This window comes from Pseudomonas sp. NFPP02, from assembly GCF_900119355.1.
In the GTDB taxonomy this organism is placed as follows: domain Bacteria; phylum Pseudomonadota; class Gammaproteobacteria; order Pseudomonadales; family Pseudomonadaceae; genus Aquipseudomonas; species Aquipseudomonas paracarnis.
The window spans coordinates 75,045-131,717 of record NZ_FPJI01000005.1; the positions used below are offsets into that span (position 1 = coordinate 75,045).

The window sequence follows — 56,673 nt, forward strand, 5'->3', positions numbered from 1 at the left end:
GAGCATCGTCTTTCAGTCCAGTAGGCGGGTGATGGCTCGCACGATCATCTCCACTTCCTTGCGCTCCAGCGTCAGTGGCGGCAACAGGCGAATGACCTTGCCCCGCGTGACGTTGATCAACAGCCCATGCTCCTGCGCTGCCCGTTGGGCCAGGTCGCGGTAAGGGCTGGCCAGTTCAATGCCGATCATCAAGCCCTTGCCACGAATCGCCCGCACCTGCGGATGTTCCTCCAACTCCATCCGCAACCGCGCCAGTAAGTGTTCTCCCTGGCACGCAGCGTTCTCGAGCAAGCCTTGCTCCTGGATAATCTCCAGCACCGTACACCCGACGCGACACGCCAGCGGGTTGCCGCCAAAGGTGCTGCCATGGCTGCCTGGGGTGAACAGCTCAGCGACGGCAGCGCGGGCCAGGCAGGCGCCGATGGGCACGCCATTGCCCAGGCCTTTGGCCAGGGTCATCACGTCCGGCACGATGCCTTCGTGCTGGAAGGCAAACCAGGTGCCGGTGCGCCCGATGCCGGTCTGGATTTCGTCGAGCATCATCAGCCAGCCGTGGCGCGTGCAGTGATCGCGCATGGCTTTCAGGTAGCCTGGTGGCGCCACCAACACACCACTTTCACCTTGGATTGGTTCAAGCAGTACCGCCGCGATGCGTGTACCGAACTGCGCGGTGACCGCCTCCAGAGCCGCCATGTCGCCAAACCCAATCTTGATGAAATCGCCGGGCAATCGCTGGAACCCCAGGCGCACCGAAGGCCCGTCGCTGGCAGCCATGGTGCCTAGCGTGCGGCCGTGGAAGGCGTTCTCCATCACGACCACCAACGGCTGTTCGATGCCTTTTTTCCAGCCATGCAAACGCGCCAACTTCAGCGCCGTCTCGTTGGCCTCGGCGCCGGAATTGTTGAAGAACGCGCGGTCCAGCCCGGACAGCTGGGCCAGGCGCCGGGCCAATTGTTGTTGCCAGTCGATGCTGTAGAGGTTGGAGGTGTGCAGCAGCAAGCCGGCCTGTTCGCTGATGGCGGCCACTAACCTGGGGTGGGAATGGCCAACATTGGTCACCGCCACGCCGGCCACGGCGTCCAGGTATTCGCGGCCCTGTTGGTCCCACAGGCGCGTGCCCAGGCCGCGGGTGAAGCTCAGGGCCAGGGGTTGATAAGTGCTCATCAGGCAGGCGGCGGTCATGGTGGCGGCTCCAGTGCATCGTTGGGGTGGATCAAGTATGGTTAACCACCCTCGCTGGATAAACGCAGAACTGCTGCAATAACTTTAAACCAGGGCTTGATAATGGATCTGTTCCAGGCAATGTCGGTGTACGTGAAAGTCGTCGAGGCCGGCAGCATGACCGCCGCCGCGCAGGAATGCGGGATTTCGACCACCATGGTGGGCAACCATCTGCGAGCGCTGGAACAACGGCTTGGCGTCAGCTTGCTCAAACGCACCACGCGCAAACAGAACCTCACCGAATTTGGCGGGCAGTATTATCAGCGCTGCCTGGAAGTGCTGGGGCTGGTGGCCGACTCCGAGCTGCTGGCCGAGCAGGTCCACAGCGAAACCCCCAAAGGCAGCCTGCGCATCACCGCGCCCCCCGTGTTCGGCACCGAACGCCTGGTGCCGGCCTTGAGTGAGTTTTCCCAGCGCTACCCACTTATCGACCTGTACGTGGTGATGAGCAATGAGCGCATGGACCTGGTCGACAGCGGTTTTGACGTGGCGATCCGTCTCGGCGAACTGGAAAGCTCCAGCCTGATCGCCCGGCCTCTGCAGGCCTATACCCTCACCCTTTGCGCCTCCCCTGCCTACCTGGCGCGACGCGGCACACCGCACACCCCGGATGACCTGCAGCAGCATGACTGCCTGGCATTCGCCTACCCCGCGAACGACAACTGGCGCGACACCGATAAACTCTGGCGCATGACCGGCGATGAAGGTGAAGTGGAGGTGCCGGTGTCTGGCTCATTGACCATCAACAGCTCCCAAGGCTTGCGCCAGGCCGCCATCAACGGCATGGGCATCAGCATGTTGGCCGATGCCCTGGTGCAACCGGACCTGGAGAGCGGCAAGCTGGTGGCCTTGCTGACCACCTATAATCTGCCCAGCCGCCCCATGCACCTGATGTATCGCCAAGACCGCTACCGCCTGCCCAAGCTGCGGGCGTTCGTCGACTTTGTAATGGAGAAATGGGCGCGCTAGAACGCCACGCCCAACTCACGCAAACGCGCGGCGGTGCGCTCGGCCGATACGTGGTGAATGCCCTGCCAGCCCAACGCGATGGCGGCCTCGATATTGCCGGCGACGTCGTCGATAAACACCACTTCACTGGCCTGGACATCCGGCAGATGCGCACGCACCTGGGTGAGGCTGGCGTGGTAGATCGCCGGGTCAGGCTTGATCAACTTCACCTCGCCGGACACCAGAATGTCGCGAAAACGCGTCAGGAATGGATAGTTGGCCCGGGCGTAAGGGAAGGTTTCAGCCGACCAGTTGGTAAGCCCGAACAGCGGCATCTCAACCTGGTGCAACGCTTCGAGAATCGCCACGCCCTCGGGTAATTCAGCCCGTAGCATTTCGGGCCAGCGCTCGTAATAAGCCTGGATCAGGGTCGTGTGTTCGGGGTATTGGGCAACCAGGGTGCGGGTGGCTTCAGCCAGGGAGCGACCGGCATCTTGCTCGGTGTTCCAGTCCTGGGTACAGATGGTGTCGAGGAACCACTGGCGCTCAACGTCGTCGGCAATCAGCTTGCGGTACAGGTGCTGCGGGCTCCAGTCGAACAGGACACCGCCGAAATCAAAAACTACTGCACGAATCGTCATCAGATCCTCCGTTAGCATGGCTTGATAGCTGCTGGAGTCTGACAGATCTACAAGAGGGAGGCGCGCGCCGAGATGTAAGAAGTGTCTGAAAAGACAGGTGGGAGGAGGCATGGCCTCATTGAGCGAACGCAATGCTCAAAACAACGAAGATCAAATGTGGGAGCTGGCTTGCCTGCGAAAGCGGTCGTACAGCCTCAGATGCTGCGACTGACACACCGCCTTCGCGGGCAAGCCCGCTCCCACAGGGGATTTGCGTTAACTGACTGGCATCAGGGCAAGCCAGTTTCCACCTTATTGACCGCGTTTTAAGCCTGGATCAGGCCGTTGATTTTGACGGTCGGGTTCACATCCGCGTCGTAATCCACGCCGTCGACTTCAAAGCCAAACAAGCGCAGGAATTCAGCCTTGTAACCGGCAAAATCGCTGATCTCGTTGACGTTGTCGTCGGTCACCTGGTTCCACAGTGCGGCCACGGCGTCCTGAACCTTCGGTTCCAGCTCGGCCAGGTCGGCACGCAGGCGGCCATCGGCGTCGAGTTTCGGCTCGCTGCCGTACAGGCTGTCCTTGAACAGGCCGTAGACCTGCTCGATGCAGCCTTCATGGGTGCCCTGCTCTTTCATCACCTTGAACAGCAGCGACAGATACAGCGGCATGATCGGGATCGCCGAGCTGGCCTGGGTGACCACGGCCTTGAGCACCGACACACGGGCGTCGCCCTTGAGCGCAGCGAGGTTTTCGCGCAGGGTCAAAACTTTCTTGTCTAGGTCTTTCTTGGCTTCGCCGATGGAGCCGTTCCAGTAGATGTCCTGGGTCAGCTTCTCACCGAGGTAGGTGAACGCGGTGGTCTTGGCGCCTTCGGCCAATACATCGGCGTCACGCAGGGCGTCGATCCACAGCTGCCAGTCTTCGCCGCCCATGACCTTCACGGTACCGTCGATTTCTTCCTGGGTCGCAGGCTCAAGCGTGGTGTCGACCACCACGCCCTTGTCGGTGTTGATCCCGCGCAGGGTCACGGCCTTGCCGATTGGCTTGAGGGTGGAGTTGTGCACCACGCCTTGCGGGTCGGTACGGCGTGGCGCGGCCAGGCTGTAGACCACCAGGTCGATCTTGCCCAGGTCTTTCTTGATGGTCTCGATGGTCAGGCGCTTGATCTCGTCGGAGAACGCGTCGCCGTTGATGCTCTTGGCGTACAGGCCCTTTTCCACGGCAAACTTCTCGAACGCTGCGCTGTTGTACCAGCCGGCGGAGCTCAGCTTGCCTTCTTCGCCTTCTTTCTCAAAAAACACGCCCAGGGTGTCGGCGCCACAGCCAAACGCAGCACTGATGCGCGCGGCCAGGCCGTAGCCGGTGGAGGCACCGAGGACCAGTACCTTTTTAGGGCCGCCCTCGATGACGCCGTTTTTGGTTACGTAGTCGATCTGCTCTTTGACGTTCGCTTCACAGCCAACAGGGTGAGCGGTCACACAGATAAAGCCACGAACCCGCGGTTTGATGATCATAAAAATTTCTGCCTCTTCCAAGGTGCCGAAGGCCAATAGTGGCCATTCAACTTCAATCGTACCGGTCTATGACGCCTGAAAAACCGAAGCGTCACGATAGTCGCAAATCTTCTGTTCTCAAAATTCAATCCACAAAACGTCGGAGCCTGCACGGCAACGGTTACAAATTGTGCAGCAGCTTCACAATTTCACCCTATTTAAAAACGCCTGCCGGCCCCATAAACCCCTATGATGACGAGATTGTTTCAATATGTTTCGGCTTTGGAGCCTCGTTTCATGAGCAAAAATGCTGTCGGCAAGAAGCTGGTGTCCCTGGCGTGGGTACTCGGCGTTCTGCTATTGATCTATTGTTTCCCGCGCAGTTGCCTGGTGTTTCTGCTGTTGGTGGTGTGCTGCGGCGTTTATGACTTCCTGCGTAACGGCCTGTACGACCGCGACACCATCAAGAAGTATTTTATCGGCAACGGCCGTAATACCTGGGTGCTGGCACCGTTCAACACCCTGCTCGACCTGCTCAGCAGCCGCAACCGGCATGTCTACACCATGAACGACCTGCCACCGGCTTGGCGCGAAGACCTGCAACAGGTGATCGACGACGCCATGGCCCGCAAGGATGAAATCATCAGCTACCTGGACGAGCGCATGGCCGAGAAGAAACGCGGCATGTTGTTCTTCCAGTGGTACGGTCGCCCGATCGAAACCACCCTGGATATCCCGCAGCTGCGCAAGAAACTGCCGTTCGTGAAAACCATCGGCGTCTCGGTGTTCAACGAGAACCGCTCGACCTCGTTCCACTTCGGCCCCCTGCGCATGATGTTCCGTGTGCTCTACAACATGGCGCCGGCACCGCACCATGAGGGCGTGTACATCCAGGTGGGCAAGCACAAGCACTACTGGCACGACGACCCGCTGTTTATCTTCGATGACACGCTGATGCACGCCTCCTTCAACAAAAACGACGCCAAACGCTACTGCCTGTTCATTGATATTGTGCGCCCGACCCTGCTGCCCTCGGTGCTCAACGCCGTGATCGCAGGGTTTGCCGGCCTGGTCTTTACCCTGCGTCGGGTTTTCTACAAAAACTGGAAGCTGATTCAGTAAGTTCTGCGGCATGATGGTGTTGGACGGCATTTGCGCTGGGCCTTGCGCCTGAGGTAAATAACCGTCTCGTGCGACCTTAATTGGCGCTCACCATTCTCAAGCCATCGCCCCCTAGCGGGCGCGGTGGCTATGCTTTCAAGGAATCAGAATGCCCCAACGTCAAGTCATCAACGCCTCCGTCAGCCCCAAGGGCAGCCTCGAAACCCTGTCCCAACGTGAAGTGCAGCAACTGAGCGAAGCCGGTACCGGCAGCATCTACACCCTGTTCCGCCAATGCGCCCTGGCGATTCTCAATACCGGCGCGCATATCGACAACGCCAAGACCATCCTCGACGCCTACAAAGACTTTGAAGTGCGTATTCACCAGCAGGACCGCGGCGTACGCCTGGAACTACTCAACGCCCCCGCCGATGCCTTCGTCGATGGCGAAATGATTGCCAGCACCCGCGAAATGCTGTTCAGCGCCCTGCGCGACATCGTCTACACCGAGAACGAGCTGGATAGCCAGCGTATCGACCTGAGCAACTCCCAAGGCATCACCGATTACGTGTTCCACCTGCTGCGTAACGCCCGTACGCTGCGCCCGGGTGTCGAGCCGAAGATCGTGGTGTGCTGGGGCGGCCATTCGATCAACACCGAAGAATACAAATACACCAAGAAAGTCGGGCACGAACTGGGCCTGCGCAGCCTCGACGTGTGCACCGGTTGCGGCCCCGGCGTGATGAAAGGCCCGATGAAGGGCGCAACCATTTCCCACGCCAAGCAGCGCATCACCAATGGCCGTTACCTGGGCTTGACCGAACCAGGCATCATCGCTGCCGAAGCGCCGAACCCCATCGTCAACGAGCTGGTGATTTTGCCGGACATCGAAAAGCGCCTGGAAGCCTTCGTGCGTGTGGGCCACGGCATCATCATCTTCCCCGGCGGCGCAGGCACAGCCGAGGAGTTCCTGTACCTGCTCGGCATCCTCATGCACCCGGACAACCGCGACCTGCCGTTCCCGGTGGTGCTCACCGGGCCGAAACATGCCGCGCCTTACCTGGAACAATTGCACGCGTTCGTCGGCGCCACCCTGGGCGAAGCGGCGCAGAAGCATTACCAGATCATCATCGACGACCCGGCTGAAGTGGCCCGCCAGATGACCACCGGCCTCAAGGCGGTGAAGCAATTCCGCCGCGAGCGTAACGACGCGTTCCACTTCAACTGGCTGCTGAAGATCGACGAAGGCTTCCAGCGCCCGTTCGACCCCACCCACGAAAACATGGCCAGCCTGCAACTCAACCACGCGCTGCCGGCCCATGAACTGGCGGCCAACCTGCGCCGGGCGTTCTCGGGGATCGTGGCGGGTAACGTCAAAGACAAGGGTATTCGCCTGATCGAGGAGAACGGCCCGTATGAGATCCACGGCGACCCGGCGATCATGAAACCGTTGGATGAATTATTGAAGGCGTTCGTGGCCCAGCACCGCATGAAACTGCCGGGCGGAGCGGCGTATGTGCCGTGCTATCGCGTGGTGCAATAAGCCAGCGGCGGTCGGTCATAGTTTGTATTCGTTTGGGACATAGCAACGCGTGTGAGGAACGAGAGTTCGGACTAGGTTTTACTATTCTGACTCATTCACCTCAGCGAGCGACCTATGGACCAACGGATATTGTCCTCCGTCACTCCTTACCTTAAGGTAAGGAATGTCACGATGGAGACCTTCACTATGGCCACCGCCACACTCACTTCAAAAGGGCAAATCACCATCCCAGTCCAGGTCAGGACAGCCCTGGGCCTGGAAACAGGCGACCGGGTGGAATTCGTCGAAATGGAAGACGGCAAGTTTTCCATGATTGCCGCGAGCAAAACCGTCAAGGACCTCAAGGGTTTGATCCGCAAGCCTGCCCATGCCGTGTCTATCGAAGACATGAACCGCGCCATCGCGGCCCAGGGAGCAACAGCTGGATGATCGGCCTGGATACCAACGTGCTGGTGCGTTACGTGACCCAGGACGACCCGGTTCAATCAGCCAAGGCGTCCCAGCTCATCGAATCACTCACCGCCGCCTCGCCAGGCTTTGTCAGCCTGGTGACGCTTACGGAGCTGGTGTGGGTGTTGCAGTCCTGCTACCAGTCGGCCAAAAGCGAGGTGGTGATGGTGTTGGAAACCTTGTTGCACACGCGGGAACTGACCGTCGAGCACGCCGATATCATCTGGCAGGCATTGCGCAAGTTCAGCGCAGGCAAAGCCGACTTTGCCGACTGCCTGGTTGAACGCTGTGGTCATGCGGCGGGCTGCGAGTACACCGCCACCTTTGATCTGAACGCGGCCAAGGCTGCGGGGATGAAACGGCTCGGCTAGCCCGCTTTGTTTGTGTAGGAGCGAGCTTGCTCGCGAAAAAATCACAGGCACCGCGTGCAATCTGAATGCCCGCGTAACCGTTGACGTTTTTCGTGAGCAAGCTCACTCCTACAGAGAAGGAGGTTAGGTCAGCGTATCCAGCCGCCGATCTGCCAGTGGTAGCCATCATTACGCTGCACCCAGTGCGGGTGTACATAACGATAGCCCTGGCGCACCGGCTCCCAATGGCCGTGCACCGCCACATAGCGCCCGCCTTCCCAACGCCAGTAACCGCGTGACCAGATATAACCCTCGCGTACCGCCGGTTCGACTTCTATCACCTGCACCGGAGGCGGCTGCGGCGCCACCACCTCAACATACTCACGTTGCACCGGCCTGCGTTCATGTACTACACGCTCTTGTACACACCCGGACGCCGCCACCACCATGGCGGCCAATGCTGCATAACGTAACAACATACAAAACCCTCGGGCGCGAACGCCCTGCACCTGCATCAGAAAGTAATCCGCCTTTATTCCAGCCGGGCTCCTGCATGGGCTTTGATTATTTTTAACAGGAAATGTCTGTCAGATTGCTGAACCCACCGGCCTCAAGTCGAACGGGCACTGCTGGCGCTGAATCTGCATGAACAGGTGAGAGAGCTCGCGCGTTTAAACCGAGCCAAAACGTTGTAATACGGCGTCGACAAACCGCCGCAACTTAGCCGTGCGCTGCCGATTCGCGGTGTAGACCAAATGCATTGATCGACTTGGCGCGTCAAAGTCCGGCAGCACCCGCACTAACTGGCCCTCGGCCAGTGCCCTGCGCAAGAAGTCTTCAGGGCCGAGCACGATACCGAAACCATCCAGCGCCGCCGACATCAGCGCCCTGCTTTCGTTGATCTGCAAACGGCTGCTTACCTGCACCCTGTGCGGGACCGCACCTTGGTAAAACACCCATTCACGATCTGCCGGGCGTGACCAGAAGGCATAGCCCAGGCATTCGTGATGCTCAAGGTCTGCCGGCGTCATCGGTGTGCCCCGCGCCTGCAAATAGGCCGGTGCCGCACAGACAACCAGGCGATACGGCGCCAGCGGCCGGGCGGTCAGGCCAGTGGTCCCCAAGGGGCCGATACGAAAGGCCGCCTCATAGCCCTCCTCTACCAGGTCGACGAAACGATCCGTAAGGTGCAGATCGATTTGCACATCCGGGTTGTCACGCAAGAATCCGGTGATCAACGGCATCAGGCTGTAGGAGCCGAACGTCACCGGAGCGGTGATTTTCAGCTTGCCACGCGGGGTGTCGTTCATGATTTGCGCAAGGGAATCCGCCGCCTTAGTCTCCGTCAGGATGTGCTTGCAACGTTCGTAGTAAGCGCTCCCCAACTCCGTAAGGCTTTGCCTTCGCGTAGTACGGTTAAGCAAGCGCGCGCCCAAGCGTTGTTCCAAGGCGGTGACATGCTTGGCCACCATTTGCGGTGACATATTCAAGCGCTCAGCGGCACGCACGTAGGAACCGAGCTCAGCAGCCATCACAAAGGCATTCATGCTTGATAAACGATCCATCATTCCCTACCCCTAGTAACAACAGCCGCGCCACAACTGCGATTTATCACCAAATGGTTGCCAATCATCATAGCCACTTCGTACTTCCATCGGAGCAAGCACATGAAGATTGGCGTAATTGGAGCAGGTTTCATTGGGCGTGCTGTGGCACAACTGGCCTTGGCCGCCGGGCATGAGGTGATGCTGAGCAATTCCCGCGGCCCGCACACCATGAGCAGCGTGGTAAGCGGCATACTCGGTGTGCAAGTTGGCAGCGCAGACGATGCCGCACGGTTCGGCGATGTGGTGCTAGTGGCGATTCCCTTTCAACACTACCGCAGCGTGCCCGCGCAATGGCTGGAGGGTAAAACGGTGATGGATGCCAACAATTACTACCCCGACCGCGATGGGCATATCCCAGAGCTGGACCGCTTTGAAACGACTACCAGCCGCTTGCTGGCCGACCATTTGACACATTCACACGTGGTGAAAGTGTTTAACGCGATCTTCGCCCCCGACCTGACGCAAGACGCCCGCCCTCACGGTGCACCTGATCGGCGGGCGCTGCCCGTCGCGGCGGATGACGCCACCGCGAAGGCCGTCGTGACCCAACTGCTCGATGAGTTGGGGTTCGATGCCGTCGACGCTGGTGAGCTGGATGAAAGCTGGCGATTCGAGCGGGCCAAACCGGCGTACTGCGTGCGCCTGGACCAGGCTGGCTTGAAGGCTGCGCTGGCGGCGGCCGAGCGTGCGGTTGAGCTGCCCCCGGTGGAGCGACACCCGCCGCTCTCCTGAACATTTCCCCACAAAAAAGCCCGCTGACCGTCACCGGTTCAGCGGGCTTTTTCGTGGGTGAGGCTTACAGCGCCAGGTCAGAAACCGGCTTGCTTGGCTCAGCCGCAGGCTTGGCAGCCTCGGTAGCCTGTGGAGCGGCCAATTGCGGGATCGCTGGCGGTGGTGTCAGTTGCAGCACACCGGCAGTGTAGGCCCATTCCTTGGCAACCGCTTCAGGGCTGTCGTTCAGCTTGGTGCCGTAGCTTGGCACGATCTGGTGCAGTTTTTCCTGCCAGGCCGGGCTTGCTACCTTGTCCTTGAACACTTTTTGCAGCACGGTCAGCATGATCGGAGCCGCGGTGGACGCGCCTGGCGATGCACCCAACAGGCCTGCGATGGTGTTGTCGGCAGAGCTGACCACTTCGGTACCCAGCTTCAGCACGCCGCCTTGCTCTTCATCACGCTTGATGATCTGCACGCGCTGGCCGGCTTGCCACAGGCGCCAGTCGGACTGCTTGGCGTTCGGGAAGTACTCTTGCAGCGCCTTGAAACGGTCATCATCAGACAGCATCAGTTGGCCGGCGAGGTACTCGACCAGTGGGTATTCACGAATACCAACTTTGGTCATAGGCCAGATGTTGTGGGTGGTGGTGCTGGTCAGCAGGTCCAGGTACGAGCCTTCTTTCAGGAACTTGGTCGAGAAGGTGGCGAATGGGCCAAACAGAATCACACGCTTGCCATCCAGCACGCGGGTGTCCAGGTGCGGAACCGACATCGGTGGCGAACCTACCGAAGCCTTACCGTAGGCCTTGGCCAGGTGCTGCTCGGCGATGGTCGGGTTCTCGGTCACCAGGAACGAACCACCGACTGGGAAGCCTGCGTATTCCTTGCCTTCAGGAATGCCCGACTTCTGCAGCAAGTGCAGGGCACCGCCGCCGGCGCCGATGAACACGAACTTGGCGTCGGTTTCAGTCTTGGTGCCGTCTTTGAGGTTTTTGTAGCTCACACGCCACGAACCGTCGGCGTTCTTAGTGATGTCCTGCACTTCGCTCGACAGCTTCAAGTCAAACTTCGGCGTAGTTTGCAGGTGAGCGACGAACTGGCGGGTGATCTCGCCGAAGTTAACGTCGGTACCGATCGGGCTCCAGGTGGCCGCGATTTTCTGGCTCGGGTCACGCCCTTCCATCATCAACGGAACCCACTTGGCGATCTGCGCCGGGTCTTCGGAGTACTGCATGCCGGCGAACAGCGGGCTGGCCTTCAGGGCTTCGTAGCGTTTTTTCAGGAACTTGATGTTGTCATCGCCCCACACAAAGCTCATGTGCGGAGTGGAGTTGATGAACGAACGCGGGTTCTTCAACACGCCCTGCTGAACCTGCCAGGACCAGAACTGACGGGAGATCTGGAACGCTTCGTTGATCTCGACCGCTTTCGGGATCTCAACGTTGCCGTTCTTGTCTTCCGGGGTGTAATTCAGCTCAGCCAGGGCCGAGTGACCGGTACCGGCGTTGTTCCAGCCGTTGGAGCTTTCTTCGGCCACGCCATCGAGGCGCTCGACCATCTCCATGGACCAGTCCGGCTCCAGCTCATTGAGCCAGACACCCAAGGTTGCACTCATGATGCCGCCGCCGATCAGCAGCACATCGACTTTCTTTGCCTCTTCCGCGTGAACGGACGTGATCCCCATCGACAAAGCCAGCCCCAGCAGGGCAGTGTTTACTTTTTTAAACATCAGTAGCACCTATGATAAAACGCCATCCGCCCTACCGCCCCCGATCATGAGTAACCCTCGTTCACGCTACGTCAGGCAACGTACCGCGGGGTCTGCACAGTCACATAAAGGCTGCAGGGTGGGCACACAAGGCCGATGGATCGACCTCACTGTTATGTCCCTTCTGCGCTGACTTCTTATCATTATTGGCTTCAGCTACCTGGGCGACAGCCAACCGCTGGGACGTATACGGGTGTACGCACCAGGGAAAGACTAGCCCAAGACGGCGCGCAGAATATCACGCTAAACAGCGTTTATGCGCCGTTTGGCCAATTGACAGGCCTAAATCGCAGGTTTTAATGCGCCCCTGTCAAGCCTGGCAGCCGCGACCTGCGGTCACAGGCGTGGAACTCTGCCGAAAATGGCGGTTCTAGACACCTTCGTCGCGGCTTGCGTAGCATCGACGACGTCCTTCGTGCACACCCTCCACACAGAGTTACCCATGACAATCCAGCAAACACCCGGGCAGGTACTGCCCGCGCGCAGCGCCGCCAAAATGGAAGCGGCCATGGCCGTGGGCGCTTTCGCGATCGGCACCGGCGAATTCGCCATCATGGGCCTGATGCCCGACATCGCCCAGAACCTGGGCCTGAGCGAACCCCAGGTCGGCCACGCCATCAGCGCCTACGCCCTGGGCGTGATGGTCGGCGCCCCGCTGCTGGCCATCCTCGGCGCCAAGCTGCTGCGCAAACACATGCTGCTGTTGCTGATGGGCCTGTACGCCCTGGGCAACTTCGCCACCGCCTTCACCCCCACCTTCGGCTCGCTGGTGGCCTTCCGCTTTATCAGCGGCCTGCCCCACGGCGCCTACTTCGGCATCGCCGCCGTGGTCGCCTCCAGCATGGTACCCACCGACAAACGCGCCGGCGCCGTAGCCCGCGTGATGATGGGCCTGACCCTGGCCATGCTGCTCGGCAACCCCATCGCCACCTTCCTCGGCCAACACCTGGGCTGGCGCTCGGCGTTTGCACTGGTCAGCGTGATCGCCCTGCTCACCATCGCCCTGGTCTGGCAATTCGTGCCCCACCGCCACGACGAACAACGCAGCGACCCGCGCAAGGAACTGCGCGCCTTCACCAAACCCCAGGTATGGATGGCCCTGTCCATCGGCGCAATTGGCTTTGCCGGGATGTTCTGCGTATTCAGCTACCTGGCGCCGACCATGCTGGAAGTGACCAAAGTCTCGCCGCAGTGGATCCCCTTCGGCCTCGCGGCATTTGGCGTGGGCGGCATCATCGGCAACATTGCCGGTGGCAAGCTGTTTGATCGCATGCAGTTTCGGGCGGTGGGTTTGATATTGGTATGGTCGATGGCGGTGTTGTTGTTCTTCCCCTTCGCTGCGTCTTCGCTGTGGGGCGTGCTGCTGAGCATGGGGCTGGTGGGCACCATGGTCGCATTGGCGGCGCCGTTGCAGATTCGCTTGATGGACATCGCCCACGAAGCGCCGAGCTTGGCGGCAGCGTCCAACCATGCGGCGTTTAACCTGGCGAATGCGCTGGGACCGTGGTTTGGGGGGATGGCGATTACGGCAGGGTTGGGTTGGACCAGTACCGGCTACATCGGTGCTGCTACAGCGCTGGTGGGGCTGGGCCTCTACCTGATTGCCCGGCGGATGAAAGGCGGCCATTAACGCCCTACTGGATCAAACTGTGGGAGGGCTTCTTGTAGGAGCGAGCTTGCTCGCGAAAAACTCACAGACGCCGCGTTTCTTCAGGAAGCCCGCGTTATCGTTGACGTTTTTCGCGAGCAAGCTCGCTCCTACAGAAGGCGATGACGCTTAACTGACAGGTATTAGTGCTTGCCCCCCACCCCATCAATCATCATGCAACAGCCCCGAACCATACTCCCCATAACTACTCCCCAGCCCACTGCCACCAAAATTCATTTTCGCGGCTTTGTTGGGGCTATGGTCGCCAAATGCCTGGCACCCGCCTGAAAAGCACGGGTCGCTGTTGGTCACGCGCGATGAAGATGAACAAGCGCTTAACAACAACGTGCCGGTGATCATCACGACTTTGACGAGGTTCGAGATCATGGTTTCAGTTCCCTATGGGCTGGAGGCGCTGGGGTCCTCTCTCAGTAGGGGATCGTAGACCTCAACAGCGCAGGGAATTATGAAACTTTGCTGGGTGACAGCATGAGTTCAGGTTGCCGCCTTAGGGCAAGGCGGCAGGGTTGGTTGTCAGGCTTTGACTGGGGCCGTTACAGGCGCAACCTGCTCCTGGGCTCGGTCAACGAGTAGCGAACTCAACTCGATTAACTGCTGAATGCCCAGGGCGATGGCGCGTTGGGAGTCGTCGAGGTCGAACGCCAAGGTGGCGGCCATTTCGTTGGCGGATGCGAGGTTTTCGGCGGCATTGGCCAGGAGGGTTTCGGGGTCGATGGTCGGGTTTACGAGGAATAGGTTGTTGCTTGGGAGTTCAACAGGCGCAGCGTCGTCGGATGGGGGCAAGTGATGATGGATTGCTCGCTGGGCTGCGGCTTGAAGCTTGGCATCCACGGACGATGCGGTTTGATCAGTTGAAGAACTGTTTGTGTTGTTGTGCATGGGCGAAGCTCCAAATATTTTCGGGAGTTAAAACGCCTTAGCAGTTCGGACTTCCACCTCCGGCCACTGGGTTTACATACAGCAGCTTGAGAAGGTTAGCGGTGGTAGGTCTGACAGGCAAGCCGAGAAAAGTGTCGGAAGGTTCCTATGGAATATCATAGTCTGGCTTTGCCATATGTACTGCCGTAAAGATCTTCAAAAATAAAGCTCTGAACACTTCACTCCGACGCCAAGCGCTGTCATATTGGCATCAAATCCAAGGAGCCGAACATGTTGAACCAGGATACCGAATACGAAAAACTAACGAGAGAGGTATACGAAGAAATCCTTAGAACTGATGGATTCGATACAATCTTAGTAAAACACAATGTAAACCTCGCTGGAAAATCGACACAAAAGCATCAGCTAGATGTTTATTGGGAATTCAAAGTCGCAGGACTGGTTCATCGCGTTGCCGTTGAGTGTAAAAACTATACATCTACAATAACGGTTGGCAAGGTGAGAGATTTCGCAGCAGCTCTTGATGATATAGGTAATATACAAGGAATATTCATAACAAAAACCGGATATCAAAAAGGTGCAAAGGTATTCGCAGACCATAAAGGCATAGCATTGAAAATGCTTAGAGAACCTACAGCCGAAGATCTAGAATTAGCACTTGGCATTAAAACCATACATACTGCAGGCACAATGTACTATTTAGATAATGTGCGCCCAGCATTAAAATTTGATCTCAACTGGATTGAATCAAATACAACACTGAGAGAAGGTGACTCCATCGAAATATCAGGAATGACGGATAAAATCACAATAGTTGATGAATCCAGCAACATTATCGTTAAATGGTCCAAACTGCAAAATGAACTCGCAGAAAACTCAGGAAAATTTGAAGAGTTTGAAAACCGCATAAAGGTATATAACTTTACGAACCACTATATAATCTGGCCAGACTGTACACACGGCAAGTTAAAGCTAGAAAAAATCGCCTTCAAATATAATATACGCGCCATCAAAACAACATCAAGGTTCGAAGGGAAAATCGCAGCAAAGGCTGTATTGAAAGACATAAAGACAGGCGAAATACATCTTCACCAAAGAAAAGTGACAGTCGAGTCCCATACAGAGCGGGAAGACTCATCCAAAAGTACTTTGAGAGGGGGACATCTGAGTCAGACCACAATACCTCCCACAGTGGACTTAGAGAAGAAAAACGAATGAGTCACGACCTGCTGATTCAACCCAGCGCTCCACGGTGTAAGATGCACCCACAAGCTCTTAGACACTTGTCCTACACAGTTAATTCGTTTATTTACTTAAATGATTTCGCGCTATAATTCCGAGGACTTTAGATTAACTAACTGCTCACGCGGGACATTAGTAGAAAACTCACTCACAACTAAATAGTCGAAATAAAAGCTCAGGAACCCTCAAGAATTTCACGTCTTTCCCGCACCACGAAACCCTTCAAATTTTTCAAGCACAACTCAGCTTCAACAGTAGGAATAAGTTTTTTAAACTCTACGTGATACTTCTTAATCACTGCATTGCTAACGGCAACATAATTCTGTAGTTTTTCATATTCACTCTCCACAGAGCGATACAGCTCTTCAACGCGGCAAAAGGTCCTTGCAGCATCAACACCTTTTGCTATCAAACCATCTAAGTGACCAGACAATTCACTATCAAAATAAACATCTACAACCCCCAAAACCACACGAAGCTCAACTTCAACCTCTTTACACTTAAAATACCACTCCAACGATTTCTCTCTAGTTGACTCATACTCAACTCGATAGCTCTCTTTTACCCCTTCAAAAAAAGCCTCTTCCTTAGCTTCAATATAAAGAAAAATGGCCTCATTAACACCCGACGACAAGTGCGCGATATGATAATTCTCAATTTGCTCCACGTACTTATAAATAAGAGAAATTGCAGTCTTGTAGGTATCAAGCCTAAGATCAAACTCTTCCTTCAGCCACACCTCACGCTGCTGCCCCTTCCAAATTAAGTTCTTATAACCTTCCAAATCAACAAGATATTGCGTCCTCACGCGTTCAACTTGATGAGTAATACCTGCAACATCTTCTTTCGTAGCGAGATTTTCACCTTTCTTTTTGATATAACCGGGCAAATAAAACTTAAACAATAAAAACTGAAATACAACAAATACCAAGAAAACCAGCCCTAAAAACCTATTTAAAAAACCACTCAAAAACTCAATATAAATCACCACACCCCTCCAAAAAAACGCCTATTAAATTCTGTTCCTTAAAAATATACAGACAGTCCATCACCGATGGCTGTCATGACTCGGATATCCCTAAACCTTTCGGAAGACCTGTCCAACTCTGTCGCCAACTTGGCCAAAACCATCGTCAACCTGGAGCTGGGGTCCAAGCTGCCGGAGGATACCATTGAAGACCTGACGGAAGATAACAAGGGGGAATTCATTGGGGTCACCGCGTACTACCGCGACAGAGGGACCGGTAAAGGCAGTGAAAGCAGAGGTCAGAGCAAGCCTCGACGATTACGGTAGTTATATGCTATGGAGAAGACGGCGAAACGGGCAGTGGATCGAGAGTGGAACAGACTTGAGGTCAAAAATATCCAGGAAGGTTTGCCTTTAAAATAGCTAAAGTCACCTGCTCTGGACCACGAACCCAAATTTCATACGCCATCACCAACCCAGTAATTTGATTCGCAACGACTGCCTTATGGAGGTATTCGTAGCCCTGTACTCGGACGAAAAATCTAAGCATTTCATCGCTCAACGTAAAAAACTCATCGTGCTCTAAATCTAAAGCGTCTGAGGACTCAAGCAGCTTTCGATAGTAGAAGGCGATCTCGTCTTGGTCGTCCCCCCCTTGAGCACCTATCGGCAGCGTCATATCCGGCCGGCCGTTAAATCCTTCGTGTGCAACCTTGTGGCATTCGAAACACAGCGTAATTCCGTTGCCGAGTTCATATCGCGCCTGCGAAAACAAAGTCCGTCTAAAAACATGATGCGCTTGGACCCGATCGTCAGAATTACAGACGACACACTGGTGAGCATCTCTAGCTCTGACAAACCTACTCCAAAGCGCCAAACACCATCTGTCTGAGCGGTTGTTATCAATTGCTCTATATAGCCTATCTCTAAGCCTGATTAACTGTTCCTTGTCGATAACAGGAACTCCTGAACTACTCATCAGCCTCTCCTTGATTATCGTGGATTGATTGCGCCGGCCAGCTTAGTACCGCGTGGCTCCAACTCACGAAATATTCCTGTTGAAACAACACCAAAAGACAGCACAAACGGACAGATTTATTTATACCATCGCTGAGAAAAAGCTAATCACAAGACAGCAAAAAGCCGCGTCATCCGCGGCTTTTTTGCCTTAGGCCTTCAGTTCATCCGGTGTATGCGTCTTAAGCCAATCAGCCAAGGCGGCATTCATTCGCGTTTGCCAGCCTGGCCCAGAAGCCCTGAATCGCTCCAGCACGTCAGCATCAAAACGAACATTAACGTGCTCTTTAGTGGCTACCGACTTTGGCCGCCCGCGCTTGGGTTTGAGCATTTCCTTCGCCTGAGCTTTGCCAAACAATCCCACAAGCACCTCGCTGGCTGGCTTGGCCTTAGCAAAGTCTTCAGCCGACCACTCAGGGTTCGCTGTATCGACCTTCTCAGGGCTGGGTTTCTTGGTCATAATTTTTGACCTCCCGTTTGTTGGCTTTACGAAAGCTGATGACGTGGACCGCGTCCCCCCGTGGGGTGAACACTACGACATGCAGCCGATCCCCTATGTATCCCATCGCTCGATAACGACACTCACCGTAGTCGAATCGATCATCTTCCACGATCAAGGCCGTAGACCATTCAAAGTCCCGCACTAACGCAAACGGGAGTCCGCGTTCTTCAACGTTACGAGCGTCTTTGGCTGGGTCATAGGTAATATGCATGTGATTATCGTATCCACAATAAATCATCAACACAAGCTGCGCGTCGAAAGCCTACCGAGCATGCACTCGGGTTACCACCGATGATTGGCTGGCTGGGCTTGAGAACCCGCCAAGTACCTGACAAGCATCCCTGATAAACTGTGCCCCATTCGCCTCGCTGACTCAGATCCCCCATGTCCCTACAAACCGCCCCACTCTCCCGCCGCTTTTCAGTCGCCCCCATGATGGACTGGACCGACCGCCACTGCCGGTTCTTCCTACGCCTGCTCTCCAAACACGCCCTGCTCTACACCGAGATGGTCACCACCGGTGCTATCCTCCATGGCGATCACGACCGCTTCCTGCGCCACAACGAAGCCGAGCACCCGCTGGCGCTGCAGTTGGGCGGCAGTGTTCCGGCTGATCTGGCCGCCTGCGCTCGAATGGCCGAGGCCGCCGGTTACGACGAAGTGAACCTGAACGTCGGTTGCCCCAGCGACCGGGTGCAGAACAACATGATCGGCGCGATCCTCATGGCGCACCCTGCCCTGGTGGCGGACTGTGTGAAGGCCATGCGCGATGCGGTGTCGATTCCGGTGACGGTGAAGCACCGTATCGGCATCAATGGGCGGGACAGTTATGCCCAGTTGTGTGATTTCGTCGGGACGGTGAAGAACGCCGGTTGCACCAGTTTTACCGTGCATGCGCGGATTGCGATTCTGGAGGGGTTGTCGCCCAAGGAGAACCGGGACATTCCGCCGTTGCGTTATGACGTGGCGGCGCAGTTGAAGCGGGATTTTCCGGAGTTGGAGATTAATCTCAATGGTGGGATCAAGACGCTGGAGCAGTGCCAGGAGCATTTGCAGACGTTTGATGGGGTGATGCTGGGGCGGGAGGCTTATCACAATCCGTATCTGTTGGCGGAGGTGGACCAGCGGTTGTTTGGCAGTGAGGCGCCGGTGATTAGCCGGGCGGAGGCGTTGGCGCAGTTGCGGCCTTATATTGCTGAGCATTTGGCCAGTGGTGGGACGATGCATCACATTACTCGGCATGTGTTGGGGTTGGGCACGGGGTTTCCAGGAGCACGCAAGTTCAGGCAGTTGTTGTCGGTGGATATTCATAAGGCGGCGGATCCGTTGGCGTTGCTGGATCAGGCGGGGACGTTGTTGGAGGGGCGGTGATTGGTAGAGTGTCAGGTAGATGCTCATTGGGTTTACCGACGCTATCGCAGGCAAGCCAGCTCCCACATATTTAGCGGTGATTGCAAGGGCGCGGCAGGTGCTGCCGGCCCTTGCTGCACTGTTGCTTAGTTTTCCGGCACTGTTCCTTTGGGCACAGTTACCCATTGGTCGGTGTCGCGGTTATACCTTTTCCAATCTTTATCGGTCCTGACTTTTCGGTAAAGCGTGTTGAATGTGGTGCCGCCGAGTATTTGAAATTGAACTTCACCGCCTGGCGTTTTGCAGTTAACCAACCCCAGAATGGGTGAGTTCGGGTTTACTTGCAGTGCATACACGGCGTCTCCAAAGGTTCCGGTGGTGGCGTAGTCCAGTGCAAAACTCACGAACTGACTTTTCGGGGTGTCGCTGGACTGTAAGGCGAGCAGTCGCATTGTCGTGTAGGTGGCACCGATAAAACCCAGCGCGTGTAGGTCAGGCCCATCGATGGCCCAGTATTTTTCGGGTGTGCCACCGTCCCTGGGGTATTTGTCCAGGTCGTTCTGCGCTTTGGAGTAGATCACCCCGGCCTTGAGTTTCTGGACGTGCCAATTGTTGGTGTCCGCGCTCTCATACGCGCGGTATACCCAGGTGGCAGGCGCAGTCACTCTGGTATCGGTGATCTTGCCGCCGTAGGATGAGGTCAGTTCGTTTTCCTTTTCCAGGGTGCGGCTCCCCATGGGTTTACCTGCCTTGGCAGTGTCAATGATGCCACGCATTTCCTGGGTATCGTAACAACCGGCGCTGAGGGCCTGCTGTACCGGGTCATCAGAGTTTTTATCGGCCCAAGTTAGCGCTTGCCAGTCAGGTATAGCACAAGTAAAAACAGCAACAACTAAAGAGCTGGAAAATAAACTTTTCACAACTTCAAAACATTGATATTTCCTCTATCAACTGGCTTGAAACCAGTGGCGCAGGACGGGTGGAATCCAGTTGAACCTAGCTGCGATTTTGCCCTCCAATTGAGCACCACGGCCGGTGATTCAAACGGCCGTTTCCAGGTTATTGCCCTCGCAAACGACCTAACGCATTTGCGCCCTTGAGCGCCTGCCAGCGCTCGGGTAATGTCACTAGACCCACAGGACAGAGCACGCCCATGACTTCCAAGCTGGAACAACTCAAGCAATTCACCACCGTCGTAGCCGATACCGGCGATTTTTCCACCCTCGCCAAGCTCAAGCCGCAAGACGCGACCACCAACCCTTCCCTGCTGCTCAAGGCTGCGTCGATTCCTGGCTATGCCAAGCTGCTGGATGAGTGCGTGCAGGACTGCAACGGCGATGTGGGCCTGGCCAGTGACCGCTTTGCGGTGGCGGTGGGTCAAGAGATTCTCAAAGTCGTGCCGGGCCGTATTTCCACTGAGGTGGATGCGCGTCTGTCGTTCGACGAGGCCGCGATTCTCAAGCGTGCGCACCGTCTGATCGACCTGTACGACAAGGCTGGGGTTGGCCGTGACCGCGTGCTGATCAAGATCGCCTCCACCTGGGAAGGCATCCGCGCCGCGGAGAAGCTGGAAAAAGAAGGCATCCAGACCAACCTGACGCTGCTGTTCTCGTTTGCCCAGGCCGTGGCTTGTGCTGAAGCGGGTGTGTTTTTGATTTCGCCGTTCGTGGGCCGTATCTACGATTGGTACAAGAAGGCCAACGGCAACGACTACACCGGCTCCGATGACCCGGGCGTGCAGTCGGTGACGCGCATCTATAACTACTACAAGGCTAACGGCTACAAAACAGTAGTGATGGGTGCGAGCTTCCGTAACCTCAGCCAGATCGAGGAACTGGCCGGTTGTGATCGCCTGACCATCAGCCCGGACCTGTTGGAGAAGCTGGCAGCCGATGAAGGCAAGCTGGAGCGCAAATTGGCGCCAGGCCATGCCGGTGAGGCCCGTGTGCATATGACTGAAGCGCAGTTCCGTTGGGAGTCCAACGAGGACGCGATGGCGACTGAGAAGCTGGCGGAGGGGATTCGTCAGTTTGCTCGGGACCAGGAGAAACTGGAGGCGTTGTTGTCGGCCAAGCTGTAAAAGCAGATAGCAGCAAAAAGGGCGGCACCTGTGAGGGTGTCGCCCTTTTTTGTGCGTCGGTGTCACCGCCGTCCGATGTGGGAGCTGGCTTGCCTGCGATAGCGGTGGGCCAGCCAACACTTCATCGACTGACACTGCGTAATCGCAGGCAAGCCAGCTCCCACATTGGACTGTGTGTGTTTGGGCAGGGAGGCCGTCAGTGCCGCTCGAGGGCGTTGACGAGGTCGTGGAAGGCTTCGCGGTTGGACTCATTCAAGCCCATCAGGATTTTGTGCGCTTCCAGCACCTTGACCCGCACCACTTCCTCGGACTGGTCCTGGGACGGCAGGTCGGTCAGGCACTCAGGGCACGGGATGGGGCGGTCAACGATGTTGAACACCTGGTCAAAGCCCATGGATTGCAACAGACGGGTGATGTCTTCGTGGGTGGTGACCACGGTCGGCAATAGGCCGACCTTCTGCCGAGACAGAATGGACAATTTGGCCAACAGGCCCAGGGTGGTGCTATCGATGCTGCGCGTTTCGGTCAGGTCGATCACGATCGCCGAGAAGTTCAGCGCAGTGAAGATCCGCTCGATCGTCGCATCCAGGGCCGAACACAAGGTCAGGCGCACTTCACCGACAAATTTCAGGACGAAGGTCCCGTCTTGCTCGGCGAATTGGATTCTTCCGGTACTCATCAAAGATTCCTGCTCAACACCAATAGGGCGATATCATCCGGCATCTCCCCTAGCGTGGCCAATCCAAAAACCTGCCGCAGGCCATCCAGGCTGCCGCCCGCCGACTTGACCTTTTGGGGCAAGGCGGCTTCTTTCTCTTTGAGTGTAGGCTCTGGAAGAAGGTCCAGAATACCGTCAGACATCAGCGTCAGGCTGAAGGTCGGCGGCAGTTCCAGGATGTGGTCTTCGTAGGTGGCTTCGTTAAACAAGCCTACGGGCAGGCCACGCCCTTCCAGGTAGCGCACACTGTCAGGAGTGTACAAAACAGGCATCGGCAGGTGACCGCCAATGCTGTAGGTCAAAAGACCGGTTTCTTCGTCGATCACGCCGCCGACCATCGTCACGTGCTTGCCCAGCTTGCAGCTGATCAGGCCCCGGTTGATGTGGCCCAGCACCTCGGAGGGGGTGAACTCCGGCAAGGTGCCGTTGCGCTTGGACTCGAACAACAGCCGTGTGGTCATGAACTTCAACAACACGGTAACAAACGCGGAAGACGCGCCGTGGCCGGAAACGTCGGCCAGGTAGAACGCCACACGGCGCTCATCGACACGGAAATAGTCGACAAAATCACCCGACAGGTACAACGACGGGATGATCTGGTGGGCAAACTTGAACTCGTCAATCGTCCAGGGGCTCACCGGCAGCATGTTCATCTGCACCTGGCGCCCGGCGTTCTGGTCTTCCTGCAGCAGGTTCAAGCTGGCTTCGAGCTCGCGGTTGGCGGTCTCGAGCTTTTCGCGGTAGCGCTGGTTTTCCAGGAGCAGGCGTGCACGGTCCAGGGCGCGGCGCACCGAGTGCTCCAGCACGGCCAGGTCTTCCAGGGGCTTGATCAGGTAATCGGCGGCGCCCAGGCGCAAGGCTTCAACGGCATCGTTCATGACACCGGCACCGGACACGACAATCACCGGCGTTTGCGGGGCAAGGTCGGTCACCTGGCGAATCAGCTCCAGGCCGCCCATCTGGGGCATGCGCAGGTCGCAGATCACAAGGTCGGGCTTGTCGCGCTCGAATACCTGGAGACCCTGTTGGCCATTACTGGCCTGCAGGACGCTGAAGCCACTGTCTTCCAAGTAGGCCGCGAGGCTCGCGCGCACTACTTCGTCGTCATCGATAATCAGCAGCGTGGCACTGGTTTTTTGCATGTGGGCAAACGGCGCCAGAATTAGGTTGGCGTAGGCGGCTCGGCAATGGCCGGGCTCACGTACTGGATTCGCTTTCTAGCCTCTCTGTCCTACAAAGCAATGGGATTTGGCCCATGCACAACGGTAAAGCAGAGGTGCCCTTCTAAGGCGCAGACGGTACTCCCATCCGTGAGGGGTTTCAAGCTCATGCCGATGGTCGCCGGGCGTCTTTACACCTCAAATCACCGGGAGTTATAAGAACCCTCACAACCACAACGCAAAGTAAGGATGGATGCTGTGAGCGAACACGAGCGCGACTACGCCGAAAAACGCGATTTCATCCGCATGCGAATAGATGCCGATGTGTCTTTGATCCATGCCGGGCAGGAGATTGCCGGTACCTGCGTGGACCTCTCCAGTTCCGGCATGCAGGTGCAGGCACCCCGCCAGTTCACTGTGGGCGACCTGCTGACCGTGCGCATTGATTCAGAGCACGCCGCGCTCAGGGGTCTTGAGGCGGATACCCAGGTGGTGTGGGCCAAGGCGGTAGGCGATGACCAGCATCTGGGCCTCAAGATTCTGAAAATGCGCTAACGCAACATCCCGCCCCTGCGCAAAGGTGACGCGGAGCGTCACGGGATGCATTCCCACGCGGAGCGTGGGGAACGATCAGCGCGCACAAAAAAGGCGACCTTACAAAGGTCGCCTTTTTCATTTCAAAACGTCACAGCTTAAAAGTCGTCAACGACCTTGCCGTCCTTGACCTTGAACTCGCGGTTCTGCAGGTAAGCGTTACGAATGAAGGTGTACTTGTCGCCGCTGATCAGCTTCTCGCTGTCGAGCAGGCTGGCGCGCACGTCAACGACGTTGAGGCCGAAGGTGCTGTTACGCCAGCCGATGTCGTTCATGTAGCGGTACGGCTGGGTGTAGCTGTCGACATATTTGGACGGCGCATCACGCAAGGTGCTTGGGCCCAGCAACGGGATCATCACGTACGGGCCGCTGCCCACGCCCCAGTAGCCGAGGGTCTGGCCGAAGTCTTCATCGCTGCGCTGCAGCCCCATTTTGGTGCCGACGTCGATAAAGCCCAGTACGCCAAACGTGGTGTTGACCAACAAGCGGGCGGTGTCGACGCCTGCATTGTGCGGCTTGAGTTGCAGCACGTTGTTGGCCAGGTTGCCGACATCACCGATGTTGCGGAAGAAGTTGTGAACGCCGTCCTGCACAAATTGTGGGGTGACGAACTGATAGCCCTGGGCGATTGGCTTGAGGGCATAGGTGTCAACGGTGTCGTTGAAGGTGAAGATGGGGCGGTTGACGCTTTCCCACGGGTCATCTTCCGAGGCCGCTTGGGCAGCGAAAGGCGCCAACAGGATGGTGGCACACACCGATAGCTGAGCGAAGTACTGGCTCCAGCGCATAGCTTTTGCTCCTTGAATGGTCTGTCATGGGCGCTATGCCCTGAATAAGGCTGTCAGTATATGACGGAAGTGCCGATTTAGGCAGCTACCTAGAATCGTCTTAGGGAAAATGCACAAAATTCCTACAAATATCGACAGTGTCATCCCCTTGTCATGCCGCCCCGATAGCGTGGCAGCTATTTCAGGGACGTTCAGATGCCACACGCCGAGATTGCCGTCGCCGCCGCCCCCTCATTGACCGCCGTGTTATTTGGCCTGAGTGGCTGCCTGGTGGATTTTGGTTCCCTCGCGCGCACCGACTCACCTTGCGCCGACGCCGAGGCCACGCCAGGCGCGTTGAAAATCCTGCGCAGTCTCAAAGAACAAGGCGTGCCCTGCGCCTGGCTGGACGAACTGCCTCCCGCCGTGACCACGCCACTCTGCGCCGGCCTGCCTGGCTGGCTCAAGGCGGCCTCGCCCTCCTCCATTCGCTGGCCCGCGCCCCACGCTTGCTGGCAAGCCCTGATGGAGTTGAACATCGAACGCCTGGAAGGCTGCGTACTGGTCAGCGGCGAGCCGCGCCTGCTGCAATCGGGCCTGAATGCCGGTTTGTGGACCATCGGCCTGGCCTCCTGCGGTTCGCTCTGCGGCCTGTCGCCCCAGCAATGGCAGGCGCTGACCGAGCAGCAACGCGAACACAAGCGCGGCAAGGCCACGGTGGCGCTCTATGGCCTGGGTGTGCATTCGGTGATCGACCACCTCGGCGAACTCGGCACCTGCCTGGCCGACATCCGCCTGCGCCAGCTCAAGGGCGAGAAGCCCTGATCGAGATCATGCACAGTTGGCCGCAGTGGATTAATCTACAGGTCAGCCCGTAGACCTTTCACGGCGTGCCGCGGTCTATGCCAGTGCCTATCGATAAAAGGAAAGAACGTCATGCCTGATCGCGAGAAGTTACAACAGCAGGCCGATATTGTGCGTGAGCAACTGGAGAATCATCCCGAGTTGCCCGCCGAGAAACGTCAAGCATTGGAAGAGTTGATCGCCAAATTCGAAGTCCAGTTGGAAATGGAACCGGCCACCCAGACGCCCAGCATCGCTGACGATGTGAACCGGGCAGTGGAAGGTTTTGAACTGGACCATCCAGGCATTGCCGGGACGTTGCGCAATATCGTGCTGACCCTGGGCAATATCGGCATCTAACCCGAGCCCAAGCCAAACACAAAACCAAATGTGGGAGCTGGCTTACCTGCAATAGCGGTGTATCAGTCACTTGATGAATGACTGAAAGATCGCAATCGCAGGCAAGCCAGCTCCCACAGTTTTTTGTATGAAGGCTTACTGACGCGCCAGGCGCACGTTCAGGAACTGGGTGTTCTCAGTGCTGCGGTAAGGATTGATATCCAACCCACCCCGACGCACATAGCGTGCATACACGGTCAACTTCTCCGGCTTGAGCAAGCGCTGCAAGTCCAGGAAGATCCGCTCCACACACTGCTCATGAAAGTCCGAGTGCTGGCGAAAGCTGACGATATATTCCAGCAGGCTGGCGTGATCCAGCGCCGCACCACGGTATTCCACCACCACACTGCCCCAGTCAGGCTGGCTGGTCACCGGGCAGTTGGATTTGAGCAGGTGGCTGTGCACGCTCTCCTCCACCACGCGCGAATCATCGCAACGCAGCAGTTCCGGGCGCGGGTGTTCGTAGCTGCTGACGTTGATATCCAGGCCGTCAATGCACACGCCCGGCAATGCCATCACGCCTTCTGCCTCGATGTCGGCCAGGCTGCGAATGCGCACGCTCACTGGCTTGCCGGCCGCAGAGCTGAGGTCGGTGCGCAAGGTGGCTTCAAGGCTTTGCGTATCGGCAAACGCGGTCTGGTTCAGCGAGTTGAGGTACAGCTTGAACGACTTGGACTCGATGATGTTCGGCGAGTCGGCCGGAATGCTGAACTCACCGATGGCCACCACCGGCTTGCCCGAGGGCAACAACCAGGACAGTTCGAAGCAGTTCCAGAAATCCACGCCCTTGTACGGCAGGGTCTCGGCGCTCAGGCCCAGCTCGGCCCACTTGGCGGCGCGTGGAATCGGAAACAGCAACGAAGGCGTGTAGGTGCTGATGTATTCACTGGACTTGCCCAGCGGCGAATGTTCGGCTGCGGGATGCATGGCGGAAACCTGGCTAAATAAACCGCGCCAGTCTACCAGCCTTTGCTCCCGCCCTTAACAAACGCCTCACTCAACGGTCAGTTTGCCCACCATGCCCGCCTGGTAATGCCCGGGCAGGTTGCAGGCAAACTCAAGGCCTGTGGCCTGCTTGAACGTCCAGGTCAGTTCGGCCGTCTTGCCCGGCTCCACCAACACACTGTTGGGATCGTCGTGCTTCATGCCGCCCATGTCGCCGTGGCCCATGGCGCTGTGATCCATCTTGCCCATACCGGTGGCGGTGAGCATGCCACTGGCTTGCATCTGCAACATCTCTTTCTGGTGGGCGGCATGCATGGCCGCGTCTCCCAGGTTGAACTCATGCAGCAACTGGCCTTTGTTGACCAGCACAAAGCGCACGGTTTCACCGGCCTTGACGTCCAGGGACTTGGGCTCAAAGGCAATGTCCCGCAGCGTGACTTCAACGGTGCGCGTGGCTTTATCCGCCGGGGCCGGCTGGCCGAACGCGTAGGTGTGAGTCGCATCTGCCAGGGCATTGAAACTCAACGCCAGCAGGCAGCCTGCCAATAACAGAGGTGTACGCAACGCCATCTTTCACTCTCCAAAATAGGTATCCAGCTTGGGCAACACTTTAAGATGGCCTCGCTGCCAGCCAGCTGACTGCTAGATTACAACTTTGTCAGCTTGCGCCCATCCCCTGACGAGCACGGTATAAAGCCCAATGTTTTTTGTAGGAGCGAGCTTGCTCGCGAAGGGCTTAAGCACAACGCGTCAAGCCTGACAGCCCGCGTTACCGTTGGCGTTTTTCGCGAGCAAGCTCGCTCCTACATAGCCCCTATCAAGAGCCCGATATGAAACTGCTGATCGTCGAAGACCAACCCAAAACCGGTCATTACCTGCGCCAGGGCCTGGCCGAAGCGGGCTTTACCACCGAACTGGTGGCCGACGGCACCAGTGGCCAGCACTTGGCGCTGACGGGCGACTATGACTTATTGATCCTCGATGTGATGCTGCCCGGCCGCGATGGCTGGCAAATCCTGCAGGCGGTGCGCAGTGCCGGCCTGGACATCCCGGTGCTGTTCCTCACCGCTCGCGATGCCGTAGAAGACCGAGTACATGGCCTGGAGCTGGGCGCCGACGATTACCTGGTCAAGCCCTTCGCCTTTTCCGAACTGCTGGCGCGGGTGCGCACCTTGTTGCGCCGTGGCAGCAGCACGCCGCAGGAGACCACGCTGCAACTGGCCGACCTGAGCCTGGACTTGATCCGCCGCCGTGTCGAGCGCAGCGGCCAGCGCATCGACCTCACCGCCAAGGAGTTCGCCTTGCTGGAGCTGCTGCTACGCCGCCAGGGCGAAGTGCTGCCCAAGACGCTGATCGCCTCCCAGGTGTGGGACATGAATTTCGACAGCGACACCAACATCATCGAAGTCGCCATTCGCCGCCTGCGCCTGAAAGTCGACGACAATTTCCCCAATAAGCTGATCCACACCGTGCGCGGCATGGGTTACGTGTTGGAGGAACGGTTCACGTGATCAAGCGCCTGTCCCTGACCAGCCGCCTGGCGCTGCTGTTTGCCGCCTGCACGGCGGTGGTCTCGTTGATCGCCGGGGTGTTGTTCAACCGGGCCAGCGAGGCGCATTTCATGGAGCTGGACCAGCAACAGCTCGAAAGCAAACTGGTGGCCCTGCGCAGCACCTTGCAGGGTGTCGCCTCACCGGAAGACCTCGCCCGGCGAACCCCTCAACTGCGCGCCGAACTCGATCACCAGCCCGACCTCGCCTTGCGCATCACCGGGGCGGGTCAACGTTGGCTGGACGGCGCGCCGCACCTTCCCTTGCCCCAAGCGCCCGGCCTGCACAGCCTGCAATACGCAGGCACCGACTACCGCGTATTCATCGCACCCTTGACGCCCAGCCAACTCGATTCGCCACAGCTGACACTGATCCTCGACATCACCCACCACCAGCACTTTCTGCAACGCATGCAACGCTTGATCTGGCTGACCGTCGGCCTCTCTGCCCTGGCCACTGCCCTGCTCGGCGCCTGGGCTGCACGCAGTGGCTTGCGACCACTGCGGCGCATGGGCGAAGTGGCTGCCAGCGTCTCCGCCCATTCCCTGACGCAACGCTTACCCCAAGCGCAAATGCCGGTGGAACTGGCGGAGCTCGCCCAGGCCGTCAACGCCATGCTGGCCCGCCTCGATGATGCGTTCCAGCGCCTGTCCGCCTTCAGCGCAGATATTGCCCACGAACTGCGCACACCGCTGTCCAACTTGCTGACCCAGACCCAAGTCATCCTCACCCAGCCACGCCCGCTGGAGGATTACCGCGAGGCGCTGCACAGCAACCTGGAAGAGCTGCAATGGATGGCGCAACTGGTCAACGACATGCTGTACCTGGCCAAAGCTGACCACGGCTTGCTGATGCCCAGCCGAGAAGCTCTGGATTTGGGCGATGAGGTCGACGCACTGTTGGAGTTCTTTACCCTGCTGGCGGAGGACGCACAGGTGACGCTGGTGCGCGAAGGCACCGCCCAGACGATGGGCGATCGCGGTATGTTGCGTCGGGCCTTGTCGAATCTGCTGGATAACGCGCTGCGGTTTACCCCACCGGGCGGTGAAGTGCGGGTGCGGATCGAGAGTGGCGTGACACTGACGGTTGAGAACAGCGGGGAAGGCATTCCTGCGTCGTTACTGCCGAGGCTGTTTGACCGGTTCTACCGAGCCGACCCGTCGAGGCGCGCAGGCAGCAGTGAACATGCGGGGCTGGGGTTGGCGATTACCCAGTCGATTGTACGCGCGCATGGCGGGAGGATTTATTGTGAGTCGCAGGCGGGCTGGACAAGGTTTGTGATCAAGTTGCCCAATGGCGACTGCTGATCGTTCCCACGCTTTGCTGATCGTTCCCACGCTCCGCGTGGGAACGCATTCCGGGACGCTCTGCGTCCTAACAGCGGACGCGGAGCGTCCGGTGAGGCGTTCCCACGCAGAGCGTGGGAACGAGCAGGTTACGAATACCTGAGGGCATGCGCCGGCTCAATCTTCGCCGCCCGATACGCCGGGTAAATCGTCGCCAAGAAGCTCAACACAAACCCCGCCGAGCAAATCAGCAACACATCCCCACCTTGCAGCTCCGAAGGCAGGTTGCTGACAAAGTACACATCCGAGCTGAAGATATGCTGCCCGCTCACCCGCTCCAGCCAGCCCACCAGCTCACTCACGTTCAGCGCCGCAATCACCCCCAGCACGCCGCCGATCAAGGTGCCGACCACACCAATCACGGTACCCTGCACCATGAAGATCGCCATAATCTGCCGAGGTGTGGCGCCGATGGTACGCAGGATGGCGATGTCCGCGCCCTTGTCGTTCACCACCATGATCAAGGTGGCGATGATGTTGAACGCGGCCACGGCGACGATCATCAGCAGCAGCAGGCCGATCATGGTCTTTTCCATTTTCATCGCGCTGAACAGGCTGCCCTGGGTGTGGGTCCAGTCATCCGCCTTGTAAGCCGCGCCCAGGCTGGCGGCGATATCTGCCGAGACTTTGGGCGCTGCATACAGGTCCTTCACCGCCAGGCGCACGCTTTGCACCTGGTTGGGCTGCCAATGCTGGATTTCAGCGGCATCGGCCATGTGGATCAGGGCCATGGAGCCATCCAGTTCGGCGCCGACCTTGAAGATGCCCACCACATTCAGGCGCTGCATGCGCGGGGTGATACCGCCCGGGGCGCTGCTGAGCTCCGGCACGATCAGGGTCAGCTTGTCGCCCACGTTCAGGCGAAAACGCCGCGCAGTGATATCACCGACCACCACACCGAACTCGCCAGGTTTGAGGTCGTCGAGTTTGCCGCGCACGATGTGCTGGGCCACGATCGACACCTTGCCTTCCTGGGCCGGGTCGACGCCGCTGATCTCGATGGGCTGCATCGCGCCCTTATAGGAAAACATGCCATCCATCTGGGTGAAGGGCACAGCGGCGGTGACTTGCGGATTCTTCATCGCGGCCGCTGCCACCGGCTGCCAATCATCAATCGGCTTTACGCCGACGATGGTGGCGTGGGGCACCATGCCGAGGATGCGTGAGCTCATTTCACGCTGAAAGCCGTTCATCACCGAAAGCACTACGATCATCGCCAGTACGCCCAGGGCGAGGCCGATCATCGAGGTCATCGAGATAAACGAGACAAAACGGTTGCGGCGCTTGGCGCGGGTATAGCGCGTGCCGATAAAAATCGATAACGGTCTGAACATTCGCGGGCACCGTTGGAAAAATGAAAAAGCCCGGCCTCAAAAAACCGGGCTTGCAACAGGTCAGATAGCGACCAGATGACCTTCCTGCAAATGCAGTACGCGGTCCATCTGCCGGGCCATGCTCATGTCATGGGTCACCACCAGGAACGCGGTGCGCATCTGGGTGCTCAACTCCAGCATCAAGTCCTTGATGCCCTGGGCGGTGTGGGAGTCGAGGTTGCCGGTCGGCTCGTCGAGCATCACCAGGCCCGGGTTGTTCACCAGGGCACGGGCAATCGCCACGCGCTGGCGCTCACCACCGGACAACTCCGCCGGCTTGTGCTCCAGGCGATGACCCAGGCCGACGCGCTCGAGCAAGGCCGTGGCACGCTGACGCGCTTCAGGAATCGCGGTCTTGCCGATCAACAGCGGCATGCACACGTTTTCCAGGGCGGTGAATTCCGGCAGCAAGTGGTGGAACTGGTACACAAAGCCCAACGAGCGATTGCGCAGTTGGCCGCGGGCCTTTTCATTCAACGCCGACAGTTCTTCACCGGCCAGCCATACGCTGCCCTGGGACGGCGTATCGAGGCCGCCCAGCAGGTTGAGCAAGGTACTCTTGCCGGAACCGGAACTGCCGACGATCGCCACACGCTCGCCAGGGTGCAGTTCAAGCTGCAGGTTGGACAGCACCACCACCGACTCCGGGCCTTCCTCGTAGGATTTGCCCAGGTTGCGGCAGCTCAGGATTGCTTTTTCACTCATGCCCGATTCACTCATAACGTAATGCCTGTGCTGGCTGGGTACGTGCCGCGCGCCAGGCTGGATACAGGGTGGCAAGGAAGCTCAGGACCAACGCAGCGCCGCCCACCATCAGCACGTCCTGGGGTTGCACCTGGGACGGCAAGTAATCGATGAAGTAGACGTCGGCGTTGAGAAACTTGTGGCCGATCACCTTTTCAAGCAGGGCGATGGCGGCGCTGACGTTCAGCGCGGCCAGAATGCCCACCGCCGTGCCGATCAAGGTGCCGACCACGCCGATCACGGTGCCCTGCACCATGAAGATCGCCATGATCTGCCCCGGCGTGGCGCCCAACGTACGCAGGATGGCGATGTCGCCCTTCTTGTCGTTCACCACCATCACCAGCGTGGAGATGATGTTGAAGGCCGCCACGGCGACGATCAGCAACAACAACAGGCCGATCATGGCTTTTTCCATGCGGATGGCCTGATACAGGTTGCCGTGGGTGCGGGTCCAGTCGCGAGCGTAGTACTCGGTTTCACCCAGGTGCTGGGCAATTTCCCAGGCGCCGCGCGGCGCATCGAACAGGTCGTTGAATTTCAGGCGCAGGCCCTGCACCTGGTCGGGCTGCCAGCGATGCAGGCGGGCCAGGTCGGTGAGATTGGTCAGGCCGATGTAACCGTCGATCTCGCCAGCGCCGACGTGGAAGGTGCCCACCACGGTAAAGCGCTTCATGCGCGGGAACATGCCGGCCGGGGTCACGGTGACTTCCGGGGCGACGAAGGTCAGCTTGTCGCCAACCTCTACGCCCAGCTTGGCCGCGGCCTTGTCACCGATGACGATGCCAAAGCTGCCCGGCGACAGCTCGTCGAGCTTACCTTGCAGCATGAACTTGTCGATGATCGAGACGTTGCGCTCCTGGGCCGGGTCGATGCCGTTGAGCAGGATCTTCTGCACTTTGCCGTCATTGGTCAGCAACCCCTGCATCTGGGTAAACGGCGCTACCGCCACCACCTTGGGGTTCTGCTGGACCTTGGCGGCCAGGCTTTGCCAGTCGTTGATGGGCGCATCGCCCTCGATGGTCGCGTGGGGCACCATGCCCAGCACGCGGGTGCGCATCTCATGATCGAAGCCATTCATCACCGACAGCACCACGATCATCACGACCACGCCCAGGGCGAGACCGATCATCGAGGTCAAGGAAATGAACGACACAAAATGATTGCGACGCTTTGCACGGGTATAACGCGTGCCGATAAATACGAAGAGAGGTCTGAACATGTCGGGGCTTGTTCGGAGGAAAAGAAGACGTCCCGGTGGCGGGGTCTGGTCAGCAGCTTTACACTCAGACCATTACCGTTACCTGGGGTTCGCCATGTCGACATTAGATGAAGAAGAGCGCCGCGAATACTACCGTATCGACGACATGATCGCACTTCAAATCAAACCCCTGTCGGGCCCCGACGCGGCGAGCAAGGAAGTGTTGCTGGATGATTCACCGCTGTTCAATCTGCTCAGCGAGCTGCACTTGAGCGAATTCGAAGCCCAGCACCTGCTGCGCCAGATCAGCGAGAAAGACCGCAGCCTGGCGGCCTTCCTCAAAGTGCAGAACAAACGCCTGGATCTGCTCAGCCAGGTCATGGCTCGCGGTTTGCTGAACGAGGTGGGTGCGCCGCAACCGGTGATCCTCTCCGAGGGCGGCATCGACTTCCAGCACCCGACACCGCTGGCCGCCGACACTCACCTGGCGGTCAAGCTGGTGCTGATGCCCCAGGCGCTCGGCCTGTTGCTGCGCGCGCGGGTGACCCATTGCGACCCCAAGGGCGACGGCTTTGATGTGGGCACGGAGTTCGAGTCCATGACCGACGCCCAACGCCAACTGCTGGCGCGCTATATCCTGCAGAAACAGGCCCAGGAACGCCGCCTGGCGCGAGAACAAAGCGAAGACCTCTGAATGCGTATTCACGACGCCAGCCATCCTGGCGCAAAGGAGCAACTGTGACCCTGATTTACGGCCACCGCGGTGCCAAAGGCGAAGCACCGGAAAATACCCTGACCAGTTTTCAGGAATGTCTCAAACACGGCGTACGTCGTTGCGAACTGGACTTGCACCTGTCCATGGACGGCGAGTTGATGGTCATCCACGACCCGACCCTCAAGCGCACCACCGACCGGCGCGGCAAGGTCGTCGAGTACTCGGCGGCTGATTTGGTCAAGATGGACGCGCGCAAAGGCGGCCCAGGCTGGGTAAGCCCCTGCCCGATTCCACGCCTGGAGGAGTTGTTCGAACAGTGCGACTTCGATCACTGGCAACTGGAAGTCAAAAGCGCCTCGCGCACCCGTGCCGCAACCACTGTGCTGGCGATTCGCGAAATGGCTGTGCGCTTTGGCTTGATGGACAAGGTCACGGTCACGTCAAGCTCGCGGGAAGTGCTCAAGGCCGCCGTGGAACTCACCCCGGACCTGTCACGCGGACTGGTCGCCGAATATGCCTGGCTCGACCCGCTGAAGGTCGCGCAGAACTACGGCTGTGAGTATTTGGCATTGAACTGGACGCTGTGCACCCCCGAGCGGCTGGAAAAAGCCCAGCGCCAGGGCTTGCATGTGTCCGTGTGGACAGTCAACGAACCTGCGCTGATGCGCAGGCTCGCCGACTTCGGCGTAGATAGCCTGATTACAGACTTTCCCGGTTTGGCCACTGCCACTCTCGGGAATTACTGAAATCGGTCTCCCCGGCCGGCTCAGGCCACCGGCCGGAGCCGCTCAAAAAAGCCGGTTGAGGCCGTCGTAGGCCGCTACCCGATAGGCTTCGGCCATGGTCGGGTAGTTGAAGGTGGTGTTGACGAAATACTTGAGGGTATTTTGCTCACCTGGCTGGTTCATGATCGCCTGGCCGATGTGCACGATCTCCGAGGCCTGGTAGCCGAAGCAATGCACGCCGAGTACTTCCAGGGTTTCGCGGTGGAACAGGATTTTCAGCATGCCTTGCGGCTCACCGGCAATCTGCGCACGCGCCATGCTCTTGAAGAACGCCTTGCCCACTTCGTAAGGCACCTTGGCCTTGGTCAGTTCGTGCTCGTTCTTGCCGATCGAGCTGATCTCGGGAATCGTGTAGATCCCGGTCGGCACGTCGTTCACGTAGCGCCAGCTGCCATTGTCGACAATGCTGCCAGCGGCCGAGCGGCCCTGGTCATGGGCGGCACTGGCCAGGCTTGGCCAGCCGATCACGTCACCGGCGCCGTAGATGTTCGGCACGCAGGTGCGGTAGTTCTCATCCACTTCGATCTGGCCACGGCTGTTGACCTTGACCCCGATGTTTTCCATGCCCAGCTTGTCGGTGTTGCCGGTACGGCCGTTGCACCACAGCAAGGCGTCGGCCTTGATCTTCTTGCCGGACTTGAGGTGCAGGATCACCCCGTTGTCCAGGCCTTCGACCCGCTCGTACTCTTCGTTGTGGCGCACGGTGATGTTGTTGTTGCTGAAGTGGTAGCTCAACGCCTGGGAGATTTCCGAGTCGAGGAAGCTGAGCAACTGGTCGCGGTTGTCCACCAGTTCTACCAGTACACCCAGGCCACTGAAGATCGAGGCGTATTCACAGCCGATCACGCCGGCGCCGTAGATGATCAGTTTGCGCGGGGTATGGCCCAGGCTCAGGATGGTATCGCTATCGTAGATACGCGGGTGGTGGAAATCGATGTCCGCCGGGCGATACGGGCGCGAACCGGTGGCGATGATGATGTGCTTGGCCACCAGCTTCTCGACCACGCCATTGGCGCAGACCACTTCGACGGTTTGCTCGTCGGCAAAACTGCCGGTGCCGAAGAACAGGTCGACACGGTTACGGGCGTAGTAGCCGGTACGCGAGGCGACTTGCTTGGAGATGACTTTTTCAGCGCTTTTCAGTACGTCCGGGAACGAGAACCAGCGCGGCTCACCAATGGCCCGGAACATCGGGTTGGTATTGAACTGCATGATCTGCCGTACCGAGTGACGCAACGCCTTGGACGGGATGGTACCCAGGTGGGTGCAGTTACCGCCGACCTGGCGACGGCTATCAACCATCGCCACCTTGCGCCCTGCTTTGGCAGCGTTCATCGCCGCACCTTCTCCAGCTGGGCCGGAACCCAGTACCACCACGTCGTAGTTGTAGACAGCCATGCGTACTCCTCAGAACAGGCCAGGCGTACGATTGGACGCCGGGCTAAATCATGCCGCGGCCAGCGAGCATGAAGGACAATTTGGCTCAAGTGTGTGAACCGGGGCACAGTCTATAGAAGGCCGAGCGCCGCGAACATTAACCCTTGGTCGCGTCGTAGGCCAGTGTTGCCATACTACAGGACGCACATCAGCGCCGAATTCAGGATGAGCCATTATGCGACAACTATTTTTCTGTTTGATGCTGATGGTGTCGCTCACGGCGCACGCCAACGACGCACAGCGGCTCAAGCAGGCAAGCTTCCCCGCACAGGTCGAGGGGCTGGCCCTGAAAAACCAGGCGGTGTTCAACTATCTCTGGGCGGAGGTGTATGCCGCCGCGCTGTATGCACCCGCTGACCTGCCGGCAAAGCAGGCCTGGGACCAGCAGAAGGCTGTGCGCCTGGCGCTGTATTACTTTCGCGACATTGACCGCGATGATGTGATCAAGGCGGCCACCGTCACCTTGGAGCGCCAGCAAGCCAATGCCGGGTTGAACCCAGAGATAGCCAAGCTGCACGCGCGCTTTCGGGATATTCGCAGCGGTGATCGCTACGCCCTGGATTTTCGTCCGGGGCGCGGGTTGAATCTGGAGATTAATGGGCAGGTGGTGTTCAGCAGCCCGGACGCTGAATTAGCGAAGGCCTACCTGGGTATCTGGCTGGCGGCCAATGGGCTGTCGGACAGTTTGCGCAACACGCTACTCAAGTGATCGCGGTGTTGACCTTTCCATCGTCATCGCGGGCAAGCCCGCTCCCACAGGTAAATGCATTTCAACTGTGCGAGCTGGCTTGCCTGCGATAAGGCCCTCCCAGACACCACAAAACCCACAGGCATAAAAAAGCCCCGAACCAGTCGGGGCTTTTTCATTCAGCGCAAAGGCTTAGCGCGGAAACGCAGGCGGGTTGACCCCAGCCATGTCTTCCATCACGCGAACCACTTGGCAGCTGTAGCCGAACTCGTTGTCATACCACACGTACAGCACAACACGGTTGTCCTGGGTGATGGTCGCTTCGGCGTCCACCACACCAGCGTGGCGCGAGCCAACGAAGTCGGTGGAGACCACTTCCTGGGAATTGACGAAGTCGATCTGCTTATGCAGGTCGGAGTGCAGCGCCATGTAGCGCAGGTACTCGTTCATCTCTTCGCGGGTGGCGGCTTTCTCAAGGTTGAGGTTGAGAATGGCCATCGACACGTTCGGCGTCGGTACGCGGATCGCGTTACCGGTCAGCTTGCCGGCCAGCTCAGGCAGAGCCTTGGCAGCGGCCGTGGCAGCACCGGTCTCGGTGATCACCATGTTCAACGCGGCGCTACGGCCACGGCGATCGCCTTTGTGGAAGTTGTCGATCAGGTTCTGGTCGTTGGTGTACGAGTGAACGGTTTCAACGTGGCCGTTAACGATGCCGAACTTGTCATTCACAGCCTTGAGCACCGGCACGATGGCGTTGGTGGTGCAGGAAGCGGCAGACACGATCTTGTCGTCAGCGGTGATTTCAGCGTGGTTGATGCCGTGCACGATGTTCTTGAGCTTGCCCTTGCCAGGCGCGGTCAGCACAACGCGGTCGACACCCGGGCAAGCCAGGTGCTGGCCCAGGCCCTCGGCATCACGCCATACGCCGGTGTTGTCCACCAGCAGGGCGTTCTGGATGCCGTACTGGGTGTAATCCACCTCAGTCGGGTTCTTCGCGTAGATCACCTGGATCAGGTTACCGTTGGCGGTGATGGTGTTGTTTTCTTCGTCAATGGTGATGGTGCCGTTGAACGAGCCGTGTACCGAATCGCGACGCAGCAGGCTGGCGCGCTTGGTCAGGTCGTTTTCGGCGCCTTTGCGCACCACGATGGCGCGCAGACGCAGGCCGTCGCCGCCACCGGTTTTCTCGATCAGGATGCGCGCCAGCAGGCGGCCGATACGGCCAAAGCCGTACAACACCACATCGGTGCCTTTGCGGGCGGCAGCGTTTTGCTGGCCAACCACATCGGCCATTTCTTCACGTACGAACTGCTCGGCAGTGCGGCCGGCGCCTTCTTTACGGAATTTGTAGGCCAACTTGCCCAGGTCTACCGAAGCCGCGCCGAGCTTGAGCTCGCTCATGGCTTTGAGCAGTGGGAATGTTTCGTGGACGGAGAGTTCGCTGTCGTCGGCGGAGCGATGGCGCGCAAAGCGGTGCGCTTTGAGAATCGCGATGACAGACTGGTTGATCAGGCTGCGGCCATAGATCGAGCTCACCACATTGTTATTGCGGTACAGCTGACCGATAAGCGGAATCATCGCTTCAGCGAGTGCTTCACGGTCGATCCATTCACCAAGACACTGGTCGGGCTTCTGAGTCACGGGAACCTTCCACATGTAGGGGCAGAAAAAAGGGGCTACATTATGTCGCCCGACTGAGCGTTGAGCAATGCGCGAAGGGCAACAAAAAGCCCTTGCAAAAAAATACCACCGCGCTACAGCCCAGGAAACACGCGGGTTCCAGAAGGCCACTAGTTTGGCGAGTAGGCCGACTTGTCCGTAACTCTCCTAAACATTCGCGCTTTTTGGCACTACATATTGAGTCAAAACCCGCCATTGTTTGTCTTAGCCACTACATTTCCTGCAAACCGTAATAGGCACAGTCAGCAACTGACAGGCGGCACCTGGGGCCGTTACAATTACTGACTTTGTCGCAACGCTTGGAGCTCAACCTTCCGTGCCCGTTCTGCGTCTACCGCTACTCCCTGCCGCGGCAGGTAAACAGCACTGGGGCAACCTGCCCGGTGCCGCCCTGAGCCTGGCCATTGCCGAGGCTGCCAGCGCAGCCAAGCGCTTTACCCTGCTGCTCACCGCCGACAGCCAAAGTGCCGAACGGTTGGAGCAGGAGCTGAGCTTCTTCGCCCCGGATTTGCCGGTGCTGCATTTTCCCGACTGGGAAACCCTGCCCTACGACCTGTTCTCGCCGCACCAGGACATCATCTCCCAGCGCATCGCCAGCCTGTACCGCTTGCCCGAACTGGCCCACGGCGTGCTGGTGGTGCCGATCACCACCGCCCTGCACCGCCTGGCACCGACCAAGTTCCTGCTCGGCAGCAGCCTGGTGCTGGACGTGGGCCAGAAGCTCGACGTCGAGCAGATGCGCACGCGCCTGGAAGCCAGCGGCTACCGCTGTGTCGACACGGTGTACGAGCACGGTGAGTTCGCGGTGCGCGGCGCCTTGATCGACCTGTTCCCGATGGGCAGCAAGTTGCCGTACCGCATCGACCTGTTCGATGACGAGATCGAGACGCTGCGCACCTTTGACCCGGAGAACCAGCGTTCCATCGACAAGGTCGACTCGATCAAGCTGCTGCCGGCGCGGGAATTCCCGTTGCAAAAAGACGCGGTAACACGCTTCAAGGCGCGCTTTCGTGAGCGCTTCGATGTGGACTTCCGTCGCTGCCCGATCTTCCAGGACTTGAGCAGCGGGATTACACCTGCCGGTATCGAGTACTACCTGCCGTTGTTCTTCGACGAAACCTCCACCCTCTTCGACTACCTGCCGCAGGACACCCAGGTGTTCTCGCTGCCGGGTATCGAACAGGCGGCGGAAAACTTCTGGAACGATGTGCGCAACCGCTACGAAGAACGTCGCGTCGATCCATCCCGGCCTTTATTGCCGCCCGCTGAACTGTTCCTGCCAGTTGAAGACTGCTTCGCGCGCCTGAAAAACTGGCCGCGTGTAGTAGCCAGCCAGCAGGACGTGGACGCCGGCAGTGGCCGCGAGCGTTTCCCGGCGAGCGCGTTGCCCGATTTGGCGATCCAGGCCAAAGCCACGCAACCGCTGGAGGCGCTGTCGAACTTCCTCGGCGACTTCCCGGGCCGCGTGCTGTTTACCGCCGAATCCGCCGGGCGTCGCGAAGTGCTGCTGGAGCTGTTGGAACGCCTGAAGCTGCGGCCGAAAACCGTCGACAGCTGGCCGGATTTTGTCGCCAGCAAAGAGCGCCTGGCAATCACCATCGCGCCGCTGGACGAAGGGCTGCAGCTGGATGACCCGGCGCTGGCCTTGATCGCCGAAAGCCCGCTGTTCGGCCAGCGCGTGATGCAGCGCAGGCGCCGGGAAAAACGCGCCGATGCCAACAACGACGCGGTGATCAAGAACCTCACCGAGCTGCGCGAAGGCGCGCCGGTGGTGCATATCGACCACGGTGTAGGCCGCTACCTGGGCTTGCAGACCCTGGAGATCGACAACCAGGCCGCCGAATTCCTCACCATGGAATACGCCGAGGGCGCCAAGCTCTACGTGCCGGTGGCCAACCTGCACCTGATCGCCCGCTACACCGGCAGCGACGACGCCTTGGCGCCGTTGCACCGCCTGGGCTCCGAGACCTGGCAGAAAGCCAAGCGCAAGGCCGCCGAACAGGTGCGCGACGTGGCCGCCGAACTGCTCGACATCTATGCCCGCCGTGCTGCCCGCGAAGGTTATGCCTTCGCTGACCCCAAAGCCGATTACGCCACCTTCAGTGCGGGCTTCGCCTTCGAAGAAACCCCGGACCAGCAAACCACCATCGAAGCGGTGCGCGCCGACATGCTCGCGCCCAAGCCGATGGACCGCCTGGTGTGTGGCGACGTGGGCTTCGGCAAGACCGAAGTGGCCATGCGTGCAGCCTTTATTGCGGTACACGGCGGTCGCCAGGTGGCGATCCTGGTGCCAACCACCCTGCTTGCCCAGCAGCACTACAACAGCTTCCGCGACCGCTTTGCCGACTGGCCGGTGACCGTGGAGGTGATGAGCCGCTTCAAGTCCGCCAAGGAAGTGAATGCCGCCGTCGCCGATCTGGCCGAGGGCAAAATCGACATCGTCATCGGTACTCACAAGCTGCTGTCGGACGATGTGAAGATCAAGAACCTGGGCCTGGTGATCATCGACGAAGAACACCGCTTTGGTGTGCGCCAGAAAGAACAGCTCAAGGCCCTGCGCAGTGAAGTCGATATCCTCACCCTCACCGCCACGCCAATTCCGCGCACGCTGAACATGGCGGTGTCGGGCATGCGCGACCTGTCGATCATCGCCACGCCACCGGCGCGTCGCCTGTCGGTGCGCACCTTCGTGATGGAGCAGAACAAGAGCACGGTCAAGGAAGCCCTGCTGCGCGAACTGCTGCGCGGCGGCCAGGTGTATTACCTGCACAACGATGTAAAAACCATCGAGAAATGCGCCGCCGACCTCGCCGAGCTGGTGCCGGAAGCCCGTATCGCCATTGGCCATGGGCAGATGCGCGAGCGCGAACTCGAACAGGTGATGAGCGACTTCTACCACAAGCGCTTCAACGTGCTGATCGCCTCGACCATCATCGAGACCGGCATCGACGTGCCGAGCGCCAACACCATCATCATCGAGCGTGCCGACAAGTTCGGCCTGGCGCAGCTGCACCAATTGCGCGGTCGCGTCGGGCGCAGTCACCACCAGGCCTATGCCTACCTGCTCACACCGCCGCGCCAGCAGATCACTTCCGATGCGGAAAAACGCCTGGAAGCGATCGCCAATACCCAGGACCTCGGGGCCGGCTTTGTATTGGCCACCAATGACCTGGAAATCCGGGGTGCCGGTGAATTGCTCGGCGACGGCCAGAGCGGGCAGATCCAGGCGGTGGGTTTCACGCTGTATATGGAGATGCTCGAACGCGCGGTAAAAGCCATTCGCAAAGGCGAACAACCGAACCTCGACCAACCCTTGGGCGGCGGCCCGGAAATCAACCTGCGCTTGCCGGCGCTGATTCCCGAAGACTACCTGCCGGATGTGCATGCACGGTTGATCCTGTACAAGCGCATTGCCTCGGCGGCCGACGAAGAAGGCCTCAAGGACTTGCAGGTAGAGATGATCGACCGTTTTGGCCTGCTGCCGGAACCGACCAAGAACCTGGTGCGCCTGACCCTGCTCAAGTTGCAGGCCGAGCAGTTGGGTATCAAGAAAGTCGACGCAGGGCCGCAAGGCGGACGTATCGAATTCGAAGCGCAGACGCCGGTCGACCCGTTGGTGCTGATCAAGCTGATCCAGGGCCAGCCCAACCGCTACAAGTTCGAAGGGGCTACGCTGTTCAAGTTCATGGTGCCGATGGAACGTGCCGAAGAACGCTTCAACACCTTGGAGGCGCTGTTTGAACGCCTCATTCCGAAATCCGTTTAAGGACGCCCCCATGCGCGTGTTCCGCATTTTGAGCCTGTTGTTGGTGGTACTCGCACCTTCGGCCTTTGCCGACAGCCTGTATCAGGTGGAAATGATCCTGGTGCGCCAGAATGCAGAGCCGGTGATCAGTAGCCGCGCCGCGCCGGAAAACTGGGATGCCGGAGCGCCGCGCCTGGGTGAGCGGATGAGCCCGCCGCGCCTGGGCAATATCGTCGACAAGCTGCGCGCCGACGCCAACTACACGGTATTGGCCCACAAGGCCTGGGAACAGAACCTTGGCGAGCAAGCGGTGAAGGTGGCGATCACCGACGGCCAGGAGCAATTCGGCCAGTTCCCTATCGAAGGGGTGTTGAGCCTGCAACTGGGGCGCTTTACCGATATCGACGCGGACTTCTGGATCAACCAGTTCGATGGCAACGGCAGCGTGATCGCCAGCGAACACTTGAGCCAGAAAGACGTGCGCACCAAGAACAACCAGCTCAACTACCTGGACGGCGGCCACCTGGCGCTGCTGATCAAGATCACCTCGCTGACCGCCAAGCCACCCAGCGCACCACCGCCCGACCTTCAGGACTGATTGCGCGCCATGCCCCTGACGTCGTCGTTGACCAAACCCCTGGCCCCTTCGTGGGCCAATCGCTTCAAAGAGCAAAGCCTCGAGCGCGGGCGGCGCTACGCCCTGGAGAACCGCGTGCGCATCGTCGAGTGCGGCGACAGCACCATCACCGCCAGTTGCGAAGGCTCGGGTGGCAACGTTTACCGCCAGACCATCTCACTGCGCGAATCGGCCAAGGGCCTGCTGATCCTGGTGGACAGCCGCTGCACGTGCCCGGTGCACACCAACTGCAAACACATCGCGGCGGTGCTGCTCAAGGTCCAGGAAACCCTGGCCTACCCGGCAGCGGCCCAGGATGCGCAACTGCTGGAAAAACTCCAGGCCGTGCTCGATAACCGCGTTGTCCTGCCGCAGGTGGTGATGGACGACGTGCAACCGGTGCCACGCCTGTGGCTGGCCAGCGTGGAATTCAGCGCGTTCGAGCCGCGCAACGGCAAGATGCAGCGCTATATCCAGCACCGTGCGGCGCTGTCGTTCAACTACCTGGGCAACTATGTCAGCGGGCAAAAAAATGCCGACATCATTGTGCGCCAGGAGACGCAGAGCTTGCGAATCAAGCGCCAACCAGAGCAAGAACAGGCCTATCGCGAACACCTGCGCCTGCTTGGCTTCAAGATCGCCACGCGCCAGAGCAAGGCCCTGCCGGAAAGCGCCGGCGAGCTGTTCGAGATGGTCAATGACAGTGCCTGGCTGAACTTCACCCTCAATGTGTCGCCCACTTTGCGTGCCGAGGGTTGGGAGCTGCAGATCGATGAAGACTTCGGCTTTGACCTCAGCCCCGTCGATGACTGGTATGCCACGGTCGATGAAGGGCCGGAACGCGATTGGTTCGACCTGGAGCTGGGCATCATCGTCAACGGCGAACGCTTGAGCCTGCTGCCGATCCTGCTGAACCTGATGCGCTCTCATACCGAGATCCTCAACCCGGAGAAACTCGCGCGGCGCCGCGATGAAGAGCTGATCCTGGTGAACATCCCCGGCCTGCCCAACGGCCACGGCCCGCTGCAAGTGGCGCTGCCCTACGGCCGCTTGAAGCCGGTACTGGCGACCCTCGGCGAGTTCTACCTGCAGGAAGCCGGCACCACCGCGCTGCGCTTGGCCAAGGCCGACGCCATACGCCTCAACCCGCTGGAAGACCTGCCTCTGCAATGGGAAGGCGGCGAGAAGATCCGCAACTTCGCCCAGCGTCTGCGCGATATCAAGGATTTCACCTGCGTGGCGCCCGAAGGTCTGAATGCGACCTTGCGCCCCTACCAGCTGGAAGGTCTGAGCTGGATGCAGTCGCTGCGCCAACTGGAGGTGGGTGGGATACTCGCGGATGACATGGGCCTGGGCAAAACCTTGCAGACCCTGGCGCACATCCTCACCGAAAAAAACGCAGGGCGCCTTGATCGGCCGTGCATGGTCGTGATGCCTACCAGCCTGATTCCGAATTGGCTTGATGAGGCGGCGCACTTCACCCCGCAGTTGAGAGTGCAGGCACTTTATGGCGCAGGACGTAAGAAACATTTCGCCAACCTGAATGACTACGACCTGTTGCTGACCACCTACGCCCTGCTGCCCAAGGACATTGAACAGCTCGCCGCCCTGCCCTTGCACGTCTTGATCCTGGATGAAGCGCAGTACATCAAAAACCCGTCCAGCAAGGCGGCCCAGGCCGCACGCGAGCTGAATGCCCGCCAGCGCCTGTGCCTGAGCGGCACGCCTTTGGAAAACCACTTGGGCGAGCTGTGGTCGCTGTTCCACTTCCTGTTGCCAGGTTGGCTGGGCGACGTGAAGAGCTTCAACCGTGATTACCGCGTGCCGATTGAAAAACGTGCCAGCGAGGTGCGATTGCAGCACCTCAACGGTCGGATCAAACCCTTCCTGCTACGCCGCACCAAGGAACAAGTGGCAACCGAACTGCCACCCAAGACCGAAATCATCCACTGGGTCGACCTCAACGAGGCCCAGCGCGACGTGTACGAAACCATGCGCCTGGCCATGGATAAAAAGGTCCGCGACGAGATCACCCGCAAGGGCGTGGCCCGCAGCCAGATCATCATCCTCGAAGCCCTGCTCAAACTGCGCCAGGTGTGCTGCGACTTGCGCCTGGTCAACGACGCCACCCTGCCCGCCCGTGGTAGCAGCTCGGGCAAGCTCGACAGCCTGATGGACATGCTCGACGAGCTGTTTGCCGAAGGCCGCCGGATCCTGCTGTTCTCACAGTTCACCTCGATGCTGAGCCTGATCGAGGCCGAACTGAAAAAGCGCGGCATTGCCTACGCCCTGCTGACCGGCCAGACCCGGGATCGACGTACACCGGTGAAGGATTTCCAGAGCGGTAAGTTGCAGATCTTTTTGATCAGCCTGAAGGCCGGCGGCGTCGGCTTGAACCTGACCGAAGCCGACACGGTTATCCACTATGACCCCTGGTGGAACCCGGCCACGGAAAACCAGGCCACCGACCGTGCGTACCGCATCGGGCAGGAAAAGCCGGTGTTCGTGTACAAGATGATTGCCCGGGGCACGGTGGAGGAGAAAATCCAGCACTTGCAGAAGGAGAAGTCCGATCTGGCTGCGGGCGTGCTGGATGGGCGAACCACGGGGGATTGGCAGTTGGGCAATGACGAGATTGAAGCGTTGTTCGCGCCGTTGCCCAACAAGCAAGAGAAGCGCTGACTGTTAGGCCGCCTTCGCGAGCAAGCCAGCTCCCACACCTGAATGTATTCACAAATCAAAATGTGGGAGCTGGCTTGCCTGCGATGGCCGCGCTTCGGTTTTCAGTCGATCAACTGCGCATCACGCAACGCAGTAAGCGCTGTCAGCCAACGCGGATCCTGTTTGTAATCAGTCGACGCAACCGCCTGCCCACGCATACGCGCAATCCGCGCCGATGGCGTGACCTTCATCCGCTGTGCTGCACTGAGCGCCAGCTCGGCCGCCGCACGGTCATTGCACACCAAGCCCATGTCACAACCGGCGGTCAGCGCCGCTTCGATACGACTGGCCGCATCGCCGACCACATGGGCCCCGGCCATGGACAGGTCATCACTGAAGATCACCCCGTCGAACTGCAACTCACCGCGCAGGATGTCCTGCAACCAGCGACGCGAAAAACCAGCAGGCTGGGCATCGACCTGCGGGTAGATGACGTGCGCCGGCATCACGGCGGCCAATTGCTTGCTCAGGCGTGCGAAAGGCACCAGGTCGTTGGCGCGAATCTGTTCCAGGCTGCGCTCGTCATTGGGAATGGCGACGTGGGAATCGGCCTCGGCCCAACCATGGCCAGGGAAGTGCTTGCCGGTGGCGGCCATGCCGGCGCTGTTCATGCCACGGATAAATGCGCCCGCGAGCACGGCAGCGCGCTCGGGGTCACCTTCGAAAGCACGGGTACCGACCACGGCGCTGCGTTGGTAGTCGAGGTCCAGCACGGGGGCAAAACTCAGGTCCAGGCCCACCGCCAGCACCTCGGTGGCCATGATCCAGCCGCACTGCTCAGCCAGGTATTCAGCGTTGGGGTTATCCGCCAGCGCACGCATGGCCGGCAGGCGCACGAAGCCTTGGCGCAGACGCTGTACGCGGCCGCCTTCCTGGTCCACGGCCAGCAGCAGGTCCGGGCGCACTGCGCGAATGGCTGCGCTCAATTCGCGAACCTGACGCGGGTGCTCGATATTGCGCGCAAAAATGATCAGACCGCCCACTTCCGGTTGGCGCAACAGATGACGATCCTCGGCCGTGAGCCAGGTACCGGCGACGTCGACCATCAAAGAACCTTGCAGGGCAGCAGTCATAAACCTTCCTTAAATAACGCACACAACCCGTGGTCCCTGCCAGGCAGGGCAAGGACGACGGGTTGCGAATAAATAGCTGAAATCGGCATGGCGGCTAGCTTAGCGGATGCAAGCGACCGCGCCCACCCGCAGCGATCAAACCTTGGCGGCGACCGGTACGGTTTTACTGCGCGGGCGCAACTGGGCGGTGGCCATGGCCGGGTCGGTGACGCCGGTTTCGGCGCGCATGCCAGCGGCAAGGAACGGCACCATCAGGCGCATGACTTGCTCGATGGACGTGTTCACACCGAAATCGGTCTCGGCAATTGCCCGCAACGCCTTGATACCCGACATGCTGAAAGCTGCGGCACCGAGCATGAAATGCACACGCCAGAACAGTTCGATAGGCGGAATACGCGGCGCCGCTTCGTTGACCAGCAGCATATAGCGGCGGAACACCTTGCCGTACATGTCTTCCAGATAACGGCGCAAGTGGCCCTGGCTCTGGCTGAACGCCAGGCCAAGCAGGCGCATGAAGATCGATAAATCGTTGCCGCTACGGGGCTGCACGACCAACGCTTGCTCCACGAGGATTTCCAGCAGCTCTTCCAGGCTGGGCTTGTGATCGGCCTTGGCCTGGCGGCGCTCCAGCTCACGGTCGAGGCTTGCGCAGAACGGGCCCAGAAAGCGTGAGAACACCGCCTGGATCAGAGCCTTTTTCGAGCCGAAGTGGTAATTCACGGCGGCCAGGTTGACCCCAGCCTTGCTGGTGATCAGACGCAATGAAGTTTCAGCAAATCCTTTTTCCGCGAACAATTGCTCGGCAGCATCGAGAATGCGTTCAACGGTTTCCGACTGGGCCATGGCTACTCCGCCTGACAAACACTTGTTTGAAACATACGTTTCAGAGTGTGTCTTGTCAAGCCTGCGGGTCCGCTTTGCGGCTGGTCGGTCATCTGTTTCACCGCTATTTAATCATATCCTCGCAGCTCTGTAGGCAGCGCCGCTTCTGCTCTGTAGGACGGCTGACGGATGACCGTCCAGCGGAGCCGCCAAAAAGGATGATTGCCAAGCGCAGTTCACTGTATATAATCCCAGTCACTGTATAAAAAGACAGAGCGATCAACATGCTAAAACTGACGCCACGCCAAGCTGAGATTCTGGCTTTTATCAAGCGCTGCCTTGATGACAATGGTTACCCGCCTACCCGTGCGGAGATTGCCCTGGAATTGGGGTTCAAGTCCCCGAACGCCGCCGAGGAACACCTCAAGGCACTCGCTCGCAAAGGTGCGATCGAGATGACCCCCGGTGCTTCGCGGGGTATTCGCATCCCTGGCTTCGAAGCCAAGGCAGACGAGTCGACATTGCCGATCATCGGTCGCGTCGCCGCAGGTGCGCCGATCCTGGCGCAGCAGCACGTCGAGGAATCCTGCAACATCAACCCGACCTTCTTCCATCCGCGTGCCGACTACCTGTTGCGTGTGCACGGCATGAGCATGAAGGACGTGGGCATCTTCGACGGTGACCTGCTGGCCGTGCATACCACCCGCGAAGCCCGCAATGGCCAGATCGTCGTTGCCCGTATCGGCGACGAGGTCACGGTCAAACGCTTCAAGCGCGAAGGCAGCAAGGTCTGGCTCCTGGCCGAAAACCCTGAGTTTGCCCCGATCGAAGTCAACCTGAAAGACCAGGACCTGGTGATCGAAGGCTTGAGTGTCGGCGTCATTCGCCGTTAAAGGAGGCATCATGCAGCTCGTGCACACCCCACAACACACACAACTGTCGCTGTTCGAGGCCTTCATGGCCCAGCCCCTTGCGCCAATCCTCAAGGAAACGGTCGAAGCCCCCTGGGGCGGCGAACCTGAGGCGTTCAGTGAATTGTCGTTGCGCGGTGCGGCTGAGAGCTGCCTGAACCTGCTGGCACCTATCCTGCGCGAATTGAGCGAAGATCAGGACGCCCGCTGGCTGACATTGATCGCCCCGCCCGCCAGCCTCACCCAGGCCTGGCTGCGGGACGCCGGACTCAACCGCGAGCGTATCCTGTTGCTGCAACCACGCGGCGCACAAAGCGCCCAGCAACTAACCTGCGAAGCCTTGCGCCTGGGCCGTAGCCATACGGTGGTGAGCTGGTTGAACCCGCTGAATGCCAGCGCCAAGCAGCAACTGATCAGCGCTGCGCGCACGGGTGATGCACAGAGTTTGAATATTCGATTGGGGTAATGATGGGCGCGCCACAGAAGCAGCCTTCACGAAGGACTCAGTGAAGAACGCGCGGCCCTTCTTCTTTCTCCGGCTCGCCTTCGGCAAGGCGACCTGCCATCTGCACACCCACGCTCAACATGGCTTTAGCCACTTCGACGTGCTGGCCTTGCAGGAAGACTTTGGCGTCTTCGGAGAAATCCAGAATAACCAGAGAACCCTCGTCCTCCGCCCGGCGCAGTTCGATTCGGCCGTCAGGCAGTTCAACAATTTCCAGAAAGGACGTTGGCATAAAAGTCTGTTCTCCACGAAAGGCCTGGGATTATATCAGTCATCCACCCAGCCTCGCAGGAGATATGGACAGGTTTGTTGACGGCTTGATGAATGGTGCCCTAGGGAACACGCTTCTCTGTGTGGGAGCTGGCTTGCCTGCGATGGCGGTGGGTCAGGTATCACAGGGCTTTTCTGACTCGCCTCTATCGCAGCATGGGCATCACAGAACTTTGCAAGCTGTAGCAGCCAACGGTAACCACGATGCGAAGCGAGCCACTCCTGATCTTGATCTGCTTGTGATCTTGATCTGGCTTTAGGCGCCCCGTTAAACCACGCTGGCCGAACGCAGGCTTGAATTCGTGGGTAACCTGGCAGGACGCCAGGTTAGCCGCCCCGCGCCATGGATGGCGCGGGGCGGCGGCCCACGGATTCAAGGCTGTGTTCGGGCACGCCGAGCCTAGGCGAGGTGCCGAGTGGTGGGGCAAGAGCGCTTTGGTTACTTTCGCGCTTTTCGAAAGTGACCCGCCGTCAGGCGGAACCCTAAGTGGCCGTTACCGCAGGAATGGATATGTACTCGGTATAACAGGGTCGCCTGTCAGGCGGCCATCGCAGGCAAGCCAGCTCCCACAGTTTGATCGCAGGGAATCAGGTGGATAGGTGTCGGCTGGCAGGCCGCCATCGCGAGCAAGCCCACACACAGATTGAACGCGGGGCATCAGCTCGATAGGTGTCGCCTGGCAGGCCGTCATCGCAGGCAAGCCAGCTCCCACATTTGGATCCTAGGGCGTCAGGTAGATAAGCGTCGGCCGTCCGGCCGTCGCGGGAGCAAGCTCCATCGCCACAGGTTCAGCGTCGCTGCGCAGCCAGCCCCCTCATTTACTCCTTCAGCACTCGTTGAGCCCTTCACGAAAGCGCAGCGCCATCTTCTTCAACTCCTGGCGCCAGCCTTCCAACTCCTCACGGCTCAACGGCTTGGGCTCATCCTGCTCCAAGGCCACGGCGACAATCAGCGGCTGGGTGACATCCCCCTTGGGCACATGGGGAATACGCGGCGGCTGAAACATATCCGCATGGGCTTTGAGCAGCCGCGCCACCCAACTGTCGGGGCTCTGGGCCATTTCCACCAGTTCGGCCAACTCGGGGATCGCCATGGCGTCCAGCACTTCACGATTCATGATCATTTCTGCACGCGGCGCACCGGCCTGGGGTAGGCGGTAGAACCCGGCGATTTCATGGCACAGCCCCAGCAAGGCACCGTACAGGTGGAACAACGCCGCTTCGCGCCCCGCCTGTACCAGCGCGATGGCGTTCATCTCTTTCCCTTCCTCGGCACGGCCAAGGGCCTCCAGGGATAAACCCGCGAAGTAAATTTTCTGATTGGTACGGGTATAGAGTTCGTTGGCCATGACGGCAATCTCCACAACGAATAGGCGTGATGCTGACTGGGTAGGAGCGAGCTTGCTGTGGCGAGGGAGCTTGCCCCCGCTCGACTGCGTAGCAGTCGCCAGCTATTGGGGGCGCTTCGCACCCCAGCGCAAGCAAGCTTGCTCGCCACAACAAGCTCAATCCTACAGTAAGCAAAAGCCGTCTATACAGACGGCTTTTGGCGTTAACAGACTAGCGGATCAAGCGCCCTGGCGCTTGTCCTCGACCTTCCACTTGCCGCCGTCGTAGAACGCTTTCCAGCCAGTAGGCTTGCCGTCCACTTCGGTCTGCACGTACTGCTCCTTGGTCTTGCGGCTGTAGCGGATCACGGCTGGACGACCATCCGGGTCCTTCTTCGGCGCTTCACACAGGAAGTGGTACTTTGGATCGATCTCGTCCTTGTGCGGCACGATCTCCATCACCAGTGGCGCACGGGTCTCGCGGTTTTTCGGGAACTGGCTCGCAGCCAGGAACAGTCCCGAAGCGCCGTCACGCAGAATGTAGGTGTCGTTGACCTTCTCGCACTTGAGCTCGGGCATTTTCACCGGGTCCATCTTCGGCGGCGCCGCGTCACCGCTTTTCAGCAGTTTGCGGGTGTTCTTGCAGGTTGGGTTGGTGCACCCGAAGAACTTGCCGAAACGGCCAGTCTTGAGCTGCATCTCGCTGCCGCACTTGTCGCATTCCAGGCTCGGGCCTTCATAGCCCTTGATGCGATAGGTGCCCTCTTCGATCTCGTAGCCGTTGCAATCAGGGTTGTTACCACAGATGTGCAGCTTGTGCTTCTCGTCCAGCAGGTAGGCGTCCATCGCCGTGCTGCAGATCGGGCAGCGATGCTTGCCACGCAGCACCAGCGACTCGGACTCACCCTCGTCGTCAGCCGCGATTTCATCGCCCGGTACCAGGTTGACGGTCGCCTTGCAGCGCTCTTTGGGCGGCAGGCTGTAGCCCGAGCAACCGAGGAACACGCCGGTGGAGGCGGTACGAATCTGCATCGGTCGACCGCAGGTAGTGCACGGAATATCCGTCATCACCGGCTGGTTGGCGCGCATCCCGTTCTCGGGGTTCTCAGCCACTTCGAGCTTTTTCTTGAAGTCGCCGTAGAACTCGTCCAGCACGTTTTTCCAGTCGCGTTCGCCCTGGGCCACGTCATCGAGGTTCTCTTCCATGCCGGCAGTGAAGCCGTAGTCCATCAGGTTGGAGAAGCTCTCCGACAGACGCTCGGTCACGATGTCACCCATCTTTTCCGAATAGAAACGACGGTTGTGCAACGCAACGTAGCCACGGTCCTGGATGGTGGAAATGATCGCCGCGTAGGTCGACGGACGACCGATACCGCGCTTCTCCATCTCTTTCACCAGGCTGGCTTCGGAATAACGCGCCGGTGGCTTGGTGAAGTGCTGGGACGGGTCGAGCTTGATCAGCTTCAGCGTGTCGCCCTGGGCCATGTCCGGCAGCACATCATCATCGCCAGGCTTGGCGATCTGCGGCATCACACGGGTGTAGCCGTCGAACTTGAGGATACGGCCCTTGGCACGCAACTCGAAATCGCCCGCGCCCACGCTGACGGTAGTAGACAGGTATTGCGCCGGCAGCATCTGGCAGGCCAGGAACTGGCGCCAGATCAGCTCGTAGAGGCGCTCAGCGTCGCGCTCCATGCCGCTCAGCTTGGCAGGCGTGGTGTTGGCGTCAGAAGGACGAATCGCTTCGTGAGCCTCTTGTGCGCCTTCCTTGCTGCTGTAGACGTTCGGCTTCTCCGGCAGGTAGGTCTTGCCGAATTCGCTTTCAATATAGGTACGCGCCATCGCCACCGCGTCTTGCGAGAGGTTGGTGGAGTCCGTACGCATATAGGTGATGTAGCCAGCCTCATACAGACGCTGGGCCATCATCATGGTCTTCTTCACCCCGAAGCCCAGGCGGTTGCTCGCGGCCTGTTGCAGGGTGGAGGTGATGAACGGCGCCGACGGCTTGCTGCTGGTCGGTTTGTCTTCACGCTTGACGATGCTGTAGCTGGAAGCCTTGAGCTTCTCCAGCGCGGCCATGGCCTGGGCTTCGTTCAGCGGTTTGAAGGCCTCGCCTTTCTCACGGGCCACTTCAAAGCGCACATTGGCGCCCTTGGCAGTGCCGAGGTCGGCGTGGACTTCCCAGTATTCTTCAGGAATGAACGCACGGATCTCGCGCTCACGTTCCACCACCAGCTTCACCGCAACCGATTGCACACGGCCGGCGGACAGACCACGAGCGATCTTCGCCCACAGCAGTGGCGAGACCATGTAGCCGACGACGCGGTCGAGGAAGCGACGGGCCTGCTGGGCGTTGACACGGTCGATGTCCAGCTCGCCCGGCTTGGAGAAGGCTTCCTGAATGGCTTTCTTGGTGATTTCGTTGAACACCACGCGCTTGTAGCGGCTGTCATCACCGCCGATGGCTTCGCGCAGGTGCCAGGCAATGGCTTCCCCTTCGCGGTCCAAGTCCGTCGCGAGATAGATGGTGTCAGCATCTTTGGCGAGCCGGCGCAGCTCTTCGATGACCTTTTCCTTGCCCGGAAGGATTTCGTACTTGGCCTTCCAGCCATGGTCCGGGTCCACACCCATGCGCGAAACCAGTTGCTTGCGCGCTTTTTCTTTAGGCGTGAGTACCGGACCTTCGCCCGCGGCGGCCTTGCCGCGCTTGGCGGCAGGCTCCTTGCTGGCGCTAGCCGAACCGCTGGTGGGCAGGTCTCGGATATGGCCGATACTCGACTTCACCACGTACTCGTTGCCCAAGTACTTGTTGATGGTCTTGGCCTTAGCCGGGGATTCCACAATGACCAGCGATTTGCCCATGGATCGGAAAATTCCTGAATTCGAGAAGTGAAAGGCAGTTGGCGCCTGACGCGGCAACGCTATATATAGTGGCAACCGGATGAGGTCAAGCGCAGCATTCTGCGCGACCTGCCGTTATTGCCCTGTAAAAAGACTGGGTTCGGCCGTGACCAAAGCAAAGCGCGGGACCTGCTCGCCGTCAACTTCGACGGTCTCCAGGAACATGCTCAAAGGGCGCACCCAAAAGCCGTATTCGCCATACAGCGCTTGGTAAAACACCACTTCTTCTTCGGTTTCAGAGTGGCGCGCCACGCTGAAAACACGGTACTGCGGCCCCTTGTAATGCTGGTAGAGCCCTGGTTCGACTTTCATGCTCTGGCCCTCATGCAAAATTTGTTGAAAAAAAATATTTAAAAGTTCCAAAAAACAAAAACCGGGGCACTGGGCCCCGGCTTCCGTCAACCGAACGTTTAGACGCGTTCGAAGACGGTAGAGATGCCTTGGCCGAGACCAATGCACATGGTTGCAACCCCAAGGTTGCCGCCATTTTGCTTCATCACGTTAAGCAAAGTGCCAGAGATACGCGCACCGGAGCAACCGAATGGGTGGCCCAGGGCAATCGCACCGCCGTGCAGGTTAACCTTCTCGTTCATCTTGTCGAGTACTTTCAAATCTTTCAGCACTGGCAGGGCCTGTGCGGCGAAAGCTTCGTTGAGCTCGAAGAAGTCGATATCGGAGATGGAAAGGCCTGCGCGCTTCAAGGCTTTTTGTGTGGCCGGTACTGGACCATAGCCCATGATCGCCGGATCCACACCCGCCACTGCCATCGAACGAATCACCGCCAGCGGCTGGATACCCAGGTCCTGGGCACGCTGTGCCGACATCACGATCATGCACGAAGCACCATCGGTGATTTGCGAGGAAGTACCGGCTGTCACGGTGCCGCCCTTTGGATTGAAGGCTGGCTTGAGGGCCGCCAGGCTTTCCAGGGTAGTGTCCGGACGAATGGTTTCGTCGTAGTCGAACAGTTTCAGGAAGCCATTCTCGTCGTAGCCGTTCATCGGGATGATTTCATCCTTGAACTTGCCTTCCACAGTCGCCTTGTGGGCGAGCTGGTGGGAGCGCAGGCCGAAGGCGTCCTGGGCTTCACGGGTGATGCCGTGCATTTTGCCGAGCATTTCCGCGGTAAGGCCCATCATGCCCGAGGCTTTCGCCGCGTAGAGGGACATGTGCGGGTTAGGATCGACGCCGTGCATCATGCTGACGTGGCCCATGTGCTCCACGCCGCCGACCACGAATACATCGCCGTTGCCGGTCATGATCGCTTGCGCAGCGGTGTGCAGCGCGCTCATCGACGAACCACACAGACGGCTGACGGTCTGGCCGGCCGCGGTGTGCGGGATCTGGGTCATCAACGACGCCATGCGCGCGATGTTCCAGCCCTGCTCCAGGGTCTGGTTGACGCAGCCCCAGATCACGTCCTCGACTTCGTTCGGGTCGACCTTGGTGTTGCGCTCCAGCACTTTGCTGATCAGGTGCGCCGACATGTCTTCGGCGCGGGTGTTGCGGTGCATGCCGCCCTTGGAGCGGCCCATCGGCGTACGACCGAAGTCGACGATCACGACGTCTCTTGGATTCAAGCTCATAAATATTCTCGCTCTAGTCGTCTGGGCACTTAACCGAAGAAGCTCTGGCCATTCTTGGCCATTTCACGCAGCTTCGCGGTCGGGTGGTACAGCGGGCCCAGATCAGCGTACTGATCAGCCAGGGCAACGAACTGGGCCACACCGATGGAGTCGATGTAACGCAGCGCACCACCACGGAATGGAGGGAAACCAATGCCGTACACCAGGCCCATATCGGCTTCGGCGGCGGTTTCGACGATGCCGTCTTCCAGGCAACGCACGGTTTCCAGGCACAGGGCGATCATCATCCAGTTGATGATGTCCTCGTCGGACACCTCACGCTGTTCGTAGATGACCGGAGCGAGTACTTCGTGCACCGACGGGTCGGCCACTTTCTTCTGCTTGCCCTTCTTGTCGGTCTCGTAGGCGTAGAAGCCCTTGCCGTTCTTCTGGCCCAGGCGCTTGGCTTCGTAGAGTGCATCGACAGCCGAACGACGGTCGTCTTTCATGCGGTCCGGGAAGCCTTCAGCCATGACGTCGCGACCGTGGTGGCCGGTGTCGATGCCGACCACGTCCATCAGGTACGCCGGGCCCATGGGCCAGCCAAATTTTTCCATGACCTTGTCGATGCGCACAAAATCTACACCGGCGCTGACCAGCTTGGCGAAACCGCCAAAGTACGGGAACAGCACACGGTTGACCAAAAAGCCCGGACAATCGTTGACGACGATCGGGTTCTTGCCCATTTTCTTGGCGTAGGCAACGGTGGTGGCAACGGCCAGCTCGCTGGACTTCTCGCCACGGATCACTTCCACCAGCGGCATCATGTGCACCGGGTTGAAGAAGTGCATGCCGACGAAGTTTTCCGGACGCTTGAGGGCCTTGGCCAGCAGCGAGATGGAAATAGTCGAGGTGTTGGAGGCCAGGATGGTGTCATCTTTGACCTGGGCTTCCACTTCAGCCAGTACGGCTTGCTTGACCTTCGGGTTTTCGACAACCGCTTCGACCACCAGGTCGACGTGGCCGAAATCGCCGTAGGACAGCGTAGGGCGAATGCCGTTAAGCACTTCAGCCATTTTTGCAGCGGTCATGCGACCTTTATCAACGCGGCCCACCAGCAGCTTGGCGGCTTCGGCCAGGCCCTGCTCGATACCGTGTTCGTTGATGTCTTTCATCAGGATCGGCGTGCCTTTGGACGCCGACTGATAGGCGATACCGCCGCCCATGATACCGGCGCCGAGTACGGCGGCCTGTTTCACGTCCTTGGCGATTTCGTCGTAGGCCTTGGCCTTTTTCTTCAGTTCCTGATCGTTCAGGAACAGGCCGATCAGGCTCTGGGCCGCCGAGGTTTTCGCCAGTTTGACGAAGCCTGCCGCTTCCACTTCCAGGGCTTTGTCGCGACCGAAGTTCGCGGCCTTCTGGATGGTCTTGATCGCTTCCACCGGCGCCGGGTAGTTCGGGCCGGCCTGGCCGGCCACGAAACCTTTGGCGGTTTCGAACGACATCATCTGTTCGATGGCGTTGAGCTTGAGTTTTTCCAGCTTCGGCTGACGCTTGGCCTTGTAGTCAAATTCGCCGCTGATGGCGCCCTTGATCAGGTTCAGCGCGGCTTCGGCCAATTTGTCCGGGGCAACGACAGCGTCGACAGCACCGACTTTCAGTGCATCTTCAGCTTTGTTTTCCTTGCCGGCGGCGATCCATTCGATCGCGTTGTCGGCACCGATCAGGCGCGGCAGGCGCACGGTAC

The 56,673-nt window shown here is 59.1% G+C and carries 54 protein-coding genes (1 of these 54 cut by a window edge); 23 read left to right on the top strand and 31 right to left on the bottom strand.

Going from position 1 to position 56,673, the window contains the following annotated elements; all coding sequences use genetic code 11:
• Positions 1–12 precede the first annotated feature (12 nt).
• A complete protein-coding gene (locus BT204_RS10425; protein WP_054919797.1) occupies positions 13–1,182 on the bottom strand; it encodes an aspartate aminotransferase family protein in 1,170 nt (389 codons plus the stop codon).
• A 102-nt stretch (positions 1,183–1,284) separates the two neighbouring features.
• On the opposite strand from BT204_RS10425, the gene BT204_RS10430 reads away from it, so the two are divergent.
• A complete protein-coding gene (locus tag BT204_RS10430) occupies positions 1,285–2,190 on the top strand; it encodes a LysR family transcriptional regulator (RefSeq protein ID WP_072446752.1) in 906 nt (301 codons plus the stop codon).
• Here BT204_RS10430 and BT204_RS10435 read toward each other — a convergent pair.
• The gene (locus BT204_RS10435) at positions 2,187–2,810 is read right to left on the bottom strand and encodes an HAD family hydrolase (protein WP_072446753.1); all 624 of its coding nucleotides are present in this window, start codon (positions 2,808–2,810) and stop codon (positions 2,187–2,189) included. The two genes, BT204_RS10430 and BT204_RS10435, sit on opposite strands and share 4 nt — an antisense overlap.
• A gap of 305 nt (positions 2,811–3,115) precedes the next feature.
• Positions 3,116–4,309 (bottom strand): enoyl-ACP reductase FabV, encoded by a 1,194-nt coding sequence (fabV, locus tag BT204_RS10440; RefSeq protein ID WP_032902674.1) that lies wholly within the window; start codon positions 4,307–4,309, stop codon positions 3,116–3,118.
• Positions 4,310–4,585: 276 nt separating this feature from the next.
• Here fabV and BT204_RS10445 point away from each other — a divergent pair, with 276 nt between their 5' ends.
• The 4 genes from BT204_RS10445 to BT204_RS10460 all read left to right on the top strand — a co-directional run bounded on the left by BT204_RS10445 (position 4,586) and on the right by BT204_RS10460 (position 7,753).
• Positions 4,586–5,410: an aspartyl/asparaginyl beta-hydroxylase domain-containing protein gene (locus BT204_RS10445; RefSeq protein WP_032900476.1), complete on the top strand. Its 825-nt coding sequence runs from the start codon at positions 4,586–4,588 to the stop codon at positions 5,408–5,410.
• A gap of 148 nt (positions 5,411–5,558) precedes the next feature.
• Positions 5,559–6,932 carry a nucleotide 5'-monophosphate nucleosidase PpnN gene (gene ppnN, locus BT204_RS10450; RefSeq protein ID WP_032892811.1) on the top strand — a complete coding sequence of 458 codons (1,374 nt, stop codon included), beginning with the start codon at positions 5,559–5,561 and terminating at the stop codon, positions 6,930–6,932.
• Positions 6,933–7,103: 171 nt separating this feature from the next.
• Positions 7,104–7,361: an AbrB/MazE/SpoVT family DNA-binding domain-containing protein gene (locus tag BT204_RS10455; protein ID WP_072446755.1), complete on the top strand. Its 258-nt coding sequence runs from the start codon at positions 7,104–7,106 to the stop codon at positions 7,359–7,361.
• A complete protein-coding gene (locus BT204_RS10460; protein WP_054919810.1) occupies positions 7,358–7,753 on the top strand; it encodes a PIN domain-containing protein in 396 nt (131 codons plus the stop codon). Before BT204_RS10455 ends, BT204_RS10460 begins: the two co-directional genes overlap by 4 nt.
• A gap of 128 nt (positions 7,754–7,881) precedes the next feature.
• On the opposite strand, the gene BT204_RS10465 is transcribed toward BT204_RS10460, so the two are convergent.
• Together BT204_RS10465 and BT204_RS10470 are read right to left on the bottom strand one after the other, a co-directional pair.
• Positions 7,882–8,211: a YXWGXW repeat-containing protein gene (locus BT204_RS10465; RefSeq protein ID WP_034127032.1), complete on the bottom strand. Its 330-nt coding sequence runs from the start codon at positions 8,209–8,211 to the stop codon at positions 7,882–7,884.
• Positions 8,212–8,403: 192 nt separating this feature from the next.
• Complete coding sequence (locus BT204_RS10470) at positions 8,404–9,300, bottom strand: LysR family transcriptional regulator (RefSeq protein ID WP_054898631.1); 897 nt, start codon at positions 9,298–9,300, stop codon at positions 8,404–8,406.
• A 66-nt stretch (positions 9,301–9,366) separates the two neighbouring features.
• On the opposite strand from BT204_RS10470, the gene BT204_RS10475 reads away from it, so the two are divergent.
• The gene (locus BT204_RS10475) at positions 9,367–10,071 is read left to right on the top strand and encodes an NADPH-dependent F420 reductase (RefSeq protein WP_254914269.1); all 705 of its coding nucleotides are present in this window, start codon (positions 9,367–9,369) and stop codon (positions 10,069–10,071) included.
• Positions 10,072–10,135: 64 nt separating this feature from the next.
• Here the strand turns inward: BT204_RS10475 and mqo are convergent, their stop codons facing one another.
• Positions 10,136–11,782: a malate dehydrogenase (quinone) gene (gene mqo, locus BT204_RS10480; RefSeq protein WP_034126666.1), complete on the bottom strand. Its 1,647-nt coding sequence runs from the start codon at positions 11,780–11,782 to the stop codon at positions 10,136–10,138.
• Between the two features lie 481 nt (positions 11,783–12,263).
• Here mqo and BT204_RS10485 point away from each other — a divergent pair, with 481 nt between their 5' ends.
• Complete coding sequence (locus tag BT204_RS10485) at positions 12,264–13,451, top strand: MFS transporter (protein WP_072446757.1); 1,188 nt, start codon at positions 12,264–12,266, stop codon at positions 13,449–13,451.
• 183 nt (positions 13,452–13,634) lie between these two features.
• Here the strand turns inward: BT204_RS10485 and BT204_RS10490 are convergent, their stop codons facing one another.
• Both BT204_RS10490 and BT204_RS10495 read right to left on the bottom strand, forming a co-directional pair.
• On the bottom strand, positions 13,635–13,856 hold the full coding sequence (locus BT204_RS10490) for a hypothetical protein (protein ID WP_072446759.1): 222 nt from the start codon (positions 13,854–13,856) through the stop codon (positions 13,635–13,637).
• A gap of 147 nt (positions 13,857–14,003) precedes the next feature.
• Positions 14,004–14,369, bottom strand: a complete 366-nt coding sequence (locus BT204_RS10495; protein WP_054919819.1) for a DUF6124 family protein — start codon at positions 14,367–14,369, stop codon at positions 14,004–14,006.
• A 270-nt stretch (positions 14,370–14,639) separates the two neighbouring features.
• Here BT204_RS10495 and BT204_RS10500 point away from each other — a divergent pair, with 270 nt between their 5' ends.
• Complete coding sequence (locus tag BT204_RS10500; RefSeq protein ID WP_072446760.1) at positions 14,640–15,587, top strand: restriction endonuclease; 948 nt, start codon at positions 14,640–14,642, stop codon at positions 15,585–15,587.
• A gap of 199 nt (positions 15,588–15,786) precedes the next feature.
• Here BT204_RS10500 and BT204_RS10505 read toward each other — a convergent pair whose 3' ends face one another.
• The 4 genes from BT204_RS10505 to BT204_RS10525 form a co-directional block, all read right to left on the bottom strand.
• Positions 15,787–16,599: a hypothetical protein gene (locus tag BT204_RS10505; RefSeq protein WP_054919823.1), complete on the bottom strand. Its 813-nt coding sequence runs from the start codon at positions 16,597–16,599 to the stop codon at positions 15,787–15,789.
• Between the two features lie 367 nt (positions 16,600–16,966).
• Positions 16,967–17,557 (bottom strand): HNH endonuclease, encoded by a 591-nt coding sequence (locus BT204_RS27345; protein WP_125919845.1) that lies wholly within the window; start codon positions 17,555–17,557, stop codon positions 16,967–16,969.
• Between the two features lie 189 nt (positions 17,558–17,746).
• The gene (locus tag BT204_RS10520) at positions 17,747–18,055 is read right to left on the bottom strand and encodes a BrnA antitoxin family protein (RefSeq protein ID WP_054919831.1); all 309 of its coding nucleotides are present in this window, start codon (positions 18,053–18,055) and stop codon (positions 17,747–17,749) included.
• Positions 18,033–18,335, bottom strand: a complete 303-nt coding sequence (locus BT204_RS10525; RefSeq protein ID WP_306109893.1) for a BrnT family toxin — start codon at positions 18,333–18,335, stop codon at positions 18,033–18,035. The genes BT204_RS10520 and BT204_RS10525 overlap by 23 nt, the downstream gene beginning before the upstream one ends.
• 146 nt (positions 18,336–18,481) lie before the next feature.
• Here BT204_RS10525 and dusA point away from each other — a divergent pair, with 146 nt between their 5' ends.
• On the top strand, positions 18,482–19,468 hold the full coding sequence (gene dusA, locus BT204_RS10530; RefSeq protein WP_072446762.1) for a tRNA dihydrouridine(20/20a) synthase DusA: 987 nt from the start codon (positions 18,482–18,484) through the stop codon (positions 19,466–19,468).
• Between the two features lie 125 nt (positions 19,469–19,593).
• On the opposite strand, the gene BT204_RS10535 is transcribed toward dusA, so the two are convergent.
• Positions 19,594–20,367, bottom strand: coding sequence for a hypothetical protein (locus BT204_RS10535; protein WP_139271501.1), 774 nt, complete (start codon positions 20,365–20,367; stop codon positions 19,594–19,596).
• A 233-nt stretch (positions 20,368–20,600) separates the two neighbouring features.
• Here BT204_RS10535 and tal point away from each other — a divergent pair, with 233 nt between their 5' ends.
• A complete protein-coding gene (gene tal, locus BT204_RS10540; protein ID WP_019818234.1) occupies positions 20,601–21,527 on the top strand; it encodes a transaldolase in 927 nt (308 codons plus the stop codon).
• A 196-nt stretch (positions 21,528–21,723) separates the two neighbouring features.
• On the opposite strand, the gene rssC is transcribed toward tal, so the two are convergent.
• Positions 21,724–22,206, bottom strand: coding sequence for an anti-sigma factor antagonist RssC (gene rssC / locus BT204_RS10545; protein ID WP_003172602.1), 483 nt, complete (start codon positions 22,204–22,206; stop codon positions 21,724–21,726).
• Positions 22,206–23,387 carry a two-component system response regulator RssB gene (gene rssB, locus BT204_RS10550; RefSeq protein ID WP_014717527.1) on the bottom strand — a complete coding sequence of 394 codons (1,182 nt, stop codon included), beginning with the start codon at positions 23,385–23,387 and terminating at the stop codon, positions 22,206–22,208. Before rssB ends, rssC begins: the two co-directional genes overlap by 1 nt.
• A gap of 276 nt (positions 23,388–23,663) precedes the next feature.
• Between rssB and BT204_RS10560 the strand changes: the two genes are divergently transcribed.
• Positions 23,664–23,960, top strand: a complete 297-nt coding sequence (locus BT204_RS10560) for a PilZ domain-containing protein (protein ID WP_072446768.1) — start codon at positions 23,664–23,666, stop codon at positions 23,958–23,960.
• A gap of 137 nt (positions 23,961–24,097) precedes the next feature.
• Here BT204_RS10560 and BT204_RS10565 read toward each other — a convergent pair whose 3' ends face one another.
• Complete coding sequence (locus BT204_RS10565) at positions 24,098–24,787, bottom strand: MlaA family lipoprotein (RefSeq protein ID WP_003189688.1); 690 nt, start codon at positions 24,785–24,787, stop codon at positions 24,098–24,100.
• 195 nt (positions 24,788–24,982) lie between these two features.
• Between BT204_RS10565 and BT204_RS10570 the strand changes: the two genes are divergently transcribed.
• Together BT204_RS10570 and BT204_RS10575 are read left to right on the top strand one after the other, a co-directional pair.
• The gene (locus BT204_RS10570; protein WP_003189687.1) at positions 24,983–25,591 is read left to right on the top strand and encodes an HAD superfamily inactivated hydrolase PcrP; all 609 of its coding nucleotides are present in this window, start codon (positions 24,983–24,985) and stop codon (positions 25,589–25,591) included.
• A 111-nt stretch (positions 25,592–25,702) separates the two neighbouring features.
• Positions 25,703–25,969, top strand: coding sequence for a DUF4404 family protein (locus tag BT204_RS10575; protein WP_014717525.1), 267 nt, complete (start codon positions 25,703–25,705; stop codon positions 25,967–25,969).
• A gap of 135 nt (positions 25,970–26,104) precedes the next feature.
• Here BT204_RS10575 and queF read toward each other — a convergent pair whose 3' ends face one another.
• A complete protein-coding gene (gene queF, locus BT204_RS10580) occupies positions 26,105–26,935 on the bottom strand; it encodes an NADPH-dependent 7-cyano-7-deazaguanine reductase QueF (protein WP_034126657.1) in 831 nt (276 codons plus the stop codon).
• A 66-nt stretch (positions 26,936–27,001) separates the two neighbouring features.
• Positions 27,002–27,523, bottom strand: coding sequence for a copper-resistant cuproprotein CopI (locus BT204_RS10585; protein ID WP_057975697.1), 522 nt, complete (start codon positions 27,521–27,523; stop codon positions 27,002–27,004).
• A 260-nt stretch (positions 27,524–27,783) separates the two neighbouring features.
• Between BT204_RS10585 and BT204_RS10590 the strand changes: the two genes are divergently transcribed.
• Both BT204_RS10590 and BT204_RS10595 read left to right on the top strand, forming a co-directional pair.
• Positions 27,784–28,464 (top strand): heavy metal response regulator transcription factor, encoded by a 681-nt coding sequence (locus tag BT204_RS10590; protein WP_020302902.1) that lies wholly within the window; start codon positions 27,784–27,786, stop codon positions 28,462–28,464.
• Positions 28,461–29,810: a heavy metal sensor histidine kinase gene (locus BT204_RS10595; RefSeq protein ID WP_072446769.1), complete on the top strand. Its 1,350-nt coding sequence runs from the start codon at positions 28,461–28,463 to the stop codon at positions 29,808–29,810. Before BT204_RS10590 ends, BT204_RS10595 begins: the two co-directional genes overlap by 4 nt.
• 128 nt (positions 29,811–29,938) lie before the next feature.
• On the opposite strand, the gene BT204_RS10600 is transcribed toward BT204_RS10595, so the two are convergent.
• Genes BT204_RS10600 through BT204_RS10610 form a run of 3 tightly spaced genes read right to left on the bottom strand, consistent with a single transcriptional unit; the run spans position 29,939 to position 33,185 of the window.
• Positions 29,939–31,183, bottom strand: a complete 1,245-nt coding sequence (locus tag BT204_RS10600) for a lipoprotein-releasing ABC transporter permease subunit (RefSeq protein ID WP_072446771.1) — start codon at positions 31,181–31,183, stop codon at positions 29,939–29,941.
• A 60-nt stretch (positions 31,184–31,243) separates the two neighbouring features.
• A complete protein-coding gene (lolD, locus tag BT204_RS10605; RefSeq protein ID WP_019818240.1) occupies positions 31,244–31,927 on the bottom strand; it encodes a lipoprotein-releasing ABC transporter ATP-binding protein LolD in 684 nt (227 codons plus the stop codon).
• 7 nt (positions 31,928–31,934) lie between these two features.
• The gene (locus tag BT204_RS10610; RefSeq protein ID WP_072446773.1) at positions 31,935–33,185 is read right to left on the bottom strand and encodes a lipoprotein-releasing ABC transporter permease subunit; all 1,251 of its coding nucleotides are present in this window, start codon (positions 33,183–33,185) and stop codon (positions 31,935–31,937) included.
• 94 nt (positions 33,186–33,279) lie between these two features.
• On the opposite strand from BT204_RS10610, the gene BT204_RS10615 reads away from it, so the two are divergent.
• Together BT204_RS10615 and BT204_RS10620 are read left to right on the top strand one after the other, a co-directional pair.
• Entirely contained in the window at positions 33,280–33,858 is a 579-nt protein-coding gene (locus BT204_RS10615; RefSeq protein WP_054899069.1) for a PilZ domain-containing protein, read from the top strand.
• Between the two features lie 44 nt (positions 33,859–33,902).
• Positions 33,903–34,625 (top strand): glycerophosphodiester phosphodiesterase, encoded by a 723-nt coding sequence (locus BT204_RS10620; RefSeq protein WP_054919943.1) that lies wholly within the window; start codon positions 33,903–33,905, stop codon positions 34,623–34,625.
• 42 nt (positions 34,626–34,667) lie between these two features.
• Here the strand turns inward: BT204_RS10620 and sthA are convergent, their stop codons facing one another.
• Entirely contained in the window at positions 34,668–36,062 is a 1,395-nt protein-coding gene (gene sthA, locus BT204_RS10625; RefSeq protein WP_003189670.1) for a Si-specific NAD(P)(+) transhydrogenase, read from the bottom strand.
• Positions 36,063–36,276: 214 nt separating this feature from the next.
• Here sthA and BT204_RS10630 point away from each other — a divergent pair, with 214 nt between their 5' ends.
• Positions 36,277–36,810, top strand: coding sequence for a chalcone isomerase family protein (locus BT204_RS10630; RefSeq protein ID WP_072446775.1), 534 nt, complete (start codon positions 36,277–36,279; stop codon positions 36,808–36,810).
• Positions 36,811–36,981: 171 nt separating this feature from the next.
• Here BT204_RS10630 and BT204_RS10635 read toward each other — a convergent pair whose 3' ends face one another.
• Positions 36,982–38,445: a glyceraldehyde-3-phosphate dehydrogenase gene (locus BT204_RS10635; RefSeq protein ID WP_032873405.1), complete on the bottom strand. Its 1,464-nt coding sequence runs from the start codon at positions 38,443–38,445 to the stop codon at positions 36,982–36,984.
• A 340-nt stretch (positions 38,446–38,785) separates the two neighbouring features.
• Between BT204_RS10635 and mfd the strand changes: the two genes are divergently transcribed.
• The 3 genes from mfd to BT204_RS10650 are packed head-to-tail and all read left to right on the top strand — an operon-like array spanning position 38,786 to position 45,512.
• Positions 38,786–42,235, top strand: a complete 3,450-nt coding sequence (gene mfd, locus BT204_RS10640) for a transcription-repair coupling factor (RefSeq protein ID WP_057975694.1) — start codon at positions 38,786–38,788, stop codon at positions 42,233–42,235.
• A gap of 10 nt (positions 42,236–42,245) precedes the next feature.
• On the top strand, positions 42,246–42,812 hold the full coding sequence (locus BT204_RS10645) for a CsiV family protein (RefSeq protein WP_072446777.1): 567 nt from the start codon (positions 42,246–42,248) through the stop codon (positions 42,810–42,812).
• 9 nt (positions 42,813–42,821) lie between these two features.
• The gene (locus tag BT204_RS10650) at positions 42,822–45,512 is read left to right on the top strand and encodes a DEAD/DEAH box helicase (RefSeq protein ID WP_034126648.1); all 2,691 of its coding nucleotides are present in this window, start codon (positions 42,822–42,824) and stop codon (positions 45,510–45,512) included.
• Positions 45,513–45,613: 101 nt separating this feature from the next.
• Here the strand turns inward: BT204_RS10650 and nagZ are convergent, their stop codons facing one another.
• Both nagZ and BT204_RS10660 read right to left on the bottom strand, forming a co-directional pair.
• The gene (gene nagZ, locus BT204_RS10655) at positions 45,614–46,624 is read right to left on the bottom strand and encodes a beta-N-acetylhexosaminidase (protein WP_019818244.1); all 1,011 of its coding nucleotides are present in this window, start codon (positions 46,622–46,624) and stop codon (positions 45,614–45,616) included.
• 135 nt (positions 46,625–46,759) lie between these two features.
• Positions 46,760–47,467 (bottom strand): TetR/AcrR family transcriptional regulator, encoded by a 708-nt coding sequence (locus BT204_RS10660; RefSeq protein WP_034126647.1) that lies wholly within the window; start codon positions 47,465–47,467, stop codon positions 46,760–46,762.
• Positions 47,468–47,730: 263 nt separating this feature from the next.
• Here BT204_RS10660 and lexA point away from each other — a divergent pair, with 263 nt between their 5' ends.
• Positions 47,731–48,339, top strand: coding sequence for a transcriptional repressor LexA (gene lexA, locus BT204_RS10665; protein WP_003172575.1), 609 nt, complete (start codon positions 47,731–47,733; stop codon positions 48,337–48,339).
• A gap of 10 nt (positions 48,340–48,349) precedes the next feature.
• The gene (gene sulA / locus BT204_RS10670) at positions 48,350–48,823 is read left to right on the top strand and encodes an SOS-induced cell division inhibitor SulA (RefSeq protein ID WP_005786162.1); all 474 of its coding nucleotides are present in this window, start codon (positions 48,350–48,352) and stop codon (positions 48,821–48,823) included.
• 37 nt (positions 48,824–48,860) lie between these two features.
• On the opposite strand, the gene BT204_RS10675 is transcribed toward sulA, so the two are convergent.
• The 6 genes from BT204_RS10675 to fadB form a co-directional block, all read right to left on the bottom strand.
• Positions 48,861–49,094: a hypothetical protein gene (locus BT204_RS10675; protein WP_003189656.1), complete on the bottom strand. Its 234-nt coding sequence runs from the start codon at positions 49,092–49,094 to the stop codon at positions 48,861–48,863.
• 865 nt (positions 49,095–49,959) lie between these two features.
• Positions 49,960–50,481, bottom strand: a complete 522-nt coding sequence (locus BT204_RS10690; RefSeq protein ID WP_054898792.1) for a DUF6586 family protein — start codon at positions 50,479–50,481, stop codon at positions 49,960–49,962.
• 219 nt (positions 50,482–50,700) lie between these two features.
• Positions 50,701–53,322, bottom strand: coding sequence for a type I DNA topoisomerase (topA, locus tag BT204_RS10695; protein WP_003189652.1), 2,622 nt, complete (start codon positions 53,320–53,322; stop codon positions 50,701–50,703).
• 114 nt (positions 53,323–53,436) lie between these two features.
• A complete protein-coding gene (locus BT204_RS10700) occupies positions 53,437–53,673 on the bottom strand; it encodes a DUF1653 domain-containing protein (protein WP_003189651.1) in 237 nt (78 codons plus the stop codon).
• Between the two features lie 98 nt (positions 53,674–53,771).
• Positions 53,772–54,947: an acetyl-CoA C-acyltransferase FadA gene (gene fadA / locus BT204_RS10705; RefSeq protein WP_003189650.1), complete on the bottom strand. Its 1,176-nt coding sequence runs from the start codon at positions 54,945–54,947 to the stop codon at positions 53,772–53,774.
• 29 nt (positions 54,948–54,976) lie between these two features.
• Positions 54,977–56,673, bottom strand: partial view of a fatty acid oxidation complex subunit alpha FadB gene (fadB, locus tag BT204_RS10710; RefSeq protein ID WP_003189649.1) — the 3' portion only. It continues 451 nt past the right edge of the window; 1,697 of the gene's 2,148 nt are visible here — the last part of the coding sequence; its start codon lies off the right edge, out of view — the gene reads right to left on this strand; its stop codon occupies positions 54,977–54,979.

Bases quoted from the DNA above. Each gene is read 5' to 3' on its own strand.
- BT204_RS10425 (WP_054919797.1), bottom strand. From the start codon at position 1,182: ATGACCGCCGCCTGCCTGATGAGCACTTATCAACCCCTGGCCCTGAGC.
- BT204_RS10430 (WP_072446752.1), top strand. From the start codon at position 1,285: ATGGATCTGTTCCAGGCAATGTCGGTGTACGTGAAAGTCGTCGAGGCC.
- BT204_RS10435 (WP_072446753.1), bottom strand. From the start codon at position 2,810: ATGACGATTCGTGCAGTAGTTTTTGATTTCGGCGGTGTCCTGTTCGAC.
- fabV (WP_032902674.1), bottom strand. From the start codon at position 4,309: ATGATCATCAAACCGCGGGTTCGTGGCTTTATCTGTGTGACCGCTCAC.
- BT204_RS10445 (WP_032900476.1), top strand. From the start codon at position 4,586: ATGAGCAAAAATGCTGTCGGCAAGAAGCTGGTGTCCCTGGCGTGGGTA.
- ppnN (WP_032892811.1), top strand. From the start codon at position 5,559: ATGCCCCAACGTCAAGTCATCAACGCCTCCGTCAGCCCCAAGGGCAGC.
- BT204_RS10455 (WP_072446755.1), top strand. From the start codon at position 7,104: ATGGAGACCTTCACTATGGCCACCGCCACACTCACTTCAAAAGGGCAA.
- BT204_RS10460 (WP_054919810.1), top strand. From the start codon at position 7,358: ATGATCGGCCTGGATACCAACGTGCTGGTGCGTTACGTGACCCAGGAC.
- BT204_RS10465 (WP_034127032.1), bottom strand. From the start codon at position 8,211: ATGTTGTTACGTTATGCAGCATTGGCCGCCATGGTGGTGGCGGCGTCC.
- BT204_RS10470 (WP_054898631.1), bottom strand. From the start codon at position 9,300: ATGATGGATCGTTTATCAAGCATGAATGCCTTTGTGATGGCTGCTGAG.
- mqo (WP_034126666.1), bottom strand. From the start codon at position 11,782: ATGTTTAAAAAAGTAAACACTGCCCTGCTGGGGCTGGCTTTGTCGATG.
- BT204_RS10485 (WP_072446757.1), top strand. From the start codon at position 12,264: ATGACAATCCAGCAAACACCCGGGCAGGTACTGCCCGCGCGCAGCGCC.
- BT204_RS10490 (WP_072446759.1), bottom strand. From the start codon at position 13,856: ATGATCTCGAACCTCGTCAAAGTCGTGATGATCACCGGCACGTTGTTG.
- BT204_RS10495 (WP_054919819.1), bottom strand. From the start codon at position 14,369: ATGCACAACAACACAAACAGTTCTTCAACTGATCAAACCGCATCGTCC.
- BT204_RS10500 (WP_072446760.1), top strand. From the start codon at position 14,640: ATGTTGAACCAGGATACCGAATACGAAAAACTAACGAGAGAGGTATAC.
- BT204_RS27345 (WP_125919845.1), bottom strand. From the start codon at position 17,557: ATGAGTAGTTCAGGAGTTCCTGTTATCGACAAGGAACAGTTAATCAGG.
- BT204_RS10520 (WP_054919831.1), bottom strand. From the start codon at position 18,055: ATGACCAAGAAACCCAGCCCTGAGAAGGTCGATACAGCGAACCCTGAG.
- BT204_RS10525 (WP_306109893.1), bottom strand. From the start codon at position 18,335: ATGATTTATTGTGGATACGATAATCACATGCATATTACCTATGACCCA.
- dusA (WP_072446762.1), top strand. From the start codon at position 18,482: ATGTCCCTACAAACCGCCCCACTCTCCCGCCGCTTTTCAGTCGCCCCC.
- tal (WP_019818234.1), top strand. From the start codon at position 20,601: ATGACTTCCAAGCTGGAACAACTCAAGCAATTCACCACCGTCGTAGCC.
- rssC (WP_003172602.1), bottom strand. From the start codon at position 22,206: ATGAGTACCGGAAGAATCCAATTCGCCGAGCAAGACGGGACCTTCGTC.
- rssB (WP_014717527.1), bottom strand. From the start codon at position 23,387: ATGCAAAAAACCAGTGCCACGCTGCTGATTATCGATGACGACGAAGTA.
- BT204_RS10565 (WP_003189688.1), bottom strand. From the start codon at position 24,787: ATGCGCTGGAGCCAGTACTTCGCTCAGCTATCGGTGTGTGCCACCATC.
- BT204_RS10570 (WP_003189687.1), top strand. From the start codon at position 24,983: ATGCCACACGCCGAGATTGCCGTCGCCGCCGCCCCCTCATTGACCGCC.
- BT204_RS10575 (WP_014717525.1), top strand. From the start codon at position 25,703: ATGCCTGATCGCGAGAAGTTACAACAGCAGGCCGATATTGTGCGTGAG.
- queF (WP_034126657.1), bottom strand. From the start codon at position 26,935: ATGCATCCCGCAGCCGAACATTCGCCGCTGGGCAAGTCCAGTGAATAC.
- BT204_RS10585 (WP_057975697.1), bottom strand. From the start codon at position 27,523: ATGGCGTTGCGTACACCTCTGTTATTGGCAGGCTGCCTGCTGGCGTTG.
- BT204_RS10590 (WP_020302902.1), top strand. From the start codon at position 27,784: ATGAAACTGCTGATCGTCGAAGACCAACCCAAAACCGGTCATTACCTG.
- BT204_RS10600 (WP_072446771.1), bottom strand. From the start codon at position 31,183: ATGTTCAGACCGTTATCGATTTTTATCGGCACGCGCTATACCCGCGCC.
- lolD (WP_019818240.1), bottom strand. From the start codon at position 31,927: ATGAGTGAAAAAGCAATCCTGAGCTGCCGCAACCTGGGCAAATCCTAC.
- BT204_RS10610 (WP_072446773.1), bottom strand. From the start codon at position 33,185: ATGTTCAGACCTCTCTTCGTATTTATCGGCACGCGTTATACCCGTGCA.
- BT204_RS10615 (WP_054899069.1), top strand. From the start codon at position 33,280: ATGTCGACATTAGATGAAGAAGAGCGCCGCGAATACTACCGTATCGAC.
- sthA (WP_003189670.1), bottom strand. From the start codon at position 36,062: ATGGCTGTCTACAACTACGACGTGGTGGTACTGGGTTCCGGCCCAGCT.
- BT204_RS10630 (WP_072446775.1), top strand. From the start codon at position 36,277: ATGCGACAACTATTTTTCTGTTTGATGCTGATGGTGTCGCTCACGGCG.
- BT204_RS10635 (WP_032873405.1), bottom strand. From the start codon at position 38,445: ATGTGGAAGGTTCCCGTGACTCAGAAGCCCGACCAGTGTCTTGGTGAA.
- BT204_RS10645 (WP_072446777.1), top strand. From the start codon at position 42,246: ATGCGCGTGTTCCGCATTTTGAGCCTGTTGTTGGTGGTACTCGCACCT.
- BT204_RS10650 (WP_034126648.1), top strand. From the start codon at position 42,822: ATGCCCCTGACGTCGTCGTTGACCAAACCCCTGGCCCCTTCGTGGGCC.
- nagZ (WP_019818244.1), bottom strand. From the start codon at position 46,624: ATGACTGCTGCCCTGCAAGGTTCTTTGATGGTCGACGTCGCCGGTACC.
- BT204_RS10660 (WP_034126647.1), bottom strand. From the start codon at position 47,467: ATGGCCCAGTCGGAAACCGTTGAACGCATTCTCGATGCTGCCGAGCAA.
- lexA (WP_003172575.1), top strand. From the start codon at position 47,731: ATGCTAAAACTGACGCCACGCCAAGCTGAGATTCTGGCTTTTATCAAG.
- sulA (WP_005786162.1), top strand. From the start codon at position 48,350: ATGCAGCTCGTGCACACCCCACAACACACACAACTGTCGCTGTTCGAG.
- BT204_RS10675 (WP_003189656.1), bottom strand. From the start codon at position 49,094: ATGCCAACGTCCTTTCTGGAAATTGTTGAACTGCCTGACGGCCGAATC.
- BT204_RS10690 (WP_054898792.1), bottom strand. From the start codon at position 50,481: ATGGCCAACGAACTCTATACCCGTACCAATCAGAAAATTTACTTCGCG.
- topA (WP_003189652.1), bottom strand. From the start codon at position 53,322: ATGGGCAAATCGCTGGTCATTGTGGAATCCCCGGCTAAGGCCAAGACC.
- BT204_RS10700 (WP_003189651.1), bottom strand. From the start codon at position 53,673: ATGAAAGTCGAACCAGGGCTCTACCAGCATTACAAGGGGCCGCAGTAC.
- fadA (WP_003189650.1), bottom strand. From the start codon at position 54,947: ATGAGCTTGAATCCAAGAGACGTCGTGATCGTCGACTTCGGTCGTACG.